Here is a 54,323-nt window from a genome sequence, read left to right as displayed (position 1 = left end):
ACGTCGGCTCGGACGAACGGCGGAGCGATCACGTACCGCTCCGCCCCGAAGCGAGTGCGGCCGACCGGAGGGAGATATCGGACGACGGCGCGCCCGTGCTCGCGCCGGCGATTCCCTCGGCCGATCTCTTCTCGTCACTGGTTCCCCACGTGAGCGGCGGGTCCACGTCTCCGCCGCCGACAAGACCTATCTGCTCGCAGATGAGTCACGGCGTATGCGCGCCCTCCTCGGTCGGTCGCCGGTGTCAGCACGCACGGCTCGTGCGGTACTCGTCGCCGCCGCGGTCAGCGTCGCTTACACCGCGACCGTGATCGGCTACAGCCTGCTTCCGTCGTCGGGTATCTCGATATCGGGGACGCCATGGCACGCGGTCGTGCTCTACTCGGCGTTCGCCACGGGGACCGTCGGCGTCCCCGTCTTCCTGTGGCTTCGGGCGAGGCTGAAGAGTCCGGTCGTGCTGTTGGCCGCGATTCTCCTGTTTTGGCACGTGTTGGTGGAATTCCCGCCGATCGGGTCGGGGCAGGGCGACTCGCCTGGGTTCCTGTTCGTATTCCTCTGGTCGCCGTTTTACGTCCTCGCGTACGCGGCGCTCGCGGGCGGAGAGCACCGGCTCAGAACTCGGGGAGTCTCGATTCCGGGCTGAGCGGCCGACCGCACTCGCACCGCGGGCGCGGTGCGACCTCGTCAGACCTCGACGCCGAGACTCAGCGCCTCCTCGCTCAGTTCGACGGTCACGTCGTTGCTCGTGTGGGTGTTGATCTGCTCGATGTTGCGCGTGAGCACTTCGAGGATGTCCTTCGGCTCGGGGTACACCAGCATGTTGCTGTCGTCGTCCTCCATCACGAGCTGCGTGTCGGACAGCTGGATCTGGTTGCCCTCGATGCTGGCGACGACCGCCGGAAGCGCCTGTGCAGCGCCGCTGTCGCCCTCGCTCACCTTCGTGATGTAGATCGAGTCCAGGCCGATGAGGTCCTTGTACTCACGGACGGTCTCGGCGCACTCGACCATGTCCTTCGACACTTCGGTCTTCGACGGATTCCCGTGTTCGCCCGCGAGGCAGTGCTTGCAGACGCGTAGCTCCATTCGCATACTCCGCCGTCGGCGGCCCGGTCGGATATATATTCGCCCCGCGGCACCCGCGTTGCCGAACGCCGTCGGGTCGTCGGCTCCGTCGATCGCTCGCCTCGGCACTGACTTTTAATAGTCGTCAGGGTGTGGCGCAGATTATGGTCTCGGCACTCCTGAACACGGTGTACAGCGTCGTCGTGCTGATCGTCGCGCTCGTGGGGCTGGCGGTCGTCTTGCGCATCGGCGGCACCGGCGGGGAAGGATCGACGCGCATGGAGTTGACTGCGGTGGCGGTTGCGCTGTTCGTCATCGGACTCGTCGCCAGCACCCTGGGATATCTCTGACCCGATGCGTCGACGGTCGTCGACGCCGCAGGAGGCGGTGAGCGGTGCTGCGACGTGAGCACGCCTGCGACCGCTGCGGCGACCCGATCCGCTCGGGCGACGAGTACGCGGCCGTCGACGGGATCACTCCCGACGGGGATCTCCGGGTGCTGCTGTGTGCACCGTGTTCGGCGGCGCTGTCGCGGTTTCTCGAGAAGGCTGATGACTGAGCTGAGGCGGTGATCAGCAAGGGATGTCGATTTTCGAGGGGTATCGATCGCCGAGAAGCTTCGATCGTCGAAGAGCACCGATCGTCGAAAGCTACCGATCAGCGCGGGCGGTCCGATCGCTCGAGCCGACTGACGGAAGCCTTTACTCGCGGCCGCCGAAGGCGGTGACATGGATGTGGACCTGGATCTCGGTATCCCGCGAGGCGTGCTCGAATCGCTCCCCGACGACGACGGCGCCGCAGAGCAGGACATCCGCCGTGCAGTCGCCGGCTATCGACAGGCGCTGGAGGACGGCTTCGCCGACGCCGACACCGAGTCGGACGCCGCCTCCGTCGCCGTCAACTTCCTGGAGTACGCCGAGGAGCGCGCGGAGGTCTACGACGAGTTCGTCCCGGAGCTGCGCGCGTGGGGACAGTCGCCCATCTACGCGATCGCGTGGCGCGACCTCTACATCGAACTGGCGGGACAGGTGTACGAGGTGGACTGGCTCGCCGAGCGGATCGATCGCGAGCGCAACTACCGGCTCGTGGACGACGGGATCCGGTTCGGGAAGGACTAGCCGCGGTTCGCATCTCTTCGTTGCGTACGGTCCGACCGCACTCGCGACAGCGACGGCCGCGACGACCGCGAACGTTCCGCCCGTGCCCCTGCCGGGCCAGCTGCGTGAGCGGGCTGATCCGCGTGCGACCGTGGGCAGGCGGTCGGCCAGTGAGCCGGCTCAGTCGTCGGCGGCCGCGTCCGTCCCCGCGCGTCCGGCGCGCTCGCGCTCGGACAGCAGCGGCGTCCCGTCGGCCTTCGGACCGAGCGTCGGCCCGAACGGCGGCCCCTCGTCCGGGTCGATTCGCCGGCGATCGCGGTAGTCCGTCGAGCGTTCGACCGGGATCCGACCGACCGAGGTGACGAGGTCCACGTAGTCGTCGAAGCTTCGGAACTCGCCGTACGAGCCCCCCGCACGCTTCGTGATCTCCTCCGAGAGGATGGTTCCCATGAAGTCGTTCGCGCCGCACGACAGCGTCTTCAGCGCCTTCTCGTCGCCGTACTTGACCCACGAAGTCTGGATGTTCTCGACGTTGTCGAGGAAGAGCCTGGAGACGGCGATCAGCAGTTCGTCCTCGGCGTCGCTGGCGCCGCCCGAGACGACGCCGTGCTCGTACAGTGGCGTGCGCTCGTGGACGAACGAGAGGGGAACGAACTCCGTGATTCCGCCGGTGCGGTCCTGGAGGTCGCGAACGCGCTGCAGGTGGATCGCGCGGTGCATCTCGTTGTCGACGTGGCCGTACATGATCGTCGCGGTGGTGTCGAGGCCGGCGGCCATCGCTCCCTCCATCGCGTCGATCCACCCTTGAGAGTCGATCTTCCCGGGGCAGATAACGTCGCGAACCTCGTCGACGAGGATCTCGGCGGCGGTTCCGGGCGCCGAGTCGAGCCCGGCGTCGGCCAGCTCCGAGTAGACTTCCTCGTAGTTCCAGTCGGTGCCGCGGCGTGCGTGGTACGCCTCCTCGGGGGTCATCGAGTGGAGGTGGACCCCGTCGACGCTCATCGCGTCCAGCTGATCGACGTAGGTACCGGGGTCGGTGACGTACCGCTCCGGCGGCTTGTAGTTCACCGCGCTGGCGGCGTCGTCGTACCCGCGGAGGATCTCGTGGTGCTCGTCGTTCAGCGCGAACGCCGGGTGGAGTCCCGAGACGGACGTGACCTCGTAGACGCCGCGCTCGACGGCACCGGCGACGGCCTCGCGCGACTCCGCCGGCGTCTTGGTAAACCCTGCGTGCCCGCCCCCGTGGTCGGTCTCGAACTGGTGCGCGGTGTCCTTGAAGTTACAGAACAGACAGCCCGTGTTGCAGGCGGTGGTGACGTTGTTGTTGAGGTTCGCGACGAACGTCACCTCGTCGCCGACGACCTCGGCGCGCCGGCGGTCGGCCGCCTCCAGCACCGCCTCCTTGCGCCGGCGGTCGATGCCGGGGGCGTCGCTTCCGGTGGTGAGCAACTCGACCGCGTCGTCGACCGTCAGCCGCGTCCCGTCGCGCGCCTTCGCCAGCGCGTTCTCGAACGACTGGTCGGTCTCGGGGACGTGCTCGAACCCCAGATCGTCGGGATCGAGGTCCGCCGCTGACGATCGCGTCATCGTCCTATCGGTGTCGGTACGGCGTGAAAAACGGGCCGGTCGCGGCCACCCGAGCGGTCAGTCTCGGACGTGCTCCAGGATCTGGAGGAACCGGAACGCGAGTTCGTTCCGTTGGGCGTACGTCGCGGACGCCGTCGCCCGTAGCTCCTCGACCCGGCCCGCGTACTCGCCGTTGACGACCAACTCGAGCTCGGAGCCGCTCCGTGCTCCGAACTCGCTCGCGACCTCCCGGAGCGCCTCCTCGGACGCCGGGGGGACGTTCGGGCTCCAGAACTGGAACCGATGCGTGTCGGCGGCGTCGAACACGCGGTCGACGTATCGCTCCGCGCGCGTGAACTTCTTCGCCACCCGATCGCCGTTCTCCGCGGCGGTCCCGTAGCCGAGGCCCCGAAGGTGGGTCGCGACCTCACAGGTGATGACCTCCCGTCCGCCGCTCGGTTGGATCCCGATCACGTCGACTTCCATCTGTTCGCCCTCCAGCGGAGAGTGTTGTCCGTACGCGACGACCTCGCACTCCTCGATCAGTTTGAGGTAGGCGCCGACCAGCATCTCGCCCGCCCTCGGCTGCGTCGCCATGCGCGAACGCTCTCGGGTATCGTGGTAAACGTAGCGGCGAGTCATCCCTCGCCCCTGTTCGCCGGTCGGACGGGTGAGGGGGGAGCGCTCGCACCGACGCGTTGATGCCCGCTCGGGAACGCGAGTGTGGTAATGACACGCGAGAACCGGACGGGCGAACTGCCGACTCCGGCCCGCCACGAGGTCGGTTTCCTCGCGGACCTCGAACTCGACGGCGAGGTGTCCCACGGCGACTCCGACCGCGACGAGCACGCCGTCGACTACGGCACCGACGAGACCGACGCGGTGCGCCCGGACGCCGTCGTCTACCCGGAGTCGACCGCGGACGTGTCGGCCGTCGTCGCCGCCGCGGACGAGCGCGGCGTTCCCGTGACCGCCTACGCCGCCGGAACCGGACTGGAGGACGGCGCGGTCCCGGCACGCGCGGGGATCAGCATGGACATGACCCGCATGGACGCGATCCACGATATCCGGCCCGACGACCTGCAGGTCGACGTGGGCCCGGGCGCGATCGGCGCCGATGTGGACGAGGCGGTCGCGGCTCACGGCCTCTTTTTCCCGCCGCTTCCCTCCTCGGGGGACATCTCCACGATCGGCGGGATGATCGCCACCGACGCCTCCGGAATGGGGACGGTGAAGTACGGCGAGGTGGCCGACTGGGTGCTCGAACTGGAAGTCGTGCTCGCGGACGGCTCCGTGACCACCGTCGGATCGAAGGCCGCGAAGTCGTCCTCCGGCTACAACCTGAAGGAGCTGATCGTCGGCAGCGAGGGAACGCTCGGGATCGTCACGCGCGCGACGCTCGAACTCGCGGGGAGGCCCGAGCAGATCCGGGGCGGCCGGGCCACCTTCCCGACGCTCGACGACGCGACCGCCGCCGTCTCCGACGCGGTCACCGCCGGCGTCGACGTGGCGAAGATCGAACTGTTCGACGCCGAGACGGCGATGCTCGCCAACGACTACAGCGACGCCGCCCTTCCCGAGCGGCCGATGGTGTTCGTCGAGTTCCACGCGAACCACGGGATCGACGAGGAGGTCGACTTCTGCCGCGCCGTCTTCGACGCCCACGACGTCGAGCAGTTCGAGATGGCGAGCGGCGAGCGCATGGACGAGCTGTGGCGGGCACGCAAGGACGTCACCTACGCCGCGGAGTCGTACGACCCTGCCCGCGAGATGGGCCAGCCGGGAGACGTGACGGTGCCTATCGGCTCGTACCCGGAGATGATCCGGGCGGTGAAGGACGTGGCCGACGAGTACGACCTCTTCGTCCCGTGCTTCGGGCACGCGGGCGACGGCAACCTCCACTACTTCGTCCTCCGCGACCCCGACGACCCCGACGAGGTCGCCCGCGCGGAGGCCGCCTACGGCGAACTGGTCGAGCGCGCCCTGGAGCTGGGCGGCACCGCCACCGGAGAACACGGCATCGGCGCGGGCAAGCGGAGCTACCTCGAACCGGAGCACGGCGAGGCAGCCGTCGAGGCGATGCGGGCGGTCACGGAGGCGCTCGACCCGAACGGAACGCTCAACCCCGGGACGGTGGTCCCGGACAGGGACGACGCGGTCGGCGGCGACGCCGACGGCTGACCGACAGCACGAATTTGCATATCGATGGGGTCGATTCCCCCGAGATACACACGGAAGTGGAAGGATTCTTCCCCTCGGCGCGCGCGCTCCCCACCATGACGAGCGTCAAGGAGTTCGTCGTCGAGCGCGACCCGACCGGCGAGGAACTCGGCGCCGGCCGGTTCGCCTTCACCGACGACTACTCCGTGTTCGACTGGGGGAAGATGCCCGACCCGATCCCGGGCAAGGGCGCGAGCCTCTGCACGATGGGCGCGTTCAACTTCGAGCTGCTGGAGGACGCCGGCGTCCCGACGCACTACCGCGGTGTCGGTCCGGACGCCGAATCGCTGTCGGCGGTCGCGGAGGCGCCGCGCGAGCTCGCCATCGACCTGGCGACCGTGCCCGATCTCCCGTTCTCGGACGGCGCCTACGACTACGACGCCTTCCACGCGGAGGCCCGCCGAGCCGCCGGCTACGTCGTCCCCCTGGAGATCGTCTTCCGCAACACCGTCCCCGTTGGCTCCAGCCTCCGCTCGCGGGCGGCCCCCCGCGACGTGGGTCTCGACCGCGACGGCTGGCCCGCTGGCGCCGTCGACCTGCCCGAGCCGGTTGTGGAGTTCTCCACGAAGTACGAGGAGCAGGACCGGTACCTCCGGGCCGAGGAGGCCGATCGGATCGCCGGCGCGGCGCCGCTGTCGGAGTTGGAGTCGCTCGCTCGCGAGGTGAACGAACTGGTCACCGAGCGCGCGGCCGAGGCGGGATTCGTCCACGAGGACGGCAAGATCGAGTGCGTGTACGCCGACGGCGAGGTGCGCGTCGCCGACGTGGTCGGAACGTTCGACGAGAACCGCTTCGCCTACGACGGCCAAGAGGTCTCCAAGGAAGTCGTCCGCCAACACTACAAGCGGATCGCGCCGGACTGGGTCGAGGCCGTGGGCGAGGCGAAGGCGCGCGCCGACGAGGAGGGGGTCGCCGACTGGAAGGCCCTGTGCTCCGCGGACCCCCCCGCGCTCGAGCCTGTCGTCGTCGAGCGGATCGCCGACATGTACGCCGCGGGGACGAACGCCTACACCGGGACCGACTGGTTCGACGCCCCGCCCGTCGCCGACGCGGTCGAGGCGGTCCGGGACCTCTGAGGGCGCGACCGTCTCTCCGGCCACCGACGCCGGCGCTCACCCTCAAACAGCGGCCAGCGGGTCGGGCAACGAGGCGAGCAGGTCGGTCGTGTAGTACACCAACAGCGCCAGCGCGACGACGGCCACGAACAGCAGAAACAGCGTCAGAATGAGGTCGGCGGTTCCCGACGCTCCGGTGCGGCCCGGCATGGATATCGGGTGATTGGACCGGAGTCGCTAAACGGTGCCGGCGGCCACTCGGTCGCTCACTCGGAGAACGCGGCGACGCCGCCCAGATCGTAGGCGTCGGGGTCGACGCCCTCGCGGAAGTGGGTCCGCCCGCGCCGCACCACGACCGCATCGTCGAGGTGGGCCTGGAGCCCGGCGACGAGCGCCTCAGCCTCCAGCGGCTGACCGCGCCCCTTCAGGTCCTCGGGGCCATCGTCGGGTGCGACCGGGAACGCCCGCTGGGCGATGATCGGGCCCTGATCGAGGTCGGTCGTGACGTAGTGGGCGGTGGCGCCGTGGACGCGCGCGCCCCCCTCGACGGCCTGCCGGTACGCCTCCGCGCCGGGGTACGCCGGCAGCAGCGACGGGTGGACGTTGATGATTCGCCCCTCGTAGCGGAAGACGACCTCCGGCGAGAGGATGCGCATGAAGCGCGCGAGCACCAGACAGTCAACGTCGTGTTCGTCGAGCACGCGCAGCAGTTCGCGCTCGTCGTGGGAGCCGCCGTCGTCGCCGACGTCGACGAACGGCACGTCGTACTCGTCGGCGAGCGACCGGAGCGTCCCGTGATTGCCGATCATCACCGGCACTTCGGCGTCCAGTGTGCCGTCCTCGCACGCCTCCAGCACCGCGCGCGGCGCGTGGTCCTCTTTCGTCACGAGCAGTGCCACCTTGCGCGCCGCCTCCGCGTCGGCGAGGCGAACCCGGATGTCGACGCCCAGTTCGGCTCCCAGGTCACGTAAGTCCTCCTCCAGGGTCGCGGGCTTGCACACCATCCCGTCGGTGTCGGCGTGCAGGCGCATCCGGAACACGCCGTCGCGGACGTCTTGGTCGAGATCCTCGATGTTGCATCCGCGCTCGAACAGCAGCGAGGTGACGCGGGCGACCAGTCCCGTCGCGTCGTCCCCGACGACGACGATCTCGGTGTCCCAGCGCCTCGGATTCGGACGGTCGGCCGCAGACATACCCGCGCTTTTCCGCCCGCGAGTAAACCGGTGTCGCTCTACGCGACGACTGCCACCCACGAACGTGGATATCGAATCCGTCCCGAAACGGATTTTGCGCATGAACTCGCAGAGTCGATCGATGACCGGCTACACCGCCACGGTGACGGTTCGCCTGAAGCACGGCGTGCTCGACCCGGAGGCTGAGACGACACAGCGGGCGCTCGAACGGCTCGGCTTCGAGCTGGAGGACCTGCGCTCTACCGACCGCTTCGAGATCGACGTGGAGGCCGCCGACGCCGACGAGGCGGGCGAGCGCGCCGGCGAGATGGCCGACCGGCTGCTCGCGAACCCGACCATCCACGACTACGAGGTGGCGGTCGAGGAACGCGAATGACCGTCGCAGTCGTCCAGTTCGGCGGCTCGAACTGCGACCGCGACGCCGTCCGCGCGCTCGCGCACCTCGGCGTCGACGCCGAGCGCGTCTGGCACGAGGACGGACTCCCCGCCGACACCGACGGGATCGTCGTCCCCGGCGGCTTCTCCTACGGCGACTACCTCCGCGCCGGCGCGATGGCCGCCCGTCAGCCGATCATGGCGGCGGTCCGCGAGGCGGCCGAGTCGGGAACGCCCGTACTCGGCGTCTGCAACGGCGCCCAGATCGGCTGTGAGGCTGGCCTCACCGACGGCGCGTTCACGACGAACCGCTCGGCGCGCTTCCAGTGCGAGCACGTCCACCTGCGCGTCGAGCGTGCGGACACGCCCTGGACCGCCGCCTACGACGAGGGCGACGTGATCGAGGTGCCGATCGCCCACGGCGAGGGGCGCTTCGAGATCCGCGAGGACCGGCTGGCGACGCTTGAGGACGAGGACCGCGTGCTGTTTCGCTACTGTGACACCGACGGCGCCGTCACCGAGGAGGCGAACCCGAACGGCTCGACCGCTAACGTCGCGGGCGTACTCGGCGCCCGCGAGACGGTCGCCGTCCTGATGCCCCACCCCGAGCGCGCGACGCTCCCCGACGTCGGCGGCACGGACGGACAGGGCGTGTTGCGGGCGTTCTCACGGTAGCTCCCGCCGCACGGTAGTTCTTCACGACTCGTCGCGAACGAGGGGCAGTCGGCCAATCGCAGGCAGACGGCCGTCAAGCAGTCGTCGGCGTGAGATACTTCGCGCAGCCGTCGGCGACGTTCAGTTGACCGCCTTCGACAACTCGGCGCCGGCTTTGAACCGCACGTCTTTCCGCCCGGCGCTGCCGACCGCGTCGCCGGTCTGTGGATTGCGGCCGGTCCGGGCGGAGCGCTTGCTGATGCTGAACGATCCGAAGCCGATCAGCGAGATGCGGTCGCCCTTCTTGAGTGCCTCCGTGGTCACGTCGTTGAACGCGTCGAGACACCGTTCGGCGCTCCCCTTCGTGAGCCCCGCCTCACGCGCCAGCCGATCGGCGTCGATCACCTCTCCGCGGGTCCGTCGGCTCCGTTGACTCCGCCCGAGGCGACGGACGTCCCCCGCTCCCGGGATCAGATCGAGTGCGGCCGCGAGTTCGTCGCTCGGATCGAACTGCACGACGCTCTTCGCGGCGATCTGGATCTCTTTGCCGGTCTGTGGATTGCGGCCGGTCCGGGCGGAGCGCTTGCTGATGCTGAACGATCCGAAGCCGATCAGCGAGATGCGGTCGCCCTTCTTCAGTGCCTTCGTCGTCGCGTCGATGATGCCGTCGAGCGCCTTCTTGGCGTCAGCCTTGCTCAAGCCGGCCTGCGAGGCCATCGCTTCGATCAGCTCCGGTTTGGTCGCCGCGGAGACCTGTCCCGTCGCTGCTGGGACCCCTAGTCCCAACAGCAGCGACGCGACGGCGCCACGTCGGAGCGCAGTTCGCCGCGAGATCCCCGTTTGGACGGTGCTATCCTGGTTCATTCAGAGAGAGATGGCGCTCACAAACGATAAGCATATTGTCGCGTATCTGCCCGGAACGCGCCCTCGACGGGTCACCTCCCTGCGGGCGGGGCACGGGAAGCCGCTCGCGCGGCGATCGCGAGTCGACCGCTCACGACACTCGTCGTCGTGTGCTGGCGTCCGCGCGTCGCCGCGCGAGCGGGCCGACGACGTGGTCGCACCCCGGACACACGGGGTAGCCGAGGTCGTCGTACTCGATCCCGAACGACGGCGCCGACGCGCCACAGTCGTCGCAGGTGAACGTCGCTCGGTCAACTATCTCCATATACATGCCACACGATGTCAAGATACATAATTGTATGCCGGGCGTCTGACAGAGACCGGAACTCCCGAACTGCCCGGAAGCCACGACACTCACGGGGGACCCGGCCGTGAGCCGCGAGCGCGTCGGGTTAGCGTGCGAGCGGCTGGCTGAAGCTCGACTCTTCAGCAAGCACCAGCTCCCACGTCCGTTCGCACTCGCAGGACACCTGCTCGAACACCGACGGGTCCTGTCGGAGGTCGAAGTCCTTGATCGCCGTCTGGACGCGGTCGTCGCACTCGCCGCAGTTGTGCGCCCCGCGGTCGGAGCCGGCGCCGACGGGGTCGGAGACGACGATCGCGTCGGCGTCGGCGGTCCGCTCCAGCACCGCAGCGACCGACCACAGCCAGGGCGGGCGGTAGCCGCCGCGGAAGTGAAGCTCGTCGACCATCGTGTACCGCTGGACGTTGCAGGGGTTCATCGAGACGGTGTGGCAGGCGTCGACCGCGGCACAGCGCTCGACCGACGACACCATGTCCGCCAGCGCCTCCGACTCCGCGAGAAACGGCGGTTTCATCAGGAGGTACGCCTTCACGCCCGCGCCGGCCTCGGCGGCCTCCGCGCAGGCGTCCTCGAAGTCCGAGAACGCGAAGTACTTGTTCACGCAGTCGTGGCGGACGCGGTCAGTCGCCGTCTCCAGCCCGACGGCGACGTCGGTCTCGAGCCCCTGCCCCGTGAACTCTGAGAGTTTCTCCGCGGAAACGAAGTCGGGGAGCGACTCGACGACGATCCGCTCGCGGTCGGCGAACGTCTCGGCGATGGCGCGGCGGCTCTCGGCGGGCACCTCGCGCTCGTCGAGGAAGGAGCCGGACGTGTAGATCTTGATCAGATCCGCCGGGTCGTCGGCGTTGTCGGCTTCGTGCTCCAGACACACGTCGATCTGGTCCATGAGCGCCTCGTGGGAGACGCTGCCGCCCTCGACGGACTCGGCGACGTAGCCGCACATCGTACAGCCGCCGGCGCGGGCCCACCGGCAGCCGCCGGTGTTGAGGATGATCGTGAGGCTGGTCTTGACGCCGTCGGGCGTGTTGTCCTCGTCGAGCCACACGCGGGTGGGCTCGTGGGCGTCGTACGTCTCGTCGCGCTCGGCCCGGATATCGCGCATGACCGCGTTGTGGGCGTCCATCCCGCGGTCCCGCTCGTAGACCTCGGGGCTCGGCTGGCTCATTACCGGACGTGGGCGACTCCCGCGGAAAACCGCTTCGCTCACGCGTCGTGAGGTCGTGCTGGTTCATTCTCGGTCGTCGCCGCCGCGTTCGCCGGCGTCGCGCTCGCCGCCGCGCCGCCGCCACAGCAGCGCGCCGACGGCTGCGCCGACCGCGTTGGCGACGCCGTCGAGCGCGGACGGGTCGCGACCGGGGACGACGCCTTGCGCGACCTCGACGCCCGCGCCGATCCCCGTCGCGACCGCGACGACGCCGACGACCGCCGCGACGGACGCGCTCGGTTCTCCGTCGCCTCGCGAGCGTCGGGGCGAGAGTGCCCGGCCCAGCGTGTACGCGATGGCGGCGTAACCGACGAAGTGCGCCAGGAGATCGGTCCCGGGCGGGGCGACGTCGGGCGTCGGCTCCCCCGTCGCGTCGGTCGGACCCGGGACGAGCGACGAGGTAACGACCAGAACCGTCACCGCGGCAAATATCACGAGGCGTCGCGCGTCGGTGTCCATCGATCGGATCCGGGGACTGCGTGCGAAAAAAGCCCGCCGTCGTGTCGCAGACCGCTCCGAAAGCCGAAACCGATATCAGTTACGTCGCTGTGGCAACGGCTAACAGAATCCAGTCCCATATAACTAGTGTAGATTAACCATGACAGACCTCGGCGGATTCCGGGACCACGTCGCACACGTGGATCTCACGGCGGGCGACGTATCGTACGCGGGCATCGACGACGAGGACGCGAAGAAGTACATCGGCGCCCGCGGTCTCGGCGTGAAGTACGTCTTCGACGCGGGGCCGGACGTGGACCCGATGGGGCCGGACAACCGGCTGTGCTTCATGAACGGGCCGCTCACGGGGACGCAAACCGTGATGAGCGGTCGGATCGCGGTGACGACGAAGTCCCCCCTCACGGGCACCGTCACCGACAGCCACCACGGCGGCTGGTCGGGCGCGCGCCTGAAGTGGGCGGGCTTCGACGGCCTCGTGTTCGACGGCGCGAGCGACGACCCGGTGTACGCGGTCGTCGAGGACGGCGAGGTGGAACTGCGCGACGCCTCCCACGTGGCGGGCAAGGGTGTCCACGACACCATCGACACCCTCGGCGAGGACGTGGACGGCACCGTCGGCCGCAACGTCTCGGTGATGGCGATCGGCCCCGGCGGCGAGAACGGCGTCAAGTACGCCTGCATCGTCAACGAGGACGACCGCGCGTCCGGTCGCGGCGGCACCGGCGCGGTGATGGGCTCGAAGAACCTGAAGGCGGTCGTCGTCAAATCGGGCACCAAGATGCCCAAGCCGGCCGACCCCGAGACGTTCCAGGAGGGCTACCAGCAGGCGATGCAGGTCATCCAAGAGTCCGACGTGACCGCGCCCAACGAGGGCGGCCTCTCGCTGTACGGAACGAACGTCCTGATGAACGCCGGCGAGGAGATGGACGGCCTCCCGACGAAGAACGGGAAGTACACCTCCACGGCCGCCTATCGCGACGCGGAGGGCGTCGACGTCGACGCCGAGCGCGTCTCCGGCGAGAACGTCCGCGAGAACATCCTCGTGGACGAGCCGACGTGTCACTCCTGCCCGGTCGCGTGTAAGAAGGAGGTCGAGGTGTCGGTGATGCACAAGGGCGAGGAGCTGAACGTCCGCACCGAGTCCTACGAGTACGAGTCGGCGTACGCGCTGGGCCCCAACTCCGCGCACACCGAGCGCGACGAGATCGCCGTCATGATCGAGCGGTGCAACGACATGGGCGTCGACACCATCGAGATGGGCAACATGATGGCCATGGCGATGGAGATGTCCGAGGAGGGCAAGCTCGACGACCTCGACGAGCAGCTCGACTGGGGCGACACCGAGCGCATGATCGACCTCATCGACGAGACGGCCCAGCGCGACGGAGAACTCCCCGACGCGCTGGCAGAGGGCGCCAACGGCCTCGCCGAGCGCTTCGACGCCCACGACAACTCGCTTGCGGTCAAGGGCCAGACGATCCCGGCGTACGACCCGCGCTGCATGAAGGGCATGGGCATCGCGTACGCGACCTCCAACCGCGGCGCGTGCCACCTGCGCGCGTACACCCCCTCGGCCGAGATCCTCGGCCTTCCCCAGAAGGTCGACCCCTACGAGTACGAGGGCAAGGGCGAACTCACGATCACCTTCCAAGACCTGCACGCCATCTCGGACTCGTTCGACATCTGCAAGTTCAACGCGTTCGCCGAGGGGATCGAGGAGTACGTCATGCAGTACAACGGCATGACCGGCCTCGACGTTACCGAGGACGAACTCATCGAGGCAGGCAAGCGGATCTACACCCTCGAGCGCTACTACAACAACCTCAACGGCTTCGACGGCGAGGACGACTCGCTGCCCGCGCGGTTCCTCGAAGGCGGCATCCCCGGACAGGGCGCCTCCGAGGGCGAGTACTGCGAGCTCCCCGAGATGAAGGCGGAGTACTACGAGGGCCGCGGCTGGGTCAACGGCGTCGTCCCCGACGAGAAGCTCGACGAGCTCGACATCGACATCGGGCCGGGCACGGGCGTCTCCTCGGGCGACTCGGGCGTCGCGCCCGCTGACGACTAGGAACCGGAACCTCTTTTCGCCTCGGGTTTCCTCGCTCGCTCACTTCGTTCGCTCGCTGCGGGAACCGCTCGGCGAAAACCCGTTCATGTCGTCAGAACGCGGAGCGTTCTGACTACTAATCAGAATCGCGGAGCGATTCTGATGATGCCAAAACTGCCGCTCGCTCGCCAGCCTTGCGGCTGGCTCGCTCGCGGTACAACTGCTGGTGTTCAGTGGCTTCTCGGGCCCGACGCTCATCGCCCCGATTTATGACCTCCCCGTGAGGATCGCGGCTCGTGTCCAGCGAGTCCCCGCCCACCCTCCGAGAGTCGCTGAGTTCCCGAACCGGGATCGCGGTCGTCGTCCTGTTCGTCCTCGTCAGCCTCTACGCCGTCCTCATCGTGTCGCAGATCCTCGCCGTCGTCTACTTCGCGTCCGTCGCGTTCCTCCTGTGGCTGCTGTATCGCTTCGTCCGCGCCCACGAGCGTATCGCGGTCGCACAGGAGCGCCGCGCCGCCGTCGCCGCCGGCAACCGCGCGGGCGATGCGGCCGACGACTCGCCGACCGAGCGTCCACGGGATCGGACCGACGGCGACGGCGTCGACCGCCCGGCCTCAGGCGTCGCCGAAGCGGGCGAGGAGGCCGACGGTGAGCAGGACCGCGAGGAGTGAGACGCCGGCGACCGCGAGAAAGGCCGCCCGCCGGCCGGCCGTCTCGATGAGGTAGCCGAACGCCGGCGGCGCGACGGCGTTGCCGAGCATCACCCCGATGGTGGTGATCGCGAAGCTCGTCCCCGTCGCTCCCGACGGCGAGAGCGCGTCGGTCAGCTTCGAGCGTGCCGGTCCCGCGATCGACCGCGCGCCGCCGACGAGGAGGACGAGCGCGACGGCCGCGAGCGGGCCGACGGTCCCGAGCGCGAAGACGCCCACGAGGACGCCCACGGTGGCGAAGCTGGCGATCATCACCGGGCCGGCGCTGATCCGATCGGAGAGGTCGCCGCCGACGAAGACGGCGACGGCGCCGACGAGGTACGAGCCGGTGAGCGCGAGGTTCGCCCGCGACAGCGACAGCCCGTAGCCGTCCTGCAGGAACACGACGACGTAGCTGGTGAACCCCCAGCCCGAAGTGGAGGTGACAAGCGCGAGCAGCGCCAGCGCGAGCACGCCCGGCGCGGCCGCGAGCTCGCGGAGGTACGCCCGAGCGCGCGCCACCCACGAGCCGCGAGCGCGGGAGCCGATCGATCCGTCGGCGTCGGTGTCACTGCCGTCGGCTTCGTCGCGATTCGGCGCCGTGATGGTGTCGTCGACGCGCGCGGCGAACAGCCAGGTGACGGCGACGGCGTACGCGAGCCCGACGGCGCCGATGACGCCGACGCCGATCCGCCACGAGTAGCCCGCCGAGACGACACCGGCGATGAGTACTGGCGGCGTCGCGAACCCGACCGACCCGCCGAAGCCATAGAGGCTGTACGCCCGTCCCATCAGGTCATCAGGCGTCGAATCGGAGATGAGCGGGTAGTGCGCCGGGTGGTGGCCCGCGACACCGACGCCGATCACCGCCTGCGCGACGAGCAGCCACTCGAACGTCGGCGCCGCGGCGGCGCCGAGCACCCCCACGGCGCCCAGCACCGACGAGAGCCCGAGCGCGATGCTCCGGTCGTAGCGGTCCGCGAGGTGACCAAACGGGAGCTGGAACGCGGTGTTGGTCGCGCCTTGGACGCCGAGCGCGACGCCCAACGCCGCCAGCCCGACGGTGAACTCGCCCGACAGCACCGCCAGGATCGGCGGGAACAACACGAGGTACGCGTGGTTGAGGTACTGCGAGGCGGAGACGGCGCCGACGACCACCCAGGTGTCGCGAGGGGTCCGTCGCGCGGCCGCCAGCAGCGACTCGGTCATCGGCGGGCGTTCCGCGGGGAAGGTGGTGTACGCCAGCCCTCCGGCAAGCGCCGCCGTCTCCCCCGCCCGCACAGCGACGCCGCGACGGCGCCGGACTCACAGCAGGAACCGGGCGAGGTGGAGGCCGGCCATCCCGGCGGCAACTGTCCACAGCACGTCTTCCGTCCGCCAGGCCGCGAGCACCGCGGCGGCGCCGCCGAGTAATTCCGGAGAGAGCACCGCCTCGACGGTTGCGGCCGCGGGCGCGAAGTCCGGAGCGACGAGCGCCGCCAGCACCGCGGCGGGAACGTACACGAGCACGCGCTCCAGCCACGGCGGAACGTCGTCGACCCGGCCGAACAGGTGAATGAACGACAGCCGGATCGCGAACGTCGCCAGCCCGCCGGCGACGATCACCGTCCAGACCGACAGCGGCCCGTAGCTCGTCGCCATTCAGTGTCCCTCCGCCGGGTCGGAGCCGCCCCCGCCTTCCTCACCCGCGCTCGCGACGCCGGCCTCGTCGACGACGATACCAGTCACGACACCGACGACGGCGCCGACGATCAGCCCGGCGTTGAACGGGAGCCCTGCCCCGATCACTGCGACTGCGGCGGCGACGACGGCGGCCGCGAGGCTCGGCGCGTCCGAGACCGCGGGGACCAGCAGCGCGAGGAAGACGAGCGGGACGGCGAAGCCGAGGCGCCACCCGTCGGGCACGGCGGCGCCGAAGACGACGCCGACGACGGTGCCGGCCTGCCAGACGACCCACAGCGTGAGAGCGACGCCGAGGTAGTAGTACGGTCGCCGGGTCGACGCCTCGCGGTCGCCCGCGTAGCGCGCGAGCGCCAGCGCGTACGCTTGGTCGGTCAGCACGTACGCGCAGCCGGCGCGCACCCGCGCCGACAGGTCGCGGAAGTAGGGCGCGATCGACGCGGAGTACATCAGCATTCGGAGGTTGATCACCACGACGGTGAGCACGACGACGCCGAGGGCGGCGTCGCGACCCAGCAGGTCGATGGCGGCGAGCTGGGAGGCGCCGGCGAAGACGACGACGGAGAGGCCGACCGTCTGCAACGGCGTGAGCCCCGCCTCGATGCCGGCGACGCCGGCGACGAGCGCGAACGGAACGATCCCGAGCAGGAGCGGGAGCGCGTCGCGAACCCCGTCGCGCAGGTCCGGTGGAAAGCGGCTGTCCATGTGCGAGGGGCGGTGCGCGCAGTGAAGGGGCCACCGGTCTCGGCAGCGGAGGAGAGACGCGGAGCGGGACCCGAACCGGTGACGTGATCGTGTGCGTTCGACCGGTCAGTCGCCGGCGTGCTCCGGGGGCGACCGCGCTTCGGTGGCCTCGTCGATCGCGGAGCTGAGCGCGTCGACGAGCGCCCCGTCGCTCACCGGCTTGCGGACGTAGTCGTCCGCACCGGCCCGTATCGCGCGTTTGAGCTGCGCCTGCTGGGTCACGCACGTGCAGAACACCACGACTGCGGCCGGATCGGTCGACTTGATCGCCGCCGTCGCCGCGGGGCCGTCCCGCCCGGGAAGCGCGAAGTCCATCGTCACCGCGTCGGGGTCGACCTCGCGGTAGGCGGCGACCGCTTCGTCGCCCGTGCCCGCCTCCGCGACCACCTCGAACGTCGGTTCGAGACGCTCGCGGATGCGTGCACGCTGGAAGGTCGAATCCTCCACCACGAGCACGCGTTCGTTCACGGCGAGTGACGGGTCCGATAACTAATAAATCCCGTCGGTGATCGCTCGCGATCGGCTTCCGGCGGGCGATCACCCGCCGATGACGACCGCCTCGCGCAGCTCCAGCGCCGACTCGAACTCCCGTCGGCGCCGCCGTTTCGTCCCGAGCCTGAGGAGGTGCTGCTCGTGGGCCCGTCGAAGCGCGTCTGCCTCGCGGCGATTCAGGCCGAGGTCGTCGCCGACCTCGCCCCAGTGACCGTCGGGGACGAGGTACGTCGTGGTGCCCGCGTCATCGACGCCACCGGCGTCATCGGTGGCATCGGCGTGATGCGCGTCGTCGACGCACTCGTAGGATCGGTCGTACTCCTCGCGTCGTTCGCGGAGGTGCTCGTCGGCGACCCGGAGGAGTTCGGGGAGACGCCCGGGACCGACGCTGGCGGTCGCCGCCGCGATCATGAGCGCGTTAGAGTCGATCGGGTGGCCCAGTTCTCGTCGTTCGGGGTCGTACGACGGGTCGTCGGCGCCGTCGCGGTCGGCGTTGCGCTCGCTGTCACCGGCGCTGTCGCGGTCGCGTCCGGGCATCACCCGCCGGCGCGCATCGCCTTCTGTCCGAAGCGGTCGAGCAGGTCGTCGAGCACCGCGGGGTCGCCCTCGAAGGTAACCGTCACCTCGGTGAGCGTGATCGCGGCGGCGGCGGTGACCTTCTCGGCGCGCAGGGACGCTCGCCAGCCGTCGCCGACGACCTCGCGGACCTCGTCGTCCGGGCCGTCGGCGTCGCCGCCGAGGTTCCGGAGGTAATGGACGGCGAGTCGCCGGGAGATGCCGCGGTACGCCTCCACCCGGGTCTCGGTCCCGTCGGTATCAACGGCTGCGACACCCGCGCCGCGGTCGTCGGCGTCGTCGCCATCTCCGCCGTCGGTCCGCGCGTCGGGGATGTTCGATTCCCCGCCCGCGCGGTCACAGTCGACGCCGCCGCCGGCGACCGGCGGGAACACCGCGAGGGTGTCGCCGTCGGAGACCGCGGTTTCGACGCCGTCCATGTGCAGGACCTCGCGGCCGTTGAGCAGGACGTTGATCTGGGGCTTGAGGTCCCCGTCTTCGATCAACCCGCCGGCGAGCCCGTCGTACTCGGACTCCAGCGCCGCGAGCACGTCGCCGACGGTACTCGCGTCCGGGAACGACCGGTCGACGATCTTCGATCCGACCGCCTCCCGGAAGGTGGCGAAAAACTTCAGCGTGAGCTCCATGCGAACACGTGGGCGCAGGAAGCTAAAAAGATACGCGGGGGAGTGCGAGGCCGACGGACGCGGGGAATCGGAACGAACAGGGGCGAAACGAGCCGCGAGCCGCTGCGGCACTCACGCGAAAACCGTTATCGGTATCCCTTCGGTGAACCCACGACGCGGTATGACAGACGCGATCGACCAAGACATCTACGAGCGGACGAAGGCGCTGCTGGAGCCGGGCGAGATCGAACTGGTCGGGATGGTCGTCCACACGTCGCTGGGAGGACAAGAAGACCTGGAGATGCACGAACTCACCGTCGATCTCAACGAGGTCATCGCCGACCACGCGGGCACGGGCGAGTCGTACATCCACGCCGGCAACGACGACACCGACTTCTCCTCGAACCAGTTCCAGGGGCTCACCGTCGAGGACGAGGAGTTCGTCTGGGAGTGCCAGCAGCTGCTGCGGGAGGGCACCTTCGACCTCGTGTTCTACTACGAGGCGGGCGTCGACCAGGACGCGCTGGGTGCAGAGGTGACCGCACTCGACGGCGTCCGCGACGTGACGCTCGTTCCCTGAGCGGACTGTCCGGAGCCCCCGGTCGCCCGCGCGTCCACGAGGTCGTCGACTGCTATCAGGTGCCACGAACGCGACGCTTATCCTCGCGGCGTTCGCAGTATCGGTATGGACCAAGTCGGGACGGACGTCGACCTCTCGACGCTCGAACGCGCCGTCGTCAACGCCTTCCAGGGCGGCTTCCCCGTCGTCGAACGCCCGTGGGAACCGGCCGCGGCGGCCCTCTCGGAGCGCGGCGTCGACGTGGATGCCGACGAACTGCTCGCGGCCGTCCGCGACCTCGACGAGCGCGGTGTGCTCTCGCGGTTCGGCGCACTCGTGAACGCCGAGGAGATCGGCGGCACCGCCACGCTCGTGGCGATGCACGCGCCCGAAGACGAGTACGAGGCGGTGGCCGAGACGGTCAACGACTTCCGGGAGGTGGCGCACAACTACGAGCGCGAACACCCGCACCTCAACATGTGGTTCGTCGTCTCGGTTGCCAGCGAGGACGAGGTCGAGCGCGTGCTCGCGGAGATCGAGGGGACGACCGGGCAGGAGACGTACAACCTCCCGAAACAAGCGGAGTTCCACGTCGGCGCGAAGTTCCTCCTCGATGGCCCCGTGAGCGACGGCGACCTGGACCTGTCGCGTCTGGGCCCCGATGTGGACCCGTCCGAGGAGCGCGGGATCACCGCCCGAGAGCGCGACCTCGTCGTCGAGGTACAGGGCGGCCTCCCGATCACCGAGACCCCGTACGCGGACGTGGCCGACGCGATCGACCAGCCCGTCGAGTGGGTCGTCGAGACGATCAAGCGGTTCAACGAGGAGGGGAAGGTGCGCCGCGTCGGCGTCATCCCGAACCACTACGCGCTGGGATACACCGAGAACGGGATGACCGTGTGGGACGTTCCGGACGACCTCCTCGGGGAAGTCGGCCCGGCCGTCGCGTCGCTGGGGTTCGTCACCCACTGCTATCACCGCCCGCGCCACGACGGCGTGTGGCCGTACAACTTCTTCGCGATGACGCACGGCCGCAACGAGGCCGAGTCCGACCGGCGGATCGAGCAGGTTCGGCAGGTGATGACGGACTACTGGGACGTCGGCGACGACGAGTGGGACTCGCTGTTCTCGACGCGAATCCTGAAGAAGACGGGCATCCGGTTGGACGAGCGCGCCGACGCACAGGTGCGAGGCGACGACACGGAACCCACGGACGCGTGATCGCGCTTCGTTCCCCCTCGGCCGGCACGCGGTCGCTTTCCGTGGGGTCGATCGCCGCGCGGTCTCGCCGCCTCCCGGGGAGCGCACGGACGCAGCCGCCCGCCCGACCCGAACGGGTTCGCCAGCGATCCCCGGACCGGGATTTCGGGACGGAGTTTTATGTGATGCGGGCGAAATCGCCCGACGATGCGGAGGCAGCCCAGTGATCCCGCTGCTGCACGACTTCGACGGGGAGACCGTGCTCGTCGTCGGCGGTGGAGCCGTCGGCGCGCGCAAGGCCCGCACGTTCGCGCGGGAGGCTCGCACGGTCGTCGTCAGCCCCGAGTTCGCCGATCGCGACTTCGGCGACGCGGAGCTGGTGCGGGCGGCGCCGTCGCCGGAGACGGTGGCCGACTGGGTCGGGCGCCTCGACCCGGCGCTGGTCGTCGCGGCGACGAACGACGCGGCGGTGAACGAGGCCGCCGACGCGGCCGCTCGCGACGCCGGCGCGCTCGTGAACCGGGCGGACCGCTCGGGCGGACGCGACGCAGGCAGCGTCGTCGTCCCGGCGACGGTCCGCGACGGTCCGGTCGTCGCTGCGGTCGCGACGGGCGGTGCGGCGCCCGCGCTCTCGAAGGACCTGCGGCGACGGATCGAATCGGAGATCGAGGGCGCGGGGCCGATGGCCGAACTGGTGGCGGCGATCAGGGCCGACCTGAAGGCCGCCGAGGTGGCGCCGACCGAGCGCCGGGACGCGGTTCGCGCGGTGGTCGGATCGTCGGACGTTTGGAAGGCTTTACAAGACGGACTCTCCAACGCACGCCAAGAAGCGAACCGAGTCATGGAGGCGACCAATGATTAACACCGGCGTCATCGCGGGCGTGAGCGTGAGCCACACGAACGCGTCCGTCGGAGATATCGAGTCCGCACAGACCGTGGACGCGACGACGCTCGTGTCGGATCTGCTCGCTCGCGAGGGGATCGAGGAGGCGTTCGCCATCCAGACGTGCAACCGGGCGGAGGCGTACGTCGCGGCCGACGACGCCGCCGTCGCGCGGGCGGCCGTCGCGGCGCTCGCCCCCGACGTTCGCGAGGGCGCCATCGTCTACTTCAATCACGAGGCCAGCCTGCGACATCTCATGCGCGTCGCCGCGGGGCTGGAGTCGCTCGTGCTCGGTGAGGACCAGATCCTCGGTCAACTCCACGACGCCGCGACGGCGGCCCGCGAGGTCGGCGGGCTGTCCGGCGGCGTCCTCGACGACGCGCTCTCGAAGGCCCAGCAGGTCGGCAAGCGCGCCCGCGCCGAGACGGCGATCAACGAGGGATCGCTGTCGCTCGGCTCGGCGGCGGTCGAACTCGCCGCCCGCGAGACGGACCTCGCCGACGCGTCGGCGCTCGTCGTCGGCGCCGGAGAGATGGGACTGCTCGCAGCCCGGGCACTCGACGCCTCGCCCGTCTCCCGGATCGTCGTCGCCAACCGGACGCACCGGACGGCCGAGCACGTCGCGGCCGACCTCGACACCGAGTCGACGACGATCAGCCTCGAGGACCTGTCCGCGGCGGCGTCGCGCGCGGACGTCGTTATCGCCGCCACCGGGGCGACCGAACCGACCGTCCGCGATGAGACGGTCGCCGACGCGGGGGAGACGCTGTGTATCGACCTCGGACAGCCCCGAGACGTCGTTCCGGACGCCGGGGACGAGAGCGTCGCCGTCCGCGACATCGACGACCTCGAAACCGTCACTGACGAGGCGCGCGAGCGGCGCGCCGCCGCCGCGAAGGCCGTCGAGGAGATGATCGACGCGGAGTTCGACCGCCTCCTCGAGGAGTTCAAGCGGAAGCGCGCCGACGACGCCGTCTCCGCCATGTACGAGTCTGCCGAGCGGACGAAACAGCGCGAGTTGCGTGAGGCGATGGCGAAGCTCGAGGCGCACGGCGACCTCACGGACGAGCAGCGCGAGACCGTCGCCGCCCTCGCGGACTCGCTCGTCGGCCAGCTCCTCGCGGCGCCGACGAAGAGCCTCCGCGAGGCGGCCGCCGAGGACGACTGGGCCACGATCCACACGGCGATGAAGCTGTTCGACCCCGAGTTCGACGGGCCGCCGGCGACCCCCGACGGCGCACAGTCGCCCGACGGCGGCGCGGAGCCCCCCGAGCGCGTGCTCGACCAGCTCTCTGAAGACTGAGCCGCGGTCACTCATTTTCCGACCGGTGTCGGAGGAAAAATTTCGCGCTCACAGGCATCGGGGAAACTGTGATGTGTGTTGCCGTCACACGTGTACGCATGCGAGGTACGAGTCACGGTGTCGGTCGGATCTCGACCGAGCCGGTCGAACTGGGAGTGGAGTCGTTGTGCCGGGCGGCAGCGTGCGATCACCCGGACGTCGCCGTCGGGATCGCCGTTTTGGGGTTGACGGCCGTCTTCGTCGTGCTCGCGGGCGCGGTGCTCTCGCGGCTCGACGGCGCGCGCGAGTCGCTCGCGCGGGAGGCGACCCGCACGCGAGCCGAGCGGGACGCGTTCGAGCAGCTCCGACGCCGCGTCGCGAACTTGGAACCGAGCGAACGAACACAGCCGATGCCGACTGGCGGGGGCACGAACGTCCTGACGGTGCCGGCCGAGGGGGCCACTGTCGACGGCGGTGGGCTGGCAGACGCCCGTCAGGCGTACAGAGAGACCGTAATGGCGACGGCTCACTATGACGAAGAGTACAACGAGACGCTCGCGACAAACGTCGCCGAGGAGTTCTCCCCGCCCGTCGCGAGTGCGCTCGTCGAATCTGGCGGGACGTTGACCCCGTCGCTGCGGACGACGCTCACGAGCAGCGCCCGGCACGCGAGCGAGGAGCGCGCGGAGCTGCTCTCGAAACTCGAGACCGAGTGGTCGTCGATCGACGCGGCGGAATCGACGCTCGAGCCGGCAGTCGACGCGAGCAAGCGCGTCGTCGACCGCGATCTGTCGCGGGCGAGCTACACCGATATCGTCGCGGAGTACGAGCGACTGGAGTGGCACGAAGGGCGCGTCGAGTCGCTGCTGTCCGACCGGCAGACCCGGATCCACGACGAGGAGGGCGACCGTCGCCACTGGTTCGACTACCTCTACCGGTCGCTGGCCTCGCCGTATCCGGTCTTGTCGGCGGGTGCGAGGACGCTTTCGCTGATCGACGACGCGACGTCTGCGCTCGCGTCGGCCGCGGGCGGTCGCTGACCGATCTCGGACGCGTCCCGACTCGTGCCGCCTGACCGGCTCTGTTCGGCTGTCTTCTTCGGTTCTCACAGGGACGATCCCCGAGGTACGCTTTTGCCCCGGGCGACCGTCCGTGTTCCCGTGAGCGACGTACTCGATACCGACGAGATCGCGGCGGAACTACCCGACGGCTGGCGTCACGACGCGGACGCTGACGAGATCGCCCGCACCTTCGAGTTCGACTCGTACCTCGAAGGCGTCGGCTTCGCGGCCGGCGCGGGCGGCCTCGCCGAGGAGGCGTTCCACCACCCGTCGATGACCGTCGAGTGGCGCGAGGTCGAGGTCCGCCTCACCACCCACGACGCCGGCGGGGTCACCGCGAAGGACATCGACTTGGCCGAGCGACTGAACGAACTCGCGGAGTGACGGGGGCGGAGGCGATGGAGGCGTCGTACGTGTTCCGGGTCCGGTTCACTCTCTCGCCGCGGCGCGCGCGTATCGACCCGGACGCCTTCGAGACGGTGCTTCGGATCCCCGCGCCGCGGCCGGGCGAGGAGGGATGGCTGCTGTTTCGCGACGCGCTGTGGCGCGGCGAGGCGAACGACGAGGAGCACGTCCGCGGGCTGTGTGCCGACCGGCTCCCTGCGGGGGTCGAGGTGGTGTCCGCGAGGTTCTCGGAGTTCGAGACCGACCGGGCGTACCTCGAGGCGCTGCGGGACGCAATCGCCGACGACCTCACGGCGTTTCGGGCGGACTCGGTCCGCGAAGTTCTGCACAAGTACCTCGGCTCGTCGATTCGCGTGGACGGGGGCGACGGTACGGCCGCGGGAAGGGCAACGGACGATCCCGCGCCCTGACCCCGAGTAAGGTGTTCCAAACTCGGTCGTTAGGGTGCGAAGATATAACAGCGGGAACGACCTACTCCAGACTCCGCTGATGGTCCCCAACACGTACGACTTCTGGCTGTTCGACCTCGACGGCACGCTCGTCGACGCCGAGTGGTCGTACACCCGCGAGGTGTTCGACCGCGTCGGCGCTCGTCTCGGGTACGAGTTCTCCGACCGGCAGGCCGAACTGCTGTGGCACGGCCTCACCGGCGCGCGCGACCCGCTCTTGCGCGAGTGGGGGCTCGACCCGACCGAGTTCTGGCCGGCGTTCCACGCCGTCGAGAACCCGCAAGCGCGGGCCGAGGCCTCGTACCTCCACGACGACGCCGCGCGGCTGCTCGACGACCTCCACGAGCAGGACGTTCCGGTGGGCTTGGTCACCCACTGCGCGGAGTTTCTCGCCCGACCGGTCACCGACCGGCTCGACCTGACCGCCCGCTTCGACACGTTCCTCTCGTGTTCGGACGAGACGGGGTGGAAGCCCGCCCCCGACCCGCTGCAGATCGCGATGGACGACATCAGCGTCGACCCGACGAGCCAGCGGGGCGTCTACCTCGGAGACGGCGACAGCGACGTGGGCGCCGCGTGGAACGCGGGCCTCGACGCCGTCCACGTCGAGCGCCACGGGCACGAGGAGCGGGGACGCTGCGTCCGCGCGGACCACCGAGTGTGGAGCTTCGACGACCTTCCGCGGGGCGGCACCGCCGACGCCCTGTGGGGGTCGGGGGCTGCCCGGACCGACGGATCCGGCTTCGAGGACGACTGAACGGACCGATCGCCGGCCGCGTCGTCACCAGCCGATCAATCCCCCGCCGTCGTCTCGGCATCCGCGTCCCTTCCCTCGTCGGCGGCGTCGACCCGCTCCCCGCGCAACAGCCGCGCAGCGATGGAGAACGTCTGTTCGCGCGACCGACGCGTCGGGTAGTGGGCGGCCATGTAGCGCGCGGCGGCGACGAGGCAGTCGCGCTGCTCGTCGGTGACGCCGGCGTCGTCGCCGGCGGCCGCGCGTCGGTCGAACTGGCGACACGCCGCCTCGTACGCCTGGAACGTGTGGAAGTTCGTGTCCTCGACCAGCAGGGCGTTGCCCAGCGCGGCCTTCAGCCGGTCGGGGTCGCCGCCGCCGGCGAGGTAATCGGCGACGGCGTCGCCCGCCTGTTGCACCCTCCCCTGCTGCTCGAAGGCCGTCCGGAGCGACTCCAGCGCCGTCTCCGGATCGGCGTCGGGATCGCCCGTCGCTTCGGGCGCCGGCGGCGTGTTGAGGAAGCGGTCGAGGTAGACGTTCACGGCGGCGTCGAACACGCCGCGATACAGCGCGGTCGCGTCCGTCCGCTCGGCCGCGCGGTGAACCGCGTTCGCGAACGTAAACGTGTGGTGGACCGTGTTCCAGTCGGCGAACTCGTTGCTCGTGGCGAACAGCGCGACGCGCTTTGCGGCCGCGAACGACACGGCGCTCGCGAGCTGTTCGACGGTCGCCCCGTCCTCGATCGCCCCCTCCAGCGCGTCGAACACCGTCTCGGGGTCGGCCGCGTGCAGGCGCTCGGTGAAGTCGTCCGGCTCGGTCCACGTCTTCGCCTCGCCGGCGGCGACGAGGTCGTCGAGGCGAGCGAACGACTCCTCGCACATCGTCGCGAGGTCGTCGGGCTGGCGCCACGACGACGTCTCCTCGGCGCGGTCGGCCGTCGCGAGCCCGCGCACGAGCGACGCGAGCACCTCGGCGGTGCGCTCCTCGTCGTCCCACCCAATCAGGTCCAGCGCCTCCGTCGCCTTGTTGACGTAGTCGAACGTGTGGCCCGTGTTCAGGTAGCGGTGGTCGGTCGCCGCGGTGACGAGTAGTTCGGTCAGCTTCTCGGGGTCGTGGCCGGCCGCGACGGCGGTGCGAAGCACGCGCTCGGCGCCGTCGGCGTCGCGCACCTCCACGTTTTCGCGGAACCACGACAGCAGGCGCTCGAACGGCACGTCCGTCGCGGCGAACGCCTCCTGATCGAACTTCGGCGCCTCGCCGTCGCAGTCGCCGGCGACCTCCGTGAGCCCCTGATACAGCGCGCGTTTCCGGTCCGGTTCGTCCAGGTCCGGCAGTCTGTTCGCCAGCGCGACCAGGATGGTGAGCCCGGAGCTCCACCCGTCTGCGCGGTTGCCCACGCCGAAGGTGACGCCGCGCTCGACGACTTCGGCCGGGGGGACGCCCGCGTCGGTGAGCGCGACCGCGGACTTCGCGAGCACGAGTCGGAGGTTCTGTTCGAGGCCGTCGTCGAGGCGCTCGCGCCAGTGGACTCCCGGCGGATCCGAGCGCCGCGGGGCCGGCGAGACGTACACCGTCCCGTCTCGGACGTCCGTCGGGTAGGTGTCCACGTCGTCGGCCCACGGGTCGAACGTGTCGCCGCAAGAGAGCTCGAAGCGCGCGTGGTGCCAGTGGCAGGTGAGCACGCCCTCGTCGACGGTTCCTTCTGTGAGCGGAAAGCCCATGTGCGGACAGCGGTTGTTCACCGCCCGCACCTCCCCCTCGTGGTAGAACAGCGCGATCGGCGTCCCGTCGACGGCGGTCAGCGCGCGGCCCTCTTTGCGGAGGTCGTCGAGGTCGACCGCCTTGCGGTACTCGTCGCGTCCCGCGTCATCGACTGCCATGTTCGGCGAGACGACACGAGCGGGGAAGTAGCTTCTCGGAAGTCGAATTTTGTAAGAACGCGAACAGTTTCGCCGTCGCTAATCGGCGGTGGCGGGCGTCCGCGACCCGTTCTCGGCCATCTCCAGTACGTCGTCGAAGAAGCCCAGCGAGTCGTGCGGGCCCGGATTGGCCTCGGGATGGTACTGCCGGGTGACGACGGCGCACTCGTTACTCGTGAGTCCCTCGGCGGTGTCGTCGTTGACGTTCACCTGCGTCACCTCCAAGTCACCGGGGTCGGCGACCGAGTAGCCGTGGTTCTGTGTCGTCATGACGACCTGGCCGGTCTCCAGGTCGCGCACGGGCTGGTTGACGCCGTGGTGGCCGAAGGCCATCTTCTCGGTGTCGCCGCCGAACGCGCGGGCGACGATCTGCTGGCCGAGGCAGATGCCCGCCAGCGGGACTTCGCCGGCGAACTCCTCGACGAGCGCCTGCGCCGACTCGAAGTTCGCGGGGTCGCCCGGGCCGTTCGAGATGAACAGCACGTCCGGATCGCGTTCCGCGACCGTCTCGGCGTCAACGTCGTACGGGAGCACGTGCACGTCGGCGCCCCGGTCGGTCAGCGAACTCGGGATGGAGCCTTTCATGCCGCAGTCGACCAGCGCCACGTTGCACTCGCCGCCGCCTTCGACGGTGTACGGCTCCTCGGTCGACACCTGCTTGCCGATGTCGAGGTGGTCGGACATCTCGACGCACTGTTCCAGCTCTTCTTTCGCGGCCTCGGGGGTCGCGTCCGGGCCGGCGGCGATGCCGCAGGCCATCGCGCCCTCCTCGCGCACGCTCGTGACGATGTCGCGGGTGTCGAGGTGGTCGACCGCGGGCACGCCCTCCGACTCGAGCCACTCGGCGACGTCGTCGGTGAACTCGCGGGCGATCGCCGCGTTCGGGTGGACGCGATCGGACTCGAATCGCTCGTCTCGGACGCCGTAGTTCCCGATCAACGGGTAGGAGAACGTCAGGACCTGCTCCTCGTAGGAGGGGTCCGTGAGCGACTCCTCGTACCCGGTGTACGCGGTCGTAAAGACCAGTTCACCACGTGTCCGGCCCGGCGCGCGGGCGCGTGCCTCGAAGACACGACCATCGGCCAGGGCGACGTAGGCGTCCGCCATTACGAGTTACACATCCTCTGGCGGCACATAAGTGCGTCGTTCGAAGCTCAGTTACGAAATTCGTAATCTCTTTTGCCGTCCCTCCGGCAAGGGCGTGTATGGACGATCTCGACCGGCGCATTCTGAACCTCCTTCGACGGGACGCCCGGACGCCGTACACGGAGATCGCGGAGGAGGTGGGCACCAGCGAGGGGACGGTGCGAAACCGCGTCGACCGGATGACCAGCGAGGGCGTGATCGAGCGGTTCACGGTCACGACGCGCACGGGGAACGTGAAGGCGATGGTGGAGATCAGCGTCGACATGAACGTCAACACCAGCGCCGTCTCCGAGCGGCTGGCAGACTGGGAGGAAGTCGACTTCGTGTGGCAGGTGTCGGGACAAGAAGACATCGTGCTCATCGTCGACTGCGTGGACACCCGCGCCGTCAACGAACTCATCACGCGCGCCCGCGAACTCGACGAGATCGAGGGGACGAAGACGCGACTCATTCTGGACGAACGGCTCGGCTAGGTCTCGCCCGCCGGGTCACCAGCGGGGGTCCCGTCGCGGTCGACCGAAGCGGTCATGGTCCGCCCTCACGACCCACGGCGTATGAGCACAGAGGACGCCGACGCGAGCGACGCCGCGGCGACCGCGAGCGAGGACTCGGACCACGAGAACGCGCTCCAGGACGTGATCGCCGTCGACAGCGACGACAACCCGCAGGGCACGGTGAACCGGCTGGACGCCCACACGGGCGACGGCATCCGCCACCGCGCGTTCACCTGCCTCGTCTTCGACTCGAACGGCCGCCTCCTGTTGGGCCAGCGCGCGCCCGGCAAGCGCCTGTGGGGCACGTTCTGGGACGGCACGGTCGCCTCTCACCCCGTCGAGGGGCAGACGCAGAAGGAGGCCACACGCGAGCGGCTGGAGGAGGAACTCGGGATCACCCCCGACCAGTACGACGACGTGACGCTCACCGACCGCTTCGAGTACAAGCGCTACTTCGAGAACGCGGGGCTGGAGTGGGAGGTCTGTGCGGTCCTGAAAGTCACGCTGGAGGACGACGCCCTCGACCCCGACGAGGAGGAGATCGCGGGACTGCTGTGGGTCGACTACGAGCACCTCCACGAGCACCCCGAGTGGTACCGGCAACTGCGCCTGTGCCCGTGGTTCGAGATCGCGATGCGGCGCGACTTCGAGTAGGGGTGTGACTGTGTCCGCGGGCCGCTTGCTGGTGCCGGCCGACGTGCGTGAGATCCTCCGCGAGCGCCGCGTCGCGGGCGCGCCCGCGGAGGTGTGCGGCGTCCTTCTCGGGGAACGCGCGGGCGACGCCGACACGGAGCGCGGGGAGCGCGACGCGGATACGGCCGACCGCGTCGCCGAGGCGGTTCCGGTCGCGAACGTCGCCGACGACCCCGAACGTTTCTACGAACTGGACCCTGCGGAGACCGTCGCGGCCATTGAGAACGCTGAGACCCGCGGTCGCGACGTGGTCGGCTTCTACCACAGCCACCCGCGCGGCCCGGCTGAACCCTCCGAAATCGACCACAAGCGCGCGACGTGGACGGGCTACGTCTACGCGATCGTCGCGCCGGAGGAGATCGTCGCGTACCGCTGGACCGGCGAGTCGTTCCGGCCGCTCCGGGTCGAAACGCCGTAATGGCCTGACGTCCTACGCCGGGTATGACCGACAGCGACGCCGACGCGGGTGGCGCGGACGCGCCCGCTCGCGGCGACGACCCCTCGCCGGAGCCGGATCTGTACGACGACCTCTCGGGCCAGGCCGCGCTCGTCACGGGCGCGAACCGCGGCATCGGCGCCGAGATCGCGAGCAACCTCGCCGAGTTGGGCGCGACCGTCTACGCGGGCGTCAGGAGCGTCACCTACGACCTCCCCGACGAGTACGAGCGCGTCACCCTCGACGTGAGTCAGGAGGGCGACATCCAAGACGCGCTGAATCGGATCGGCGAGTCGGAGGACGGACTCGACATCCTGGTCAACAACGCCGGCGTCGGCCACTTCGGGGAGCCGCTGCACGAGGAGCAGACGCACCACGTCGACCACTCCATCTCGGTGAACCTCCGCGGCCCGATGCTGCTGTGCAAGTACGCGATCCCGCCGATGCTGAACACCGAGTCCCCGCGCGTCGTCAACGTCTCATCGGGGATGGGCGCGCTCGGCGAGGAGCAGTCGGGCGGTTCCCCCTCCTATCGCGTGACGAAGACGGGCCTGAACGGGCTCACGAAATATCTCCACGGCGAGTACGCCGAGGATGGACTCATCGCCAACTCGGCGTGTCCCGGCTGGGTCCACACCGAGATGGGCGGCGAGGAGGCGCCGCGAACGCCCGCCGAGGGCGCCGAGACGCCAACGTGGCTCGCGCGCGTTCGCGACGGTCCCGGCGGGCGGTTCTGGCGGGATCGCGAGATCATCGACTGGTGACGGCGTCGGTCATCTGGTGACTGCGTCACTGGCGGCGCCGGCGGCGATGCGTCTCACAGCGGGAGGAGGTCGCGGAACTCCCGAACCTCATCGTCCATGACGCCGTAGGCGGTGACGCGGCGCCCGTTGTGCGAGAAGGCGGTGTACCGCGGGCTGCGAACGCCGACGATCCGATCGATCGGGATCGAGACGTAGTCGTAGCCGTCCGTGCCGGCCTGATCGAAGCCGACGACCCACGGCCACCCCTCGATGACGAACGCCGCCGCGAGCACGACCGGCTCGCCGTCGTCGTAGTACACCTTCGCCGCCGGGTTCTCGTCGGCGATCGGGGCCTCCGATCCCGCAGCACTCGCCCCGGCGATCGTTGCGTGGTCCGGTTCGTCGTCGCTCCCGTGTCGGTCGTTTCCGTCGTCGGCCGGCGCGTCTGTGTCGTCGGTCATGACCTCACCTACGTCGTGGCGGGAGATAATCACGTAGTGAGCCGTGCTCGCTCGGCGCAGCACGTCGTCGGATCTCCCGCGCGTCCGGCGCTATCAAACCGTTTATACCGGTCCGACGGGAACCGCGTGGTATGCCGAGAGAGCAGAAGCAGGTCCGCGAGCTGCAAGAGGGGAGCTACGTGATGATGGAGGACTCCCCCTGCAAGATCAACGCCTACAGCACCGCCAAGCCCGGTAAGCACGGGAGCGCGAAGGCCCGAATCGAGGGCAAAGGCGTGTTCGACGACAAGAAGCGCTCGCTCTCCCAGCCCGTCGACGCGAAGGTCTGGGTGCCGATAATCCAGCGTAAGCAGGGGCAGGTCGTCTCCGTCTCCGGCGACGACGCGCAGGTGATGGACCTGGACACCTACGAGACCTTCACGATGCGCGTGCCCGAGGACGAGGACTTCACGCCCGACCAGAACATCGAGTACCTCGAGTACGAGGGACAGCGGAAGGTCGTCGGGTAACCCATGCGCTTCCCCGGCGCCACCGCCGACCGCGACGGCGCCGACTACGTGCTGACGGGCGCGCCGCTCGACGCGACGACGACGTTCCAGCCGGGGACCCGCTTCGGCCCCGACCGCGTTCGCAAGTTCGCCGCGACGTACGACGACTACGACCGACGGACGGATTCGTTCTTCTCCGACCTCCGCGTCCACGACGCGGGCGACGTGCCCGCGTGGGACGCGCTCGACGAGTATCTCGATCACCTGACCGCCGAACTGCGCGCGGCCGTCATCGACGACGCCGTGCCCCTCATGCTCGGCGGCGAGCACACCGTCACCTGGGCGGGCGTCCGTGCCGCCGCACCCGACGTGCTCGTCACGCTCGACGCGCACCTCGATCTCCGCGACGCCTACGACGGCAACCCGCTGAACCACGCCTGCGTCGTCCGACGGTGTCTCGACGGGCACGACTCGGACGGCGCGGACGACGACCACACCGCCGGCGACGACACGGGCGAGTACCCCACCGTCGACGAGGTGGTCATCCTCGGCGCGCGTACCGGCTCCCCCGAGGAGTGGGAGCGCGCCGATGCACCCGACGTGACCGTCGTCGCGCCCGCGGACGTGACCGACTGGGCTCGCGAGTTCGACGACGGGTTCGGTGACCGCGACGCGTACCTCTCGATCGACATCGACGGTGCGGACCCGGGGTTCGCGCCCGGCACCGGGACGATGGAGCCGTTCGGCCTCTCGCCCCGGGAGATGCGCGAGGCCGTCCGCGCGGTCGCGCCCCACTGCGTCGGCGTCGACGCCGTCGAAGTGAACGACCGCGACGACGGGCAGGCCGCGGCGCTGGCGGGGAAACTGCTGCGCGAGGCGGTGTACTCGCACGCCGCCGCGGACGCGAACTGACGGCTCTCTCGCCGTCGGGATCGTCGCTCGCAGCCGACACGGTGGCTACAAACGGCCGCCCGCCGAACCCACGTGCATGCAGCGATCCGCGTTCGTCGACCGACTCGACGAGAAGCTGAACACCGACGCGTACGCCGACCTCGACGCCTCTCCGAACGGCCTCCAGGTCGGGTCGAAGACCGGGGAGATCGAGACGGTCGCGTTCGCCGTCGACGCCGTCGAGGCGACCGTCGAGACCGCCGTCGACGTGGGCGCCGACGCGCTCGTGACTCACCACGGGATGATCTGGGGGGGCCTCGACCGCGTGACCGGCCGCGAGTACGACCGCATCGAACCCCTCGTCGCGAACGACGTGCCGTTGTACGTCTCGCATCTCCCGCTCGACGGCCACCAGACCCTCGGTAACGCCGCCGGCGTCGCCGACGTGCTCGGCCTCGTCGACCGCGAGCCGTTCGGCCAGGTCGGGCCGGAGTACGTCGGCCAACGCGGGGTCGTCCCCGACGGCTCCTCCGCCGACGACCTCGCGGCGACGCTGGAGGCGGAACTCGATCACGGCGGCGAGGGCGTGCAGGTGCTCGAGTTCGGCCCCGACGAACTCGAGGACGTGGGGATCGTCACGGGCAGCGGGAGCGACTGGCTTCGCGAGGCCGAGGACCTGGGACTCGACGCGCTCGTCACCGGGGAGGCGAAAGCGAAAGCGTACCACGAGGCGCGCGAGGCCGGCGTTTCGGTGTTCCTTGCGGGCCACTACGCGACCGAGACCTTCGGCGTGCGCGCGCTGCAGTCGGTGGCCGACGACTGGGGACTGGAGACGCGCTACATCGACCACCCCACTGGGCTGTGAGCGTCGACATCGGGGGTGGCCTCGGACCGCGGGTTCCTTGACCGGCGAGTCACGGGCGCGACGGCGTCGCGTCGGACCCGCGAACCACGCGGTTCAAGCGCCCCCCGACCGGACGGGGGGACATGAGCGACGAGGGCCACGAGGGGAGCGACGACAGCGACGGCGGCGGCTACCACCCGCCCGAGCGCGAGGCGTTCGATCACGACCCGCTCGGTCACGCGCGGGTCCGCGGCGGCATGACCGTCGGCGAACTGGTCGACCAGTACGGACACGCGGGGATCGGCGCGGAGTCGGTCCACGGCGCGGCGGGCGTGCTCTCGGAGATGTGGGCCGACGACGACTGCACCGTGTTCGTCTCGCTCGCGGGCGCGATGGTGCCGACCGGAATGCGGCGGATCGTCGCGGACCTCATCCGCGACGGCTACGTCGACGCGCTCGTGACGACGGGGGCGAACCTGACCCACGACGCGATCGAGGCGACCGGCGGCAAACACCACCACGGCGAGGAGCGACAGGAGGGCAAGAGCCTCCGCGAGCACGACGAGCAGCTCCGTGACGAGGAGGTCGACCGCATTTACAACGTCTACCTCCCGCAGGAGCACTTCGCGGAGTTCGAGGGGCACCTCCGCGACGAGGTGTTCCCCCCGCTGGCCGAGCGCGACGGCGCCGTCTCCATCGCCGACCTGACCGCCGAGCTGGGCCGCGCGAACGCCGAGGTCAACGAGCGCGAGGACGTCGAGGAGGCCCCCGGCGTCGCCGCCGCCGCGTACGAACACGACGTGCCGGTGTACTGCCCGGCGGTACAGGACTCCGTGCTCGGACTGCAGGCGTGGATGTACAGTCAGACCTCGGACCTGCTGCTCGACGCGCTGGCGGACATGACGCCGCTGACGGACATGGCGTTCGAGGCGGACACCGCGGGCTGTCTGTTGGTCGGCGGCGGCGTGCCGAAGAACTTCACGCTCCAGACGATGCTCGTCACGCCGCGCGCGTACGACTACGCGGTGCAGATAACGATGGACCCGGAGGCGACCGGCGGCCTCTCTGGGGCGACGCTGGAAGAGGCCCGATCGTGGGGGAAGCTGGAGAAGGACGCCCGAAACGCGTCCGTCTACGGCGACGCGACGGTGTTCCTCCCGCTGCTCGTGGCGGCGGCGCGCGAGCGCGTCGAGGCCGAGTAGGACTGGTAGCCGCTACTCGTTGAGCCGTTCTTCTCGTACGTGTCGTTCGAGTTCTGCTGCGGAGTCGAATCCCCTGCCACAGTCGTGACAGAAGACGCGGTCGGAGCCGGTGAGACTCATGTGTGTCAGTCGCATGCTCTCGGAACTGTCTTGAAGGCGGTGGCTCGCGACAATGGTTGCCACGTCGCATCGCTCAGGTTTCACGATCACCGATCGCTCGCCACCCCCAGTCACTCAGGTGTGACGTGGCTGAGTCGGTCTTCCGTCGGCGAGTCCGACGGTCGACGACGGATTCGGTCCCGGCTACGGTGCGAACGACCCGACGGATCGGTCGCGTGCTCGTTCGAGCTATGTGCGTCCGCTTTTATCAGCCCGAGCGGACGCTCGCGCTTCGAACGGCTATCGGAGCGGCCTCCCGCCGCTCACGCCCCTGCTGGGGATCCCCTTCCGACTCACTCGCGTTCGACTCTTGGATCACGTAGCGCTGCCCGACCATCGGGTCCAGGAGGCTGTCGACCGGCGCTCGGTCGTCTCGAAGGACGGGAACGTCGTCCGTCCGGGGCGCGGCGGCGTACGTCCGGATCTCCGCGCCGAGGTCGACGCCCACCTCGCGGCGCTCGTTGCGCGCGAGCAACTGCGCCTCCGAGAGCCGGCTGTCGTTCTTCGTCGCGATCAGCTCGATGTTCTGGACCACGCCGCCGCCGGCGGTCGGGAAGCTGTACACCTGCGGGTACACCTTCGACATGGTGCGGTACTCCGCGCGGTAGAACTGCGAGGCAGGGCCGTTGGCGGCCGAGATGACGTTCGCGAACACGATCCCGTCGTCGTCGAGGCGGTCGTTCGCGAGCGACATGAACTCCCGCGTGGTCAGCTCGAACGGCACCTTGTCCTTCTGGTAGGCGTCGAGCACGATCAGGTCGTACGTGTGGTTCGTCTCACGCAGGAACTGCCGGCCGCCCTGGTTGTGGATGTTCAGCCGCCCGGACTCCTCGACTCGGAAATACTCCTTCGCCGTCGCGATCACAGCCGGATCGATCTCGGCTACGTCGACGGTCACGTTCTCGTACTCGTGGACGAATCGCTTCGGACCGGTGAATCCCCCGCCGCCGATGAACAGCACGCGGTCGATCTCGTCCGGGTCGTCCGCGACGAGATACGGCAGATGGAAGTAGCGAGTGTACTGGAACACGTGCCGGTTCGGCTCCGACAGGTCCATGGCGCTGTGGCGCTGCCCGCCGAGATAGAGGGTTCGGGTGTCCCCGAGGTCGACGACGCGGAGGTTCTGGTACGGCGTCTGCGTCTCGTACACCACTTCTCCCTCGACGGTGTAGCCCGCGGCGCCGGTCGCGACCGACGCGACGAGCAGCAGCGCGACGAAGCCGGTGACGGTCGCGCGCTCGCGCCCGATCGGCCGGCTGATCGCGACCGCCGTCGCGATCGAGAGCGCGCCGAACACCAGCGCGATCTGGTCGATCCCGAGCGAGGGGATCAGGAAGTACGTGGTCGCGAACGCCCCGACGATGCTGCCGACCGTTCCGAGCATGTACACGTGCCCCGACGCCTCGCCCAGCCCCTGCTTGGCGGACAGCTCTGCGGCGTAGGGGCTCACGTAGCCGAGGAGGTACGTCGGCGGGCCGAACAGCAGCGTCACCGCCGGCAGCGATGCGACTCGACCGGGGAGCGGGAAGCCCGAGGTGGCGCGCAACAACACGTCGCCGACGAGGATCAGCCCCGCGACGTAGGCGGCCGTCAGCAGGAACACGCGGGCCATTCGGCCGTTCGTCGCGCGCTCGGCGGCCTGTTTGCCGCCGCGGTGGTAGCCGTAGCTGAGCGCCGCGAGGAACACGCCGATGATCGTGCCCCAGGTGTAGATGCTGCTGCCGAACTGCGGGGCGATCATCCGACCGGCGAGGATCTCCAGGCCCATGCTCGCGACGCCGGAGACGAACACCGCGACCTCCGGCCTGCTCAGTCGGAGGGCGTCGAAGCGGCGGGTCGAACTCATCATCGATGCCACGGGTCGGAGGGGGATAACTGTTTGACGGACGCGGCGTCGCTACGGGTCCGGTCCGTCGCTCGCCAGGAGAAACGCACTTGCGTCACGGCGGGGAAGGTGTGGATGGCCGATGACGAGGCGACCGCTCCGAGCCCGGGTGGCTCCGGTGCGACGACGAGCCCTATGAGTGCCGAGGCCGAACTATTACCGACTCTTTAGCTCGACCGTTTATCGCGGTGATTTAAAAAGATAGCAAAATCGACTAATGAAATCTATCGCCTCAAGGTCAGATCAGACGAATTTCAACAGAGTCAAAAATCTCCGTATTACAACTCAGCTACGCGCTCATCAACATGAATCGCGTATTGTAGTCCTCTCTGACCAACTCTTCGACGTTTGGTCTGATCGTCTCGAACTCATCGTCGATCACGCTGAAGCTTAGTGAATCTATGATCTCAGTGATCAGTTCGGCCTTACGATCGACAGCACGCTCGTAGTTCCACCATTTGTTGAACTCTGTAACTATCTTAGCTGCGTCGGGGTCCGTCTCATCATCCGGCAAGTCGATCCGAGACAACTCATTCAGCGACCTCCCATCAATCGCTCCTCCCTCAGAGAAGAATTCGTTGACGACATTGGTGAGGTCTTTGGCGTGCTCGCTGTGATATTCTCGGAGTTTCACCGAAAACAGCCGATTCTTGATTGACTGGTTCAGCTTGGAGTCCAAGAGCATCATATTGCCCAGGTCTCGGACGAAGTTCTCCTGAATGGAGGAAACGACCCGCTCTACAACTTCAGATCCGTCTGAGTCGGAGTCTATCTCAGCAGCTTTGTGTCTACGGAGAAGGTCAATACGACCTTCCAAAGGCTTGTCTCTTTCACCACTAAAAAAGAACTCAGGCCACGCATACGGGTTCTGCTTGTACTTCTGGAAGAAGTTCAGTGGGAGAATATGCTCGATATGAACTTCATCTGTGGCGTCAGAGATCCCCGTCTTCGTAATCCCCGTTCGGTTCTCGCGACGATAATACTCGTCTGCGAGTTTCAAGAACAACTGCTTCGTCTGGTTATTCTGCCAGTTACTCTCGGAAATGAGGCTGTCTGCAAAGTCCTCTCCGAATACCTGGCGAGCACCACTGTCGATATTGTCGATGAGTTCTCTGGAGATTTTCTCCACATCGAATTCACTACCGGACCGCTCCAATTCGATGAATTTCTGGGTCGACTTCGGATACGTGCTGTCAACGACGGTCGCGACGTGCGGAGAAATCGCCACACGGAACGTGATATTCTCTACTGTCTTCAGAATATCCCGGAGGAATTCGTTTTGTCCTGGAGTCTCAGTGACCTTTTGATATACGTACATAACGAACGGCCGCCACTGACTGGTTCCGAGGCCATTCAGTCGGCGCAGGATTGACTCACATTCCTCACGGTAGTCCTGATTCAACTGCTTGTCATCGTCCACGAGATCTGCGTTGGTTATCTCACGATACCGTACTGCATACTCCTGTAACTCCTCGAGGAAGTCCCGCGCATCTCCCGGATTTGCGAGGCGCGATTTGATACTCGTTCGGCTGATATTCTTCAGTCGGAACGCCTCAAGCAACTCATTCTTCGCATCAGTGACCGTCTCGAACTCCTTTTCTGTGGCCGCGAAATAGTGTGCAAGGAACTCCTCGACATCGTCAGCGTTTCCACCGAACTCCTGTACGACGGAATCCCATCGACCGATCTGCTTGTCTTGATCGGATTCCCCTTGGAATCGCCCCACGATACGCGCTCGGACTTTGTCCATCTTCGTTAACTCCACTCCACGGTCGTTGAGTGACTGGAACACTTCGATCCGGAGTTCTTGATCGTTGGTCTCGAACAGACACTCGGAAACGCGAAGCGACCTCAAGACGAAGTGGGTCATATTGACCAAAGCACGGACTTCGTGTTCTTCCGTCTCGAACCGTTTGTGGTTGAGGAACTGTTCGATCTTCTCGCCGTAAAAATCGTCTGCGGCTACGAGTTTCTGATGCGATTCGGCGTAGTAACGGAACGAATCTAGAACACCGTTGTCGGTGTCCAATCCAACTTCGCTGTATACTTCCTCATCGACTTCAAACTCTTCAAGAAGTTCTTTCAGCTGGATGGCGTTCGTCTTCCGGCCGTCATATTGATCCATCTTCTCTACTACGGACTTTACCACGTCCTCGTCTTCGCTGAATAGAGCCTCAAAGAACGCATTGTCGTGATCGTTGAGTTGGAGGAATGGTACCTCTTTCGGACCCTGTTGCCGGTAGAGAAGCTCATCAATATAGATATCTCGGACGTGTTCTGCGTAGGAGCTGAGTTCGCCAGAAACTTCTGGAATCTTCTCGTCAAGTTTCTTTCCGAGGTTATGGAGGAGGATTGCGAAAGTCGAGAGTCTCTGCTGTCCGTCAATAACCTCAACATTGTCCTGCTTCGGAGACTTAGCTACGTATACCGTTCCGAAGTACGTGTCTGACGGTTTCTGTCCCGACGTTGATTGCAGCGATAGGATTTCACGGACCGTTTCCCACAGTTCTTCATGTTGATCTTCTGTCCAGCTGTAATTGCGCTGGTACTCGGGGACCTCGAATCTAGCCCCGTCAGTGACTTGTAGTAGCGATCTGTTCCTCAGCGTGATATCCTCCTCAAGCGAGCGGATGAACTGAGTGCTGTCAACAAAATCGATTTCTGAGTATCCACCGATATAATCATCAGCGTCGTATTTGATGATGCCAGTTCCATCCGGATCCCCCGGATATAGGAATACACGCTTAGCGCAGAGCGGAACGTCGTTCTCTTCGGACATTGCAATTATCCCGCGATGGAATCTACATAAACACTCGTGTTACACGACGCCCAAATCTCTCCCGCCGAAGTTGTGACGATGTTACGAGAAACATTGCTGTAACTCTAGGACCGGTATTCTCTCACCATCAAGTTCGCAGTACGGCTCTTCTGCCGACAGGACGAACTGAATATCTCTGCCGAGATATCCGTCAACCTCGATCTGTCGGAGTATATCCAAGTCACCGTACTCCCAGCAAATGATCTGGTCGGCTTCTCGAACCGCACGCTCCGCCACGAAGAGGTCGTGTAGCGAAGGTGTTAGCGCGACTGCCCGATACTCTCCTCCTTTTTCCACGATTGCCTCAATGTCCTCCGTGGAGTCGAAATCCACAATTTGACCGAAGGATCCGCCCGATGATGCATACTCCGTACACCGTGCGATCAGTTCGTGGGAGTTGGACACAGAGACTGTGTTTGCATATCGGGCGCGCTCAATTCTATCTTGGATCGACCCTGCGGCCTCATCTGCGGACTCCTCAATCTCGACGGTTTTGCGCTGAGCTAAGTATTCCCGGTACCATGGGTCCTCAACAACTCGATCGAGGAACCGCTTTAGATCTGATACGAGGGCGTCGAACAGTGCACTCGACTTGTTTCGGACTGTTTCACGGTTCGCAGATAATTCCAGTTCTTGGCAGTTGGCGACAAAAAAGAATCGCGGCGTCTCGTGATCTGACCCAACCACACTAGGGACACGCTCGACTTTGATGTGGTCCTTGGCAAGCCAGATGCCGAATTGCGTTGAGTGTCGCCCGTACGTCGGGAGCTCTTCTCGAGCTTCTTTCCCAGCGACAAAGCCTACAATATCGTACGTAACTTCTCTTCCGTTGACTTCGACTGTCCGCTGACGGTATGGGTAGTGCTTACAAGCGGATTCAATGTCGTCGAGCCTCTGAAGATCTGTTCGCTCTTGAGGGAATTCGAACCGGGACTGCTGGACCAACTCGTTTCTGGTGTCGTCGAACACGTCATCCAACTCTACTCTGATCTCCATCTCGTGTGGGTCTGCAGCAAGCCGATGTGCGAGCGACCCACCGATCGTTTTCCAGTTGATATAGTGGTTGATTCTGTTGTATGTTAACTTCCCAGCACTAAATCCCTCACCGGACCGGAACCCGACAATCTCGATGTTTGTATACGTCTCGTCGACCCCTGTTCCGCTATACAGCGAGTACTCTGGGAGTTCATGACTGTTGAGTTTCTCCCACGGATCTTCCATAACGGCACGATAGCCGACTCCATCCTTTGCCGTGTCTACCTCAACTAGATCACTCTTGTAGTAGATTTTCGTTCCATGACCTTTGTATCCGATACTGTCTTCCTTAGTTGAGTTTCCGAGATCAAAAAAAGACGTTAGTCCTTCCTCATCCATTCCGTTCCCATCGTCTTGGATCCGGATCCTCGTTCGACCGTCGAAGCGTTGGTCAATTTCGATCGTGACACGACTGGCTTTTGCATCATACGAGTTAGATAAGGCTTCACGGATCAGTTCCAGTGGGTCCTGAAAATCGCTCGCGATCTCCAGAAACTCGTTCACCTCGTTGACCGACGGTTTTCTGTATTCGAGTTGTTCGCTCATCAGAAGTACGACCCCAGCGTCTGGTTGATCACGCGATACGCGAACTTCCTACTTTGCGGGCGGTCCTGGTACGCGTTTTCAAGAAACGTTCGTAGCTGTTCACGGTTCCCTTCAGCTATTGAGCGGCGGAGCCGTTTGACAAATTGTTGTTGAAGTATTAGATTGTGTACTGCAACTGGACCCAAGATGTCCTTCTGGTACTCCGCGTCACCTCGCATTTGTTGACGGAGTGCAGGAGAAGTACATACTGGGCAGTCACAGATATCGAAATCAGCTTCCGCCACGTTCGTGCTAGTAAATAGAGATGTACTGTACTTCCCGTTGATCGCAGAATGGAGGTACGTCGAGGAATCGAATGTGTCCACGCCCAGGGCAATCAATAACGGCATCGCACGTCCCGAGATTCCTAAAACGTGGATCGGTAGATGTGACAGATTCCGTTCTGCGAGAACCGTTTTTAAGCTAGACACGGCGTTAATCAGCCCATTCAAATCGTCTTTTTTCGGGACTAAGCCACCGAATGCGATTCCATCATAAAACTGATCGATAGGCCCAGGGAGTGTCCGTGCTACTGTGTCAAAGAACCGGTCGAGCATCGCCTTTGAGTACCCATGAACGGTCAAGTAGCGCCTTGACCCTTCAGCATCCATGTTCACGAATTCGGCTGCGAAGGAAGCCGTGGCTTCGGTTTTGCTGACGCGGTCACGATACACATCACTTTCCTCGAACGGCAGGTCGAGATTGACAGCGATGTCCGCGCCAAATGCTCGTTGTATCCCATGGATGAGTTTCTGGCTCGTCTCGATTGAAAAATTTGTACCACTAAGCGACCCCTCATTTAGTAGTTTGTAGCCTCCCGAATCGACGAACAGCGCCCCATCGAATTCGGCGAACTCCGGACGGGACTTGACTGGTGTCTCGAGGTACGAGAGGTATCGCTCTCTACTCAATCCGAAATCAGTCAGTGATGCAACTGATGTCATGACACCTCTGAAATATTCGCTATAATCTGTTCCGTTGGCCGCAGGAACTTCGTTTGAGAGGAATTCTTTGACTGTTCGAAATACACCTCCGCCAAAGTGAGTACGCGCGAGTCCCCCACAGTAGAAATTTATTACTGGAAACAAGTGTGGTGTCTCTACTACTGTGTCTCGGCAGTGGAGTTTTCCACTTCTTGCGTCACCAACTCGCGCGGATGTTTCGAAACTGGTCATCAATCTATGTGGGAGAGTTCGTCTTTGACGGTCTCGTGGTCTCCCTGTAAGAGACGTTTGAGATGATGTCCACGTTCACCCAGCCTACCCTGTAGGTAGTGGAATTCTGCTTGAATACCTGACTCGATACCATCGAGCGCCCTGAGATACGGCTGACCGACGTTCACCCACACGTCGGAAAAATCAGAATCACGAACGTACTCATTAAACGATTGAACTATATCTGAATTAAGTTCAGTGGCACGGTTCTGAGTCATTTGTGTATCGTACTTTGTGATCCGGTCTTCCTGAGTAACGAAACCGTGTTTCGCAGAGAGAACTACGACTTCTATGTTCCTCCCAGATTCTGATCGGTTTGCCTCTAAGATTCTGAAGAAGTACCCGTCGTAGAGCTGCTCCGGTGGAACCGGCTTATTGGGGTCGTTTTTGCGTTGCGAACAACCCTGGATCAGCAACTCGGTCATTACGCTTCCGTCGATCCTCCAAGACAAAAGCGTTGCGTGGATAGAGACAGTCCTGCTCTACAACCGCTGACCTGATCGAGGTCTATTATATCAATATTCCAATATTGTGGCTGTCACTGGTCAAGTTTAACCCTGTACCCGAGTACGATGGGATGTCCAATGACACGTGGTTTCGAATCGCTCCAGAAGTCAGATGTCGGAGCTGCCAGAACCGGTAGGCTGTATACCCCTGAGGCCCCCCTAGGCGGTGCTGTCGATACTCCGGCGTTCTTTCCAGTCCTCAACCTCATGGGCGGGCCGACGCCCGTTTCTGGTGGCATCTGGAGCCGACTCCGAAACCGATTGTTCGGCGACGACGAGTTCCAGGGCGCGATGTTCCAAGCGATGAGCTTCCTGGATTTCAATCTCAGCCCACACCACGTCGAAACATGGCGAACTGAGGCGAGCGGCCTTCACGAGTGGTTCACCGACCACGAATCTCCAAAAGACAACCCAAAACCACCAGCGTTCGAGAAACCGCTGTTCGTCGACTCGGGAGGGTTCAAACTCATGAACTCCCGAACGTTCGGAGAACATCCCGAGGAAGGGGGAGAAGAGAATGACTGGGGAATCTACACTAACCCTCGGTCTATCCTTGATTTACAGTACGACTATGGAGCGGACATGCTTGCCACGCTTGACTATCCGATCCCACCTGGACTCGCCGATGATGAAAAATATGAGCGGGTTGAGAAGAGCATCGACAGCGCCGTCGAATGTCTCAGGCTCTTAGAAGAAGATGAGAAGTACGCAGACTGGGATCCAACGGTTTACGCCGCGCTCCATGGGCACAGCCATGACGAGGTCGGATACTACGTCTCAAAACTGCTTGAGCGGACTAACTACGAGGATTCACTCGATGGGTTCGCAGTTGGCTCGCTTGTCCCACTACGGTCTGGAAAGATCGAAATGCTCGTTGATATCGTTCAGGGAGCTACGATGGCGATCCCGCCGAACCGACGTGACGAATTCGCTTTGCACGTCTTCGGTATTGGAGGGCAATTAGCCCCTCTCATCGCTGCTCTCGGGGTAGACAGCTATGACTCGTCCACGTACGTACAGGCAGCACAGCATCAGGACTTCATCAACCCCAAAGACGGAAAGAAAACTAACGCGACGGAACTCACAGCCGACGAGTGGAACTGTGATTGCCCTGCATGCGAAGAATTGACTGACGTAGGCGTCGCCGATATGAAGGAGGTCTTCGCGGCAGATCGTTCATACAAGCCGGTTGAGATCAAGCGAGACGGCGAGACGCGGTCATACATGAAGAGCGATTTCTATGCGCTGATAGCACATCACAACTTCCACGTGTTCCAGCGGGAGGTGAACGAAGTCCGAGACGCCATCATGGACGGGTCGCTGCATACGCTCCTTACAGAGCGTGCTAGACAAAACGCGGATCTTGGTGCCGGACTCGCTCGCGCTGCGAGCAGATGGCCCGAACTTCGTTCGGTGGTTCCAGAAGGATTCGACATTGCGGAAAACGCTCCTTCTAACGGCGCTGAGCTACGACAGACCGTGTTCAACGATGATGGATCACTAGCCGTCGAGTCATCTCAAAAGACCTCGCTCGAACACACTCCCGATGACTTCGATATTCGACGCGAACAATTTGAGCCCTCGTCAGAGAAGCCTGTCTGTCTGATAGTCTCTTGTAGCGACACGAAGCCGTACAGTGATTCGAAGACCCACTTAGAAGTCGCCAATCGTCTCAGCGAAGCTGGCCTCTGGAATGAGGTAGAAAAAGTCTCTGTCTCTGGATTATACGGGCCCGTTCCACAAGAGTTCGAAACCCACGACGCAGTGCTGTCGTATGACTACTTCCTGACGGATGCGGACACCGACCAAGTCAATCGCGTACAAAACCGCCTCGTCGAATTCCTCGAAGCACACAAAGATCAATACAGAGCTGTCTTCGCGTATGTGACGACGAAGACATACAGAACTACGATCGAGGAGGCGTTCGATCAAGCAGGAGTCGGGACAATGTTACCGTCTGATCCAGCAGTTCGTCGAGTTACGGAACACTTCCGAAACTCAAACCTGGATGAGCTGGCTGTTAGCATCCGGGCTGTCCTGTCCTCAGAAGAAACACCCGAGGCGTAGTTGCGACCTCGACAGTCTGTAGCGTAGCAAACCCCTAATTCTACGGTCCCGAAATACGCTCTAATCTCCGGAATGTCTGTCCGGCTGAATTGGGACAAAACCTCAATCTGAGCGCTCTCGCTATTGGGTTAGGTCCTGAAAGACCAAGTAGGTGCCTGAGCAGTTCCCAAGGCTCATTCAATGACCAGAAGACGTGGATATCGTTATCCCACTCTTCGCTACGGGCAAGGTGGTTATCACGGGTTGACGGAGTTTGGAGGTAGCCGAAGATATCCTAGCGGACTTGACCGAGACGATCTCTGAATTATTGTAGCGAGTTGCTCGCTTCGCCATCACCTCTACTTCTCTCGGATGGCATGGGGCGTAACAGGGCTCAGACGCTAACGCATCGCTCGCGAGTCTGAATGCCAGTCATCCTCTGAGCGGTGGACTCGGTCAGCAGGCGGGAGACTGTACGCTGAGTACTGTTCTTCCGGGGACATCCAGAGGCCGGATTCTGGATATTAAGTAAGTAATTTGATATTCTTTCCCGGCGTCGCTCTGAATAGGTCCTACTGGCGCTGCTAGGTCTAGCAGCGACGGCGTTGGCCGGAGATTACAATGACTGATTCAGACAGCGACCAGGAAGACGAGTCGCGTGGCATCCAGATAGGTAGCGTCCATATCGGCCCGATAGAGTACCGGTTCCTCAAACTCGCTATCTATTCTGTCGTTGGGTTGCTCATCTGGCCGTATCTCCTCCTGCTGTACATCTATCTCTCTATCCGTCGATTCAACAAGAATCTCGCTAAGGTCTCAAGGCGAGCTTCGAGAACAGTACGAGATGAGCACAAAGCTGGCTACGAGGAGGGAGAGTCTGAGGACTGATTCAGGCTAAGGGAGTCGAAGACTGTACGGAGGTCCCTATGTTCGGTGGAGAGACTGTGATTCTATTTGCCTGAATCAATTCTATCGAGTGTTTTTGAGGACTACGTGAGAAGGTGGCGGATGAAAACCTACGGTAAATTTTCACCAGAAGTACTGACCTCGAGTTCAGCGGTGATTAGGCGATATCTCTGCTGCCTCCGTCGCTGTGATTCTGTTCCAAGAGCCTTGCTGCAAGTTCACCATCAATCTCGCCGTTCATCAGTAATTCACCAATCTCTTGGTCGCTGTACTCACTGATATCTCGCGTTTCATCGAGGACGAGTCTCGTTTCGACGTTGAATTCTACATCTACCTCGACGCGGTTTTCAGATTCTTTTCGAGCTAGCTTCTCCTCCGCGTTTGTGACCGCCTCCTCCAGGTAGTCTTTGAAATCGAGGTTCTGTTCTTTCAGAGCGAGATATGTGAATTCGAGCGCAGCGATGATTCCCCGGTGGAGGTCTCGATCATCGGGCAGATTCTCGAACACGCTTCTCCGGTCGCGTTCTTCTAATTCGTCGACGAGAAGTCTGAAATCCAGATAGGCGCTGTGGAGGCGCTTTCGGATCCGGGATCGGGCAACTCGTTCTGCGGAGCTTTTCGGTGCGATTCCAGCACCGCTCCTTAGGTAGTTGCGGTCTTTGGTGCTGAGGATACCACGTTCTCTCTCGCAATCAGATGACATACGCTATTTTATTACGGTGATTCTAATGAAGCTATTGGAATTGCGTATTTTCGCCCATACCGTTTCATATTCTATTACGTCGTTATACTTATTACACGCGCAACCATAGAGTTGGACGGGTCGAGAGCTACGAATCGACCCAACAAACTGAGCAATACGGAGCGCAGACTGCGAGCTCTGGCGCTTCCGAGAGCCGGGCTCCGTAGAGGCATCTCCGGGAATTGCTCACGAGGGAGATCCATGAGAACAAGCAACACGCGAAACAAAACTACGGACAAGATAGCTACGGCTACGACAGAAGAGGAGATTGACGAGGTTCAGGGGCTCTTCAATTCCAACCGGATCAGCAATGAGCTTCATTCGTTCACGCACCGAGACAATCTAGAAAGAGCAGTTGATCAGACAGAGAGGCAGCTGTTCTACATCTCTGAGGGAGATATTGTTGTCTCGGCTGTTATGGTCTGGTGTGAATCTCGGATTCTGGATGAAGGCGAAGCGCAGATCCGGCTTCTTGCGACGCATCCAGATTTCCGTCGCCAGGGGTTGGCAACCCGATTAGTTGTTGAATCCATCAAGTTCGCTTCTCAGCACGGCAAGCGGTCGATGAAGGTAGAAGCTGCTGCAAACGACTCTGCGTCAGCGTATTGGCGCTCGATTGGATTCGCTCCAGACTCGTCAAGAACCACTGATAACGGACGGAAGATGCTCATGATGAAGCGACCGATCCCCGAGACGCTCCAGGAGGACTGAAATATGTCAAATGGGGCTACTATGATGGTTTCGGATTTGGAACCGCACCCCTTCAGCGAGGAACTATTCAAGCAAGATGAGCCAAGCAGTCGGTTCATTCAGAGCATCGATGAGGAGCTTGAAAATCCCATTATCGTCAACCAGGATGGGTTGATTCTGGACGGGGTCCGTCGATGGAAAGCTGCGACGGCGCTTGATTGGGATTCGATCCCGGTCGATACGCGAGACTATGGCAGCACCGAGATGGAGCAGTTGGCGATCCTACGGCACAATGACGACCGCGAGGAGACGTTTTCGCAGAAGATGCGGATCGCCCTCCAGTACAAGGAACTGGTTGCGCCGATGATGGAGAAGCGGATCGAGCAAAGCGAGAAGGTCGACTTTGCAGATCTGTCTGAGAATTCGCCTCAGCTAGACCTAGCAGATGCAGAGGGTAAGACCACTCGGGAACTCGTAGGAGATCGAATTGGGTGGTCTGGCTCGAAATTCTACTATGCGCGGAAGGTCTGGGAGGCTGCAGAGGGAGGGGAGAACTACTCCTCAGACATCTCTGACTTTGCCAAAGAGCTAGTCAAGGATCTCGACGGGGACAAGAAGTCCGTATATGGTGCTTGGACAGACCTGAAAGAGAGAATCGAGCGCGAGTCTAGTTCACCGACCAACGAGGTTCCCTGGAATTCAATCGAGAAGGCGAATCTCCTGAATGAGCTACGAACTGTAGAGACGATCTACGATGTTACCGAACCCGAGATCACTACTGAGGAAAGCTGGACCGTAGGATTACAGAAACTTAGTCAGGCATATGATGACCATTCAGGAGAGCCGGTCAAAGCTGGTGAGGCACCAATCTTCGTTTACCTGATGGAGAGGAATGGGCTTGCAAACCTCTCAGAAGACGACGATTCTGTCGCCGGGAGTATCGCTGCTCGTCGTCCTGATGCTGACTTGCTCGACGAATTGTACAACGAGCGCGACATCGCCCCGCTTGAACTGGCTATCCGCTATGGAGTCACCGAGTCATTAGTTCGCTTCTGGCTCCGTGAGGATGATATCAGCATGAAGCGGGGGGACTTCTCCGAGAGTCAGCTCAGGATGATGAACTTGAACTAATGTCATCTACGATCATCGCTGCATCGCTAACTGGGTCTCTTCATCAGTTCAATCGTCTTCTTTCGAGGGTTACGCTGAAACGCCAGTACGACCAGCTTTTCCTTCGGATAACAGATGACGAATTAGCGATTACGCAGCCGACGGGAGAGGTGTCGACGTACTGCACGATCACCGACCAGTATCTACACTCGATTGAACTCCGTAGCGACAGCCCGACGCTTGCTATCATTGACGTTGATGAGTTGCACGACTATCTCAATCTGGCAACGTCGAAATTGCTCTATCTTGATTTCATGTGTGAGCCAGAGAGCGACTTTGCGTCTGAGGTTCACATCAAAGACGATCTCAAGCGAACGGTAGGAATCTCTACTCCACAGACCGCATTTCGACCACGACGGGCAGCGTTGATTGCAAACTCACATGGTATCGACCCCGATTGTCTTTCTGACGTAGATAATGGTAGAGATACGGCGGAAATTCTCCATGAAGAATTGATCAGGTCAATGTCAACATCTCAGAGAGGCACGATCCATAGCGAGCGGTCTGTGGAGGATCGCCTGTATGACCTTCCTGTGACTGAGATGCGCCGTCTGTCACTGATGCAGGTTTATGAGTGGATCCACGATAACGAGTTCTCAGTTGAATATCCTGAAAAAGAGATCGCGGAGCTGTACGACCAGTTTGATCGCAGTAATAGACTGCTCGTTTCTACAGGGAGTAAAACGGCACCAGCGTCAGCAACAATCCGAACCACGCAGAGCGTTCTGGAGAAAATAATTGAAGCGAGGGAACTCGTCGGTGGTCAGAAGACCTATCCAATCATCATCAAGAACGGCGAGTTTTGGTTGGAGGTAGTAAGTGGTGCAGCGACTACTGAGGGGTGGTTGGGCGCAGCTAAGGTGGAGGGTCCCAGCTTATGCAATGAGTACGGACCTACATTTGAGACGGTAGTTGAAGGAATGTCTGGTGCTGTCGAATTACAAACCGCTCCTGAGAACGATCTAGCCTTCATCCAACGGGATTCAGGAGTTATTGTCCGCCACGTTATCGAGGGAATTGATACGTGATGTCTGGCTAGCGGGATCCGCTTTCTGTTGTCGGATCAATGACTGTCCAAACACTATCAGAGATCCCTTCTTACGTATCACTCACGCTAACTAACGTCAATTAATATCATCTGTATTTGGTTACAATGTCTCTTGGGGGACCAAGGCTTCATTCTATTATATTATTATAATAGCGGCGGCACCATTCTAATCGTGCTTCTTCAGGGTTGAGGTCTGCTTCAATGTCCGTATTATCTATACTCGTGACACCGATATCCTGATAGTAGTTGTAGCGGCTGTCTTTTTCGTGGACAACGACGCCTTTGTCAATTAGATAGTTCAGCCCTCTATATACTGTACTTTCTGAGAGGCCTGTCTGTTCCCTAATTTCCGCGTTACGTACTCTCTCCGCTTGTATGAGTACATCCATTATATCCCGGATTGACTCTTGAGAGATGCTGTACTCGCTACTCTCTGGAATTGGGTTGTATCGTTTCCTTTGATAACTATTCTCTAGTGTGAGGCGCTGGTACTCTGATTCAGGCCCTTCCTCTGTCCACTTTGGAGGTTCGAATTGGTTCATCCACTTTTCGACAGCTTCAGTACCACCTTCCCCGACCCAAAACCATCCTTGTCGGGCTAATTGGTACTCTAATCCAGAGCGAGAACTGTCCTCAATGTAGGTCAGGCTCGTATCATCCCCGGTCCTTGCCCAGTGGACCAAATCGGCTACGAATCCAACTTCGAGTGCTTTCTGAACTCGTCCGTCAAAATCATCTATATCTCCCTTTCCGGTACCCTCGGTCATCAGTTCCGGCTCCCTGGATAGATCTTGAGTTTGCTTGCTACTCTACGGAGCAAGTCGCTCCAAGACGCTCCATCCTCAGGATATACGCTGATCTTGGTGTAGTCGTAGGTCACGACCCGCTGAAGAGAGTGGAGTATGTAACTGTTCTGTCGCCGTCAGATGGTCCGTCTAGTACACCCAGCAATAATTTTCTAAAACTGTTTGGAGCACGCCCGTCCGTGTCTCATTTCGCTCCTGACGGATCTATTTGAGCGATGTCTCTGTCGATTCCCCGTCTTATATTTTATTAGGTAATGGAACCAGCTTCGCTAAGCCAGAGGTCACTACTCTGATCCCAGTACTTTCGTCACGATGTACGGTCCCTCGTAGGTCTCTAGGATCTCATTGGAATCCTCTATGTTGGGTGTCGTCGGCTGACTCAACTCCCATCGGACCCAGTCCTCAAACCCCTCTTCGATGCTGTCGACCACGTCGCCGTCGGCAATGACACCGAGATCGTGTAGCTCGCCGGCGTGGTACATCTGAAAGAGAATCTGCACCGATCTACTCCTCGTCCTCTGCCAGCGGAACAGCGTTGATGTAGTGGTTGTTCAATGCCCGCCTCAGATGGTCTTCATCATCCAAATCATACGCACCTTCTATTGTCGCCTCCAATTCGCCAGTCGGGTCCTCGACTATCTCACCGTCCGCAATCCTCCCGAGAATATCCCAGCCGTCTCTCTCTTCGTTGAGTCCGAAAATGAGCAATGCCACGCCAAATCACCGTATCAATAATCATCCTGTTTCATCATAAGACTCCCGAGCAGCGGAGTGATTCAGCTCCTCTTGGTCTGTAACGGCGTGGGGGTCCAAGCTGAGAGAACAGAGAACGAGTTCACCATCAATCGAATATCAGTAATCAATGAGGTCAACAACCCGTTCTCTGGAGCAATCACGCACAGCAGGGGACACCCGCCGATTGATAGAGAAAACCTCGGGACTCCACAGCCCAAGCAGTATCGGACTGGATGTTACCTATCGTGGGTAGAGAGCCGTTCGAGGACGACTGAGGGTCAATCTATTCGATTCGCTCAGAAATGCGTGAGCAGTCGGGGGACTACTACCAGCGTACAGTCTTCGAGAATCAGAGTGAGGTGTCGAGCCCTGATTCTTCGGCCCAATTGAAGTATTCGGCATCGTTCAACTCCTCAACGACTCGCCGGGACTCTTCACTATCGTATCCAGCCATCACATATCCATTCGAGTACGAGGCAGCCAGATACCGCAGCAATTCCCGTCCGTCCGTGTACTCGCTGATGATTGGATCACGTTCGTCCTGAATCCGGCCCCGGAGAGATTCAGCCGTTGGCGTCTCGCCAACCACGGTTGCTTCAATGGAAACGCGAGCTACCTCCTCAGGGTTCTCCAACGGATTTCGATAGATTATGACTTCGACCAACTGTCCATCCTCGCTAGAGCCCGATCTCCTTGATACAGTTCAGGTACTCTTCTTTCGCTTCGTCTCGGTCAACGCGAGTGTAGATATCCATCGTCTCGGTCTTGGCGTCCCCACGGATGTATTTCAGAATGTACGGCTTCATTCCCTGCTTCCGCATTAGCGTGGTGAACACGGTGCGGAAGGTGTGAGGAGTGAACTTCTTCTCGAACCGTCGTTCTTCTTTGGGGGCGACGCCGGCGCGGTCGGCGGCGGCTTTCACTTCCCGACGAATCCGCTCTTTCGAGAGTCGTCCTCCGAGCGTACTCGTGAATAGGTACGGAGAGTCGGAGTCGGAGTTGACGAACTGGTAGCGTTTGATGGCGTAGATCGTCTCGTCATCGATTGGGACGACGGTCTGTCCGCCACCCTTGCGCTCGCGGAGTCGAATGAATCCCTTCTCGAGGTCCACGTCGTCCTTCTCGATTGAGAGAGCTTCGAGGAGACGCGCTCCTGTCTTAGCGAGGATGATGGCGACGGTTTTGTCTCTCGGGTCTGGAATCGCGTTGATGAGTTTGCAGGCGTTCTCCCACGTCGCGCAGTCCGGTCGATCTGGACGAATGCGAGGAATTTCTTCCATTACGACTGCGGCGGGATTACCCGTGATGTCCTCGAACTGTGGCCGCTTCATCGTGTAGCCGTAGAAGCTGGAGAGAATTTCGAGGTACTTCTTTTTCGAGTTCTGCGAGACGCCGCGTTCGGTGAGCGCCATTACGTAGTCTTCGACGTGGCGTATTTCGACCTCGCCGGGATCGAGGTCAGGGAATTGGTCGTGGAAGAACTCGCGGAGGATACGACTGTACGAGTTGAGGGTTCGCGTGCTTCGCCCAGTCGCCTCTTTCCGGGTGAGGAAGTAAGTGACCTCGTCGTGTTTGTTGTCGTAGATTTTCGAGGCATTGGCTTCGGCTCCCATCTTAGTTCGCCTCCTTGAGCCGCCAGCCGTGCCCACGCTGGAATTCAACCCGGCCGTTCTCGGCTAGAGCGTACAATCGGTTCTCGATCTGTCGTTGGAGGTGTTGAGCGACATCGTCGCTGGCTGTGATCCGCTCGGTGAGTTCGTCTAGTGACTGGTACTGTTGGTCGAGAACGCGCGTAACGAGGTCATCGATACTGAGGTGGGTTCGACCACCGCTAGCTTGTCGGGCATTTTCGAGTTGGGCTTGGAGGCCGTCGATTTTGTTTTGCAGTTGCTTGACCGTCTGGTCCTGTGTCTGGATGAATGGAGCGCCGCTATCCCGATACATCCGGGCTTCTTGGATCAGTTCGTAGAGGTAGCCGCTGAGGCTGGCTCCCTCGTGTTCGGCCTCCTCCCACCATTCTTCTTTGTGTTGTTTGGCGGGGAAGAGTTCGGCTCTCGTTGTGTTTTCGTGGAGCGTTTGGTAGCTCTGTTCGTCGTCAGAACTGGCTAGAGATGCGTCTGTCATACCAGAATCGCCAACTAATCAGTTGGTTGTTAGGATAATGATATTACCGGTAAAAGTCCGGTCTATGTGCAAAATTCTGGCTTTGTTGAGATCCTCAGCCTCGACAGGAAGTATGGGCGAGATTCAGAGGATATAGTCAGGAAGCAAACATTCCCGTTTCATCGATGAACAGATGGATTGACTGATAGGAAGATGGCGGGTTCATTCACAAGATTATGGAGCAAGACGCAAAATAAGTTGTCAATTTGTCATGTTGTCTGAACCGCTGGATGTAAATACTGTTGACGTATCTCAGGATTTGCATGTCCGAGCCACAAGTCGTCTACGCACACCATAACTTGGCAGTGCCTGAAGACGATATCGCGGACCTCTTTGGAAACGGAAAAATCGGAATAGACTACGGTATGGGCGAGGTCTTTAATAAGACTGCATTTGCTGAGGAAGGTGAGCCAACGGATTCTATCGAAACTATGGACTCGCTTCGCGAAGAAGGCGGAATCGTTCTTGGACAGTACCACCGAGACGACCTCATGCTACTGGGTTACGTCAACCAAGACAAGAATATTGAGATAATTGAAGCTGGGAACGGCACGAAGATCAAGGCTCTGCAGCTCGACCGATATGAACAGGTTCACCGGGACGACTATCCGGAGCTGTTCAATGTCTCGAAAGGGCAGCAGGCTGTCCACAACCTCCACGCTGACGCTAAGGCTGTACGAAATGCCTTCAAGGATGTTTTTGACGAAGCCACTCTGAACAGCCTCTAACCGGATCCGAGGAACTCAGTAGCTATTTCGGTCCTTCTGTTTGAGGCCTAAAGGAGTCCTACGCTCCTGACCCTCCTTGGTTCCTCTACATCGGAACGCTGGCAGCGACCAATTACGCCTCGTTGCTGAGGCGCTGCCAGCGAGCTTCTTGAATGAGTTCGATGAGGTAACGACTCAGACTGAGGCCCTGTTCGTCGGCCTCTTGCTGCCATTGGCCTTTGTGCTGGCGGTGGCAGTAGATATCGACGCTGGTCATTCCCTCGCCTAATCCTT

At 63.8% G+C, this 54,323-nt stretch carries 63 protein-coding genes and 1 pseudogene (1 of these 64 cut by a window edge); 32 read left to right on the top strand and 32 right to left on the bottom strand.

Annotation, left to right across the window (positions count from 1 at the left end; all coding sequences use genetic code 11):
- Positions 1-214: 214 nt before the first annotated feature.
- Positions 215-643 carry a hypothetical protein gene (locus tag P0Y41_RS07035; protein WP_284063240.1) on the top strand — a complete coding sequence of 143 codons (429 nt, stop codon included), beginning with the start codon at positions 215-217 and terminating at the stop codon, positions 641-643.
- A 41-nt stretch (positions 644-684) separates the two neighbouring features.
- Here P0Y41_RS07035 and P0Y41_RS07030 read toward each other — a convergent pair whose 3' ends face one another.
- On the bottom strand, positions 685-1,089 hold the full coding sequence (locus tag P0Y41_RS07030) for a hypothetical protein (protein ID WP_284063239.1): 405 nt from the start codon (positions 1,087-1,089) through the stop codon (positions 685-687).
- Positions 1,090-1,226: 137 nt separating this feature from the next.
- Here P0Y41_RS07030 and P0Y41_RS07025 point away from each other — a divergent pair, with 137 nt between their 5' ends.
- The 3 genes from P0Y41_RS07025 to P0Y41_RS07015 all read left to right on the top strand — a co-directional run bounded on the left by P0Y41_RS07025 (position 1,227) and on the right by P0Y41_RS07015 (position 2,180).
- The gene (locus P0Y41_RS07025; RefSeq protein ID WP_284063238.1) at positions 1,227-1,412 is read left to right on the top strand and encodes a hypothetical protein; all 186 of its coding nucleotides are present in this window, start codon (positions 1,227-1,229) and stop codon (positions 1,410-1,412) included.
- A gap of 44 nt (positions 1,413-1,456) precedes the next feature.
- Positions 1,457-1,621: a hypothetical protein gene (locus P0Y41_RS07020; RefSeq protein WP_284063237.1), complete on the top strand. Its 165-nt coding sequence runs from the start codon at positions 1,457-1,459 to the stop codon at positions 1,619-1,621.
- A gap of 169 nt (positions 1,622-1,790) precedes the next feature.
- On the top strand, positions 1,791-2,180 hold the full coding sequence (locus P0Y41_RS07015) for a DUF7971 family protein (protein WP_284063236.1): 390 nt from the start codon (positions 1,791-1,793) through the stop codon (positions 2,178-2,180).
- A gap of 159 nt (positions 2,181-2,339) precedes the next feature.
- Here P0Y41_RS07015 and cofH read toward each other — a convergent pair whose 3' ends face one another.
- Both cofH and P0Y41_RS07005 read right to left on the bottom strand, forming a co-directional pair.
- Entirely contained in the window at positions 2,340-3,746 is a 1,407-nt protein-coding gene (cofH, locus tag P0Y41_RS07010; protein ID WP_284063235.1) for a 7,8-didemethyl-8-hydroxy-5-deazariboflavin synthase subunit CofH, read from the bottom strand.
- Positions 3,747-3,803: 57 nt separating this feature from the next.
- The gene (locus P0Y41_RS07005; RefSeq protein WP_284063234.1) at positions 3,804-4,322 is read right to left on the bottom strand and encodes a hypothetical protein; all 519 of its coding nucleotides are present in this window, start codon (positions 4,320-4,322) and stop codon (positions 3,804-3,806) included.
- Positions 4,323-4,454: 132 nt separating this feature from the next.
- Here P0Y41_RS07005 and P0Y41_RS07000 point away from each other — a divergent pair, with 132 nt between their 5' ends.
- On the top strand, positions 4,455-5,906 hold the full coding sequence (locus tag P0Y41_RS07000) for an FAD-binding oxidoreductase (RefSeq protein ID WP_284063233.1): 1,452 nt from the start codon (positions 4,455-4,457) through the stop codon (positions 5,904-5,906).
- A gap of 95 nt (positions 5,907-6,001) precedes the next feature.
- Positions 6,002-7,021, top strand: coding sequence for a phosphoribosylaminoimidazolesuccinocarboxamide synthase (locus tag P0Y41_RS06995; protein ID WP_284063232.1), 1,020 nt, complete (start codon positions 6,002-6,004; stop codon positions 7,019-7,021).
- 42 nt (positions 7,022-7,063) lie between these two features.
- On the opposite strand, the gene P0Y41_RS06990 is transcribed toward P0Y41_RS06995, so the two are convergent.
- Positions 7,064-7,210 (bottom strand): hypothetical protein, encoded by a 147-nt coding sequence (locus P0Y41_RS06990; protein ID WP_284063231.1) that lies wholly within the window; start codon positions 7,208-7,210, stop codon positions 7,064-7,066.
- 56 nt (positions 7,211-7,266) lie between these two features.
- On the bottom strand, positions 7,267-8,193 hold the full coding sequence (locus P0Y41_RS06985; RefSeq protein WP_284063230.1) for a formyltetrahydrofolate deformylase: 927 nt from the start codon (positions 8,191-8,193) through the stop codon (positions 7,267-7,269).
- A gap of 121 nt (positions 8,194-8,314) precedes the next feature.
- Here P0Y41_RS06985 and purS point away from each other — a divergent pair, with 121 nt between their 5' ends.
- Positions 8,315-8,569: a phosphoribosylformylglycinamidine synthase subunit PurS gene (gene purS, locus P0Y41_RS06980; protein WP_284063229.1), complete on the top strand. Its 255-nt coding sequence runs from the start codon at positions 8,315-8,317 to the stop codon at positions 8,567-8,569.
- A complete protein-coding gene (gene purQ / locus P0Y41_RS06975) occupies positions 8,566-9,243 on the top strand; it encodes a phosphoribosylformylglycinamidine synthase I (RefSeq protein WP_284063228.1) in 678 nt (225 codons plus the stop codon). The genes purS and purQ overlap by 4 nt, the downstream gene beginning before the upstream one ends.
- A gap of 120 nt (positions 9,244-9,363) precedes the next feature.
- Here the strand turns inward: purQ and P0Y41_RS18000 are convergent, their stop codons facing one another.
- The 4 genes from P0Y41_RS18000 to P0Y41_RS06955 form a co-directional block, all read right to left on the bottom strand.
- Positions 9,364-10,086 (bottom strand): HU family DNA-binding protein, encoded by a 723-nt coding sequence (locus P0Y41_RS18000; RefSeq protein WP_284063227.1) that lies wholly within the window; start codon positions 10,084-10,086, stop codon positions 9,364-9,366.
- Positions 10,087-10,216: 130 nt separating this feature from the next.
- The gene (locus tag P0Y41_RS06965) at positions 10,217-10,390 is read right to left on the bottom strand and encodes a hypothetical protein (protein ID WP_284063226.1); all 174 of its coding nucleotides are present in this window, start codon (positions 10,388-10,390) and stop codon (positions 10,217-10,219) included.
- A 127-nt stretch (positions 10,391-10,517) separates the two neighbouring features.
- Positions 10,518-11,594: an archaeosine biosynthesis radical SAM protein RaSEA gene (locus P0Y41_RS06960; protein ID WP_284063225.1), complete on the bottom strand. Its 1,077-nt coding sequence runs from the start codon at positions 11,592-11,594 to the stop codon at positions 10,518-10,520.
- A 63-nt stretch (positions 11,595-11,657) separates the two neighbouring features.
- The gene (locus P0Y41_RS06955) at positions 11,658-12,092 is read right to left on the bottom strand and encodes a VanZ family protein (protein ID WP_284063224.1); all 435 of its coding nucleotides are present in this window, start codon (positions 12,090-12,092) and stop codon (positions 11,658-11,660) included.
- A 139-nt stretch (positions 12,093-12,231) separates the two neighbouring features.
- On the opposite strand from P0Y41_RS06955, the gene P0Y41_RS06950 reads away from it, so the two are divergent.
- Entirely contained in the window at positions 12,232-14,160 is a 1,929-nt protein-coding gene (locus tag P0Y41_RS06950) for an aldehyde ferredoxin oxidoreductase family protein (RefSeq protein ID WP_284063223.1), read from the top strand.
- A gap of 275 nt (positions 14,161-14,435) precedes the next feature.
- Positions 14,436-14,810: a DUF8066 domain-containing protein gene (locus P0Y41_RS06945; RefSeq protein WP_284063222.1), complete on the top strand. Its 375-nt coding sequence runs from the start codon at positions 14,436-14,438 to the stop codon at positions 14,808-14,810.
- Here P0Y41_RS06945 and P0Y41_RS06940 read toward each other — a convergent pair.
- The 7 genes and pseudogenes from P0Y41_RS06940 to P0Y41_RS06910 form a co-directional block, all read right to left on the bottom strand.
- Entirely contained in the window at positions 14,754-16,109 is a 1,356-nt protein-coding gene (locus P0Y41_RS06940; RefSeq protein ID WP_284063221.1) for an MFS transporter, read from the bottom strand. The two genes, P0Y41_RS06945 and P0Y41_RS06940, sit on opposite strands and share 57 nt — an antisense overlap.
- A 24-nt stretch (positions 16,110-16,133) precedes the next feature.
- On the bottom strand, positions 16,134-16,469 hold the full coding sequence (locus P0Y41_RS06935; RefSeq protein WP_284063220.1) for an AzlD domain-containing protein: 336 nt from the start codon (positions 16,467-16,469) through the stop codon (positions 16,134-16,136).
- Positions 16,470-17,213 (bottom strand): AzlC family ABC transporter permease, encoded by a 744-nt coding sequence (locus tag P0Y41_RS06930; protein WP_284063219.1) that lies wholly within the window; start codon positions 17,211-17,213, stop codon positions 16,470-16,472.
- Positions 17,214-17,318: 105 nt separating this feature from the next.
- Positions 17,319-17,720, bottom strand: a complete 402-nt coding sequence (locus P0Y41_RS06925) for a response regulator (protein ID WP_284063218.1) — start codon at positions 17,718-17,720, stop codon at positions 17,319-17,321.
- A 69-nt stretch (positions 17,721-17,789) separates the two neighbouring features.
- Positions 17,790-18,281 (bottom strand): DUF8048 family protein, encoded by a 492-nt coding sequence (locus P0Y41_RS06920; protein WP_284063217.1) that lies wholly within the window; start codon positions 18,279-18,281, stop codon positions 17,790-17,792.
- Positions 18,281-18,538, bottom strand: coding sequence for a MoaD-like domain-containing protein (locus tag P0Y41_RS18115; protein ID WP_465260679.1), 258 nt, complete (start codon positions 18,536-18,538; stop codon positions 18,281-18,283). Before P0Y41_RS18115 ends, P0Y41_RS06920 begins: the two co-directional genes overlap by 1 nt.
- 132 nt (positions 18,539-18,670) lie before the next feature.
- Positions 18,671-18,946 (bottom strand): annotated as a pseudogene (locus tag P0Y41_RS06910) (ubiquitin-like small modifier protein 1); the annotation flags it as partial.
- Between the two features lie 160 nt (positions 18,947-19,106).
- Here P0Y41_RS06910 and P0Y41_RS06905 point away from each other — a divergent pair.
- The 8 genes from P0Y41_RS06905 (at position 19,107) to P0Y41_RS06870 (ending at position 25,521) form a co-directional block, all read left to right on the top strand.
- A complete protein-coding gene (locus P0Y41_RS06905; protein ID WP_284063216.1) occupies positions 19,107-19,505 on the top strand; it encodes a DUF5778 family protein in 399 nt (132 codons plus the stop codon).
- 105 nt (positions 19,506-19,610) lie between these two features.
- On the top strand, positions 19,611-20,705 hold the full coding sequence (gene ahbB, locus P0Y41_RS06900) for a siroheme decarboxylase subunit beta (RefSeq protein ID WP_284063215.1): 1,095 nt from the start codon (positions 19,611-19,613) through the stop codon (positions 20,703-20,705).
- Between the two features lie 202 nt (positions 20,706-20,907).
- On the top strand, positions 20,908-21,546 hold the full coding sequence (locus P0Y41_RS06895) for a precorrin-2 dehydrogenase/sirohydrochlorin ferrochelatase family protein (protein WP_284063214.1): 639 nt from the start codon (positions 20,908-20,910) through the stop codon (positions 21,544-21,546).
- Positions 21,539-22,870: a glutamyl-tRNA reductase gene (hemA, locus tag P0Y41_RS06890; protein WP_284063213.1), complete on the top strand. Its 1,332-nt coding sequence runs from the start codon at positions 21,539-21,541 to the stop codon at positions 22,868-22,870. Before P0Y41_RS06895 ends, hemA begins: the two co-directional genes overlap by 8 nt.
- Before the next feature lie 98 nt (positions 22,871-22,968).
- On the top strand, positions 22,969-23,889 hold the full coding sequence (locus tag P0Y41_RS06885) for a DUF7260 family protein (RefSeq protein WP_284063212.1): 921 nt from the start codon (positions 22,969-22,971) through the stop codon (positions 23,887-23,889).
- A 120-nt stretch (positions 23,890-24,009) separates the two neighbouring features.
- Positions 24,010-24,294, top strand: coding sequence for a 4a-hydroxytetrahydrobiopterin dehydratase (locus P0Y41_RS06880; protein WP_284063211.1), 285 nt, complete (start codon positions 24,010-24,012; stop codon positions 24,292-24,294).
- Positions 24,291-24,725, top strand: a complete 435-nt coding sequence (gene lwrS / locus P0Y41_RS06875; RefSeq protein WP_390215033.1) for an LWR-salt protein — start codon at positions 24,291-24,293, stop codon at positions 24,723-24,725. Before P0Y41_RS06880 ends, lwrS begins: the two co-directional genes overlap by 4 nt.
- Before the next feature lie 79 nt (positions 24,726-24,804).
- Entirely contained in the window at positions 24,805-25,521 is a 717-nt protein-coding gene (locus P0Y41_RS06870) for an HAD family hydrolase (protein ID WP_284063210.1), read from the top strand.
- A gap of 35 nt (positions 25,522-25,556) precedes the next feature.
- Here the strand turns inward: P0Y41_RS06870 and P0Y41_RS06865 are convergent, their stop codons facing one another.
- Positions 25,557-27,377: a Rieske (2Fe-2S) protein gene (locus P0Y41_RS06865; protein WP_284063209.1), complete on the bottom strand. Its 1,821-nt coding sequence runs from the start codon at positions 27,375-27,377 to the stop codon at positions 25,557-25,559.
- A 78-nt stretch (positions 27,378-27,455) separates the two neighbouring features.
- Positions 27,456-28,523, bottom strand: a complete 1,068-nt coding sequence (gene carA, locus P0Y41_RS06860) for a glutamine-hydrolyzing carbamoyl-phosphate synthase small subunit (RefSeq protein ID WP_284063208.1) — start codon at positions 28,521-28,523, stop codon at positions 27,456-27,458.
- 98 nt (positions 28,524-28,621) lie between these two features.
- Here carA and P0Y41_RS06855 point away from each other — a divergent pair, with 98 nt between their 5' ends.
- The 4 genes from P0Y41_RS06855 to P0Y41_RS06840 all read left to right on the top strand — a co-directional run bounded on the left by P0Y41_RS06855 (position 28,622) and on the right by P0Y41_RS06840 (position 30,949).
- On the top strand, positions 28,622-29,035 hold the full coding sequence (locus P0Y41_RS06855) for an Lrp/AsnC family transcriptional regulator (protein ID WP_222608684.1): 414 nt from the start codon (positions 28,622-28,624) through the stop codon (positions 29,033-29,035).
- 81 nt (positions 29,036-29,116) lie between these two features.
- Positions 29,117-29,710, top strand: a complete 594-nt coding sequence (locus tag P0Y41_RS06850; RefSeq protein WP_284063207.1) for an NUDIX hydrolase — start codon at positions 29,117-29,119, stop codon at positions 29,708-29,710.
- A gap of 4 nt (positions 29,711-29,714) precedes the next feature.
- Positions 29,715-30,167, top strand: coding sequence for a desampylase (locus tag P0Y41_RS06845; protein ID WP_284063206.1), 453 nt, complete (start codon positions 29,715-29,717; stop codon positions 30,165-30,167).
- A gap of 23 nt (positions 30,168-30,190) precedes the next feature.
- Positions 30,191-30,949, top strand: a complete 759-nt coding sequence (locus P0Y41_RS06840; protein ID WP_284063205.1) for an SDR family NAD(P)-dependent oxidoreductase — start codon at positions 30,191-30,193, stop codon at positions 30,947-30,949.
- Between the two features lie 53 nt (positions 30,950-31,002).
- Here P0Y41_RS06840 and P0Y41_RS06835 read toward each other — a convergent pair whose 3' ends face one another.
- Positions 31,003-31,389, bottom strand: a complete 387-nt coding sequence (locus tag P0Y41_RS06835) for a hypothetical protein (protein ID WP_284063204.1) — start codon at positions 31,387-31,389, stop codon at positions 31,003-31,005.
- Between the two features lie 131 nt (positions 31,390-31,520).
- Here P0Y41_RS06835 and P0Y41_RS06830 point away from each other — a divergent pair, with 131 nt between their 5' ends.
- From P0Y41_RS06830 to P0Y41_RS06815, 4 genes are all read left to right on the top strand, one after another.
- Positions 31,521-31,898, top strand: coding sequence for a translation initiation factor IF-5A (locus P0Y41_RS06830; RefSeq protein WP_284063203.1), 378 nt, complete (start codon positions 31,521-31,523; stop codon positions 31,896-31,898).
- 3 nt (positions 31,899-31,901) lie between these two features.
- Positions 31,902-32,789 (top strand): arginase family protein, encoded by an 888-nt coding sequence (locus tag P0Y41_RS06825; RefSeq protein WP_284063202.1) that lies wholly within the window; start codon positions 31,902-31,904, stop codon positions 32,787-32,789.
- Positions 32,790-32,865: 76 nt separating this feature from the next.
- Positions 32,866-33,633, top strand: a complete 768-nt coding sequence (locus P0Y41_RS06820) for a Nif3-like dinuclear metal center hexameric protein (protein ID WP_284063201.1) — start codon at positions 32,866-32,868, stop codon at positions 33,631-33,633.
- Between the two features lie 122 nt (positions 33,634-33,755).
- On the top strand, positions 33,756-34,814 hold the full coding sequence (locus tag P0Y41_RS06815) for a deoxyhypusine synthase (protein ID WP_284063200.1): 1,059 nt from the start codon (positions 33,756-33,758) through the stop codon (positions 34,812-34,814).
- Positions 34,815-35,181: 367 nt separating this feature from the next.
- On the opposite strand, the gene P0Y41_RS06810 is transcribed toward P0Y41_RS06815, so the two are convergent.
- From P0Y41_RS06810 to P0Y41_RS06790, 5 genes are all read right to left on the bottom strand, one after another.
- Positions 35,182-36,819: a spermidine synthase gene (locus P0Y41_RS06810; protein WP_284063199.1), complete on the bottom strand. Its 1,638-nt coding sequence runs from the start codon at positions 36,817-36,819 to the stop codon at positions 35,182-35,184.
- A gap of 328 nt (positions 36,820-37,147) precedes the next feature.
- Complete coding sequence (locus tag P0Y41_RS06805; RefSeq protein WP_284063198.1) at positions 37,148-39,637, bottom strand: DUF262 domain-containing protein; 2,490 nt, start codon at positions 39,635-39,637, stop codon at positions 37,148-37,150.
- Between the two features lie 81 nt (positions 39,638-39,718).
- Positions 39,719-41,257, bottom strand: a complete 1,539-nt coding sequence (locus P0Y41_RS06800) for an ATP-binding protein (protein ID WP_284063197.1) — start codon at positions 41,255-41,257, stop codon at positions 39,719-39,721.
- Positions 41,257-42,471 carry a tRNA-guanine transglycosylase gene (locus P0Y41_RS06795; RefSeq protein ID WP_284063196.1) on the bottom strand — a complete coding sequence of 405 codons (1,215 nt, stop codon included), beginning with the start codon at positions 42,469-42,471 and terminating at the stop codon, positions 41,257-41,259. The genes P0Y41_RS06800 and P0Y41_RS06795 overlap by 1 nt, the downstream gene beginning before the upstream one ends.
- Positions 42,471-42,935 (bottom strand): DUF6884 domain-containing protein, encoded by a 465-nt coding sequence (locus tag P0Y41_RS06790; RefSeq protein ID WP_284063195.1) that lies wholly within the window; start codon positions 42,933-42,935, stop codon positions 42,471-42,473. The genes P0Y41_RS06795 and P0Y41_RS06790 overlap by 1 nt, the downstream gene beginning before the upstream one ends.
- 159 nt (positions 42,936-43,094) lie before the next feature.
- Here P0Y41_RS06790 and P0Y41_RS06785 point away from each other — a divergent pair, with 159 nt between their 5' ends.
- Positions 43,095-45,083: a tRNA-guanine transglycosylase gene (locus P0Y41_RS06785; protein ID WP_284063194.1), complete on the top strand. Its 1,989-nt coding sequence runs from the start codon at positions 43,095-43,097 to the stop codon at positions 45,081-45,083.
- Between the two features lie 600 nt (positions 45,084-45,683).
- Entirely contained in the window at positions 45,684-45,950 is a 267-nt protein-coding gene (locus P0Y41_RS06780; RefSeq protein WP_284063193.1) for a hypothetical protein, read from the top strand.
- Between the two features lie 175 nt (positions 45,951-46,125).
- Here P0Y41_RS06780 and P0Y41_RS06775 read toward each other — a convergent pair whose 3' ends face one another.
- Positions 46,126-46,671, bottom strand: a complete 546-nt coding sequence (locus tag P0Y41_RS06775; protein WP_284063192.1) for a DUF8102 family protein — start codon at positions 46,669-46,671, stop codon at positions 46,126-46,128.
- Positions 46,672-46,911: 240 nt separating this feature from the next.
- Between P0Y41_RS06775 and P0Y41_RS06770 the strand changes: the two genes are divergently transcribed.
- From P0Y41_RS06770 to P0Y41_RS06760, 3 genes are read left to right on the top strand one after another with little or no spacing between them, the layout of a single operon-like run.
- Positions 46,912-47,421 (top strand): GNAT family N-acetyltransferase, encoded by a 510-nt coding sequence (locus P0Y41_RS06770; protein WP_284063191.1) that lies wholly within the window; start codon positions 46,912-46,914, stop codon positions 47,419-47,421.
- Between the two features lie 3 nt (positions 47,422-47,424).
- Positions 47,425-48,531, top strand: coding sequence for a ParB N-terminal domain-containing protein (locus P0Y41_RS06765; protein WP_284063190.1), 1,107 nt, complete (start codon positions 47,425-47,427; stop codon positions 48,529-48,531).
- Positions 48,531-49,598, top strand: a complete 1,068-nt coding sequence (locus P0Y41_RS06760) for a hypothetical protein (RefSeq protein ID WP_284063189.1) — start codon at positions 48,531-48,533, stop codon at positions 49,596-49,598. Before P0Y41_RS06765 ends, P0Y41_RS06760 begins: the two co-directional genes overlap by 1 nt.
- A gap of 148 nt (positions 49,599-49,746) precedes the next feature.
- Here the strand turns inward: P0Y41_RS06760 and P0Y41_RS06755 are convergent, their stop codons facing one another.
- The 6 genes from P0Y41_RS06755 to P0Y41_RS06730 form a co-directional block, all read right to left on the bottom strand.
- Positions 49,747-50,385 (bottom strand): winged helix-turn-helix domain-containing protein, encoded by a 639-nt coding sequence (locus P0Y41_RS06755; protein WP_284063188.1) that lies wholly within the window; start codon positions 50,383-50,385, stop codon positions 49,747-49,749.
- Between the two features lie 323 nt (positions 50,386-50,708).
- On the bottom strand, positions 50,709-50,924 hold the full coding sequence (locus P0Y41_RS06750; RefSeq protein ID WP_284063187.1) for a hypothetical protein: 216 nt from the start codon (positions 50,922-50,924) through the stop codon (positions 50,709-50,711).
- Positions 50,925-50,928: 4 nt separating this feature from the next.
- Complete coding sequence (locus P0Y41_RS06745; RefSeq protein ID WP_284063186.1) at positions 50,929-51,138, bottom strand: hypothetical protein; 210 nt, start codon at positions 51,136-51,138, stop codon at positions 50,929-50,931.
- A 370-nt stretch (positions 51,139-51,508) separates the two neighbouring features.
- Positions 51,509-51,823 carry a hypothetical protein gene (locus P0Y41_RS06740; protein ID WP_284063185.1) on the bottom strand — a complete coding sequence of 105 codons (315 nt, stop codon included), beginning with the start codon at positions 51,821-51,823 and terminating at the stop codon, positions 51,509-51,511.
- Between the two features lie 13 nt (positions 51,824-51,836).
- Positions 51,837-52,772 carry a site-specific tyrosine recombinase/integron integrase gene (gene xerA, locus P0Y41_RS06735; protein WP_284063184.1) on the bottom strand — a complete coding sequence of 312 codons (936 nt, stop codon included), beginning with the start codon at positions 52,770-52,772 and terminating at the stop codon, positions 51,837-51,839.
- 1 nt (position 52,773) lies between these two features.
- On the bottom strand, positions 52,774-53,283 hold the full coding sequence (locus tag P0Y41_RS06730) for a hypothetical protein (RefSeq protein ID WP_284063183.1): 510 nt from the start codon (positions 53,281-53,283) through the stop codon (positions 52,774-52,776).
- 302 nt (positions 53,284-53,585) lie between these two features.
- On the opposite strand from P0Y41_RS06730, the gene P0Y41_RS06725 reads away from it, so the two are divergent.
- Positions 53,586-54,050, top strand: coding sequence for a hypothetical protein (locus P0Y41_RS06725; protein WP_284063182.1), 465 nt, complete (start codon positions 53,586-53,588; stop codon positions 54,048-54,050).
- 112 nt (positions 54,051-54,162) lie between these two features.
- Here the strand turns inward: P0Y41_RS06725 and P0Y41_RS06720 are convergent, their stop codons facing one another.
- On the bottom strand, positions 54,163-54,323 hold the 3' portion of the coding sequence (locus P0Y41_RS06720) for a hypothetical protein (RefSeq protein ID WP_284063181.1). The gene runs 13 nt beyond the window's last position; 161 of the gene's 174 nt are visible here — the last part of the coding sequence; its start codon lies beyond the right edge, outside the window — the gene reads right to left on this strand; its stop codon occupies positions 54,163-54,165.

It is taken from the genome of Halobaculum halobium (assembly GCF_030127145.1).
GTDB classification, from domain to species: domain Archaea; phylum Halobacteriota; class Halobacteria; order Halobacteriales; family Haloferacaceae; genus Halobaculum; species Halobaculum halobium.
This window is presented reverse-complemented; position numbering and strand designations above follow the sequence as displayed.

Excerpts from the sequence above, each read along its gene's own strand:
- P0Y41_RS07030 (WP_284063239.1), bottom strand. The coding sequence starts at position 1,089 with ATGCGAATGGAGCTACGCGTCTGCAAGCACTGCCTCGCGGGCGAACAC.
- P0Y41_RS06770 (WP_284063191.1), top strand. The coding sequence starts at position 46,912 with ATGAGAACAAGCAACACGCGAAACAAAACTACGGACAAGATAGCTACG.
- P0Y41_RS06855 (WP_222608684.1), top strand. The coding sequence starts at position 28,622 with ATGGACGATCTCGACCGGCGCATTCTGAACCTCCTTCGACGGGACGCC.
- P0Y41_RS06840 (WP_284063205.1), top strand. The coding sequence starts at position 30,191 with ATGACCGACAGCGACGCCGACGCGGGTGGCGCGGACGCGCCCGCTCGC.
- P0Y41_RS06935 (WP_284063220.1), bottom strand. The coding sequence starts at position 16,469 with ATGGCGACGAGCTACGGGCCGCTGTCGGTCTGGACGGTGATCGTCGCC.
- P0Y41_RS06960 (WP_284063225.1), bottom strand. The coding sequence starts at position 11,594 with ATGAGCCAGCCGAGCCCCGAGGTCTACGAGCGGGACCGCGGGATGGAC.
- P0Y41_RS06835 (WP_284063204.1), bottom strand. The coding sequence starts at position 31,389 with ATGACCGACGACACAGACGCGCCGGCCGACGACGGAAACGACCGACAC.
- P0Y41_RS06725 (WP_284063182.1), top strand. The coding sequence starts at position 53,586 with ATGTCCGAGCCACAAGTCGTCTACGCACACCATAACTTGGCAGTGCCT.
- P0Y41_RS06825 (WP_284063202.1), top strand. The coding sequence starts at position 31,902 with ATGCGCTTCCCCGGCGCCACCGCCGACCGCGACGGCGCCGACTACGTG.
- P0Y41_RS06870 (WP_284063210.1), top strand. The coding sequence starts at position 24,805 with ATGGTCCCCAACACGTACGACTTCTGGCTGTTCGACCTCGACGGCACG.
- P0Y41_RS06790 (WP_284063195.1), bottom strand. The coding sequence starts at position 42,935 with ATGACCGAGTTGCTGATCCAGGGTTGTTCGCAACGCAAAAACGACCCC.
- P0Y41_RS06810 (WP_284063199.1), bottom strand. The coding sequence starts at position 36,819 with ATGAGTTCGACCCGCCGCTTCGACGCCCTCCGACTGAGCAGGCCGGAG.
- P0Y41_RS06765 (WP_284063190.1), top strand. The coding sequence starts at position 47,425 with ATGTCAAATGGGGCTACTATGATGGTTTCGGATTTGGAACCGCACCCC.
- P0Y41_RS06795 (WP_284063196.1), bottom strand. The coding sequence starts at position 42,471 with ATGACCAGTTTCGAAACATCCGCGCGAGTTGGTGACGCAAGAAGTGGA.
- P0Y41_RS06955 (WP_284063224.1), bottom strand. The coding sequence starts at position 12,092 with ATGGACACCGACGCGCGACGCCTCGTGATATTTGCCGCGGTGACGGTT.
- carA (WP_284063208.1), bottom strand. The coding sequence starts at position 28,523 with ATGGCGGACGCCTACGTCGCCCTGGCCGATGGTCGTGTCTTCGAGGCA.
- P0Y41_RS06905 (WP_284063216.1), top strand. The coding sequence starts at position 19,107 with ATGACAGACGCGATCGACCAAGACATCTACGAGCGGACGAAGGCGCTG.
- P0Y41_RS07005 (WP_284063234.1), bottom strand. The coding sequence starts at position 4,322 with ATGGCGACGCAGCCGAGGGCGGGCGAGATGCTGGTCGGCGCCTACCTC.
- xerA (WP_284063184.1), bottom strand. The coding sequence starts at position 52,772 with ATGGGAGCCGAAGCCAATGCCTCGAAAATCTACGACAACAAACACGAC.
- P0Y41_RS06815 (WP_284063200.1), top strand. The coding sequence starts at position 33,756 with ATGAGCGACGAGGGCCACGAGGGGAGCGACGACAGCGACGGCGGCGGC.
- purS (WP_284063229.1), top strand. The coding sequence starts at position 8,315 with ATGACCGGCTACACCGCCACGGTGACGGTTCGCCTGAAGCACGGCGTG.
- P0Y41_RS06990 (WP_284063231.1), bottom strand. The coding sequence starts at position 7,210 with ATGCCGGGCCGCACCGGAGCGTCGGGAACCGCCGACCTCATTCTGACG.
- P0Y41_RS06805 (WP_284063198.1), bottom strand. The coding sequence starts at position 39,637 with ATGTCCGAAGAGAACGACGTTCCGCTCTGCGCTAAGCGTGTATTCCTA.
- P0Y41_RS07015 (WP_284063236.1), top strand. The coding sequence starts at position 1,791 with ATGGATGTGGACCTGGATCTCGGTATCCCGCGAGGCGTGCTCGAATCG.
- P0Y41_RS06780 (WP_284063193.1), top strand. The coding sequence starts at position 45,684 with ATGACTGATTCAGACAGCGACCAGGAAGACGAGTCGCGTGGCATCCAG.
- cofH (WP_284063235.1), bottom strand. The coding sequence starts at position 3,746 with ATGACGCGATCGTCAGCGGCGGACCTCGATCCCGACGATCTGGGGTTC.
- P0Y41_RS06920 (WP_284063217.1), bottom strand. The coding sequence starts at position 18,281 with ATGCCCGGACGCGACCGCGACAGCGCCGGTGACAGCGAGCGCAACGCC.
- P0Y41_RS06785 (WP_284063194.1), top strand. The coding sequence starts at position 43,095 with ATGACACGTGGTTTCGAATCGCTCCAGAAGTCAGATGTCGGAGCTGCC.
- P0Y41_RS07025 (WP_284063238.1), top strand. The coding sequence starts at position 1,227 with ATGGTCTCGGCACTCCTGAACACGGTGTACAGCGTCGTCGTGCTGATC.
- P0Y41_RS06820 (WP_284063201.1), top strand. The coding sequence starts at position 32,866 with ATGCAGCGATCCGCGTTCGTCGACCGACTCGACGAGAAGCTGAACACC.
- P0Y41_RS06965 (WP_284063226.1), bottom strand. The coding sequence starts at position 10,390 with ATGGAGATAGTTGACCGAGCGACGTTCACCTGCGACGACTGTGGCGCG.
- P0Y41_RS06800 (WP_284063197.1), bottom strand. The coding sequence starts at position 41,257 with ATGAGCGAACAACTCGAATACAGAAAACCGTCGGTCAACGAGGTGAAC.
- P0Y41_RS06755 (WP_284063188.1), bottom strand. The coding sequence starts at position 50,385 with ATGACCGAGGGTACCGGAAAGGGAGATATAGATGATTTTGACGGACGA.
- P0Y41_RS06730 (WP_284063183.1), bottom strand. The coding sequence starts at position 53,283 with ATGACAGACGCATCTCTAGCCAGTTCTGACGACGAACAGAGCTACCAA.
- P0Y41_RS06930 (WP_284063219.1), bottom strand. The coding sequence starts at position 17,213 with ATGGACAGCCGCTTTCCACCGGACCTGCGCGACGGGGTTCGCGACGCG.
- P0Y41_RS07035 (WP_284063240.1), top strand. The coding sequence starts at position 215 with ATGCGCGCCCTCCTCGGTCGGTCGCCGGTGTCAGCACGCACGGCTCGT.
- purQ (WP_284063228.1), top strand. The coding sequence starts at position 8,566 with ATGACCGTCGCAGTCGTCCAGTTCGGCGGCTCGAACTGCGACCGCGAC.
- hemA (WP_284063213.1), top strand. The coding sequence starts at position 21,539 with ATGATTAACACCGGCGTCATCGCGGGCGTGAGCGTGAGCCACACGAAC.
- P0Y41_RS07000 (WP_284063233.1), top strand. The coding sequence starts at position 4,455 with ATGACACGCGAGAACCGGACGGGCGAACTGCCGACTCCGGCCCGCCAC.
- P0Y41_RS06950 (WP_284063223.1), top strand. The coding sequence starts at position 12,232 with ATGACAGACCTCGGCGGATTCCGGGACCACGTCGCACACGTGGATCTC.
- ahbB (WP_284063215.1), top strand. The coding sequence starts at position 19,611 with ATGGACCAAGTCGGGACGGACGTCGACCTCTCGACGCTCGAACGCGCC.
- P0Y41_RS06775 (WP_284063192.1), bottom strand. The coding sequence starts at position 46,671 with ATGTCATCTGATTGCGAGAGAGAACGTGGTATCCTCAGCACCAAAGAC.
- P0Y41_RS06760 (WP_284063189.1), top strand. The coding sequence starts at position 48,531 with ATGTCATCTACGATCATCGCTGCATCGCTAACTGGGTCTCTTCATCAG.
- P0Y41_RS06830 (WP_284063203.1), top strand. The coding sequence starts at position 31,521 with ATGCCGAGAGAGCAGAAGCAGGTCCGCGAGCTGCAAGAGGGGAGCTAC.
- P0Y41_RS06885 (WP_284063212.1), top strand. The coding sequence starts at position 22,969 with ATGCGAGGTACGAGTCACGGTGTCGGTCGGATCTCGACCGAGCCGGTC.
- P0Y41_RS18000 (WP_284063227.1), bottom strand. The coding sequence starts at position 10,086 with ATGAACCAGGATAGCACCGTCCAAACGGGGATCTCGCGGCGAACTGCG.
- P0Y41_RS06865 (WP_284063209.1), bottom strand. The coding sequence starts at position 27,377 with ATGGCAGTCGATGACGCGGGACGCGACGAGTACCGCAAGGCGGTCGAC.
- P0Y41_RS06995 (WP_284063232.1), top strand. The coding sequence starts at position 6,002 with ATGACGAGCGTCAAGGAGTTCGTCGTCGAGCGCGACCCGACCGGCGAG.
- P0Y41_RS06850 (WP_284063207.1), top strand. The coding sequence starts at position 29,117 with ATGAGCACAGAGGACGCCGACGCGAGCGACGCCGCGGCGACCGCGAGC.
- P0Y41_RS06985 (WP_284063230.1), bottom strand. The coding sequence starts at position 8,193 with ATGTCTGCGGCCGACCGTCCGAATCCGAGGCGCTGGGACACCGAGATC.